The sequence below is a fragment of the Novosphingobium sp. BL-S-19 genome, from assembly GCF_055521675.1.
The window spans coordinates 1,521,435-1,579,105 of record NZ_CM145497.1; the positions used below are offsets into that span (position 1 = coordinate 1,521,435).

Below are 57,671 nucleotides of genomic sequence, written 5' to 3' on the forward strand. Positions count from 1 at the left end.
CCAAGGCCTGGGCCGCATGCTTGGCGTCCACCGGCTGGGCGTCTGCAGCAGCCCCGTTATGCCCTGTCACTGCGGGAAGCGTCCGCGCCGCGATCACGGCCGGCCGCAGCCCCCGGTCCAGCGCGTCGATTTCGCAAGACAGGGAATCGATCTCGCCGGCAAGGACCAGACGTTCGGTTTCGGTGGCGTGATGCTGGACGATGTGCAGACCAAGCGAGCCTGCAACGCTGCGCAATCCGTGCGCAAGCCGCCGCACTTCGTCGGTATCGCGCTCCGCCAGAGCCTCGCGCATCCGCGCGGCCACGTCTGCGTAATCCCGCCCGAAGCTGATGATCAGCCGATGGAGCAGTGCGGTCTTGCCGCCCACCCGTTCCAGCGCGACGGGAATGTCGAAAGGCGGCAATTTGGCGGGGAGGACGGGTTCGATGTCAGCTGCGGCGGGCCGAGCAATCGCGCACGGCCCTTCCGCATCCGGGGTAACGGGCTTCAGCCAGCGATCCAGCAGCGCAACCAGCGAGGCAGGCGAAACCGGCTTGGCGATGTGATCGTCCATTCCGGCATCCATGCACTTGCGCTTTTCCTCCTCGAAGGCGTGCGCGGTCATGGCCAGGATCGGCAAAGTACCACGCGGGCGCGTTTCGCGAATAAGGCGCGTGGCTTCCAGCCCGTCCATCTCTGGCATCTGCACATCCATCAGGACGGCGGCATAAGTGTCGCCCCGCCGGGCCACGAGGTCGCAGGCGATGCGCCCATTGACGGCGGGATCGACGATCAGGCCTGCCTGCGTCAGCAATTCGGTGGCGATCTCCAGGTTGATCTCGTTATCCTCGACCAGCAGCACGCGCTGGCCGCGCAAGTGCGCCTCCACCTGCCGGCTTGTGGCTTCTTCGGACGACGCGGCCGCGATCGCGGCAGCTTCGTCGGCGAAGAGAACGGTGATCGTCTCCAGCAGGGCCTGCGGATCGATGGGCTTGGCCAGAACGGCCGAAATGGGAATCCCCTGCGCCTCCGCCATCGCCTCGTCCACGCTGTAGGCCGTGAGGATCAGCGTGATCGGCATCGGACCGTCTCCGGCGCGTTCCTGCAGGATGCGTGCCAGTTCGATGCCGTCCATTCCGGGCATCTTCCAGTCGATCAGCACGAGGTCGAACGGCTTGCCGCGCTTGCAGGCATCGGCATAGGCGGCCAGCGCCTCCTCGCCCGACGCAGCAAGGTCGATGCCCATGCCCCAATGCCCGAAAATGCCCTGCACGATCTCGCGCGAGGCGGGGTTATCGTCCGCCGCCAGTACCCGAAGCGTGCGGATCTGGTCGAACGAGACGGCCCGGCTTGTCGGCACTGCGCCGGCTTCCGCCATTTCGAAGCGGCAGGTGAAAGTGCTGCCCTGGCCGGGCGCGCTCTTGACCGAGATCGATCCGCCCATCTGCTCCAGGATCTGCTTGCAGATCGCCAGACCCAGCCCGGTCCCTCCGAACCGGCGTGTCGTGGAAGTGTCGGCCTGGGAGAACGGCTTGTAGAGCCCTGCCTGCTGCTGTGCGTTCATGCCGATGCCGTCATCGGCCACCACCAGTTCCAGCACGGCCAGTTCGCCGGCCGGACCATCGCGCTTGCCCACCAGTTCAAGCCCGATCTCCACCCGGCCGCCGGCGGAGAACTTCACCGCGTTGCTCAGCAGGTTGATCGCCACTTGCGCAAGACGCAGCGGATCGCCGCAAACCGCCTGCGGCACATCCGGGCCGATATGCGTGAAGACGCGCACGCCCTTCGCCTGCGCCTCGAACGAAACCAGCTGGACCTGATCGGCTATCGTCGTGCGCAAGTCGAAATCATGCGATTCCAGCATCAGCTTGCCGGCTTCGTTCTTCGAAAAGTCCAGGATGTCGTTGATCAGGCGCAGCAGTGACGATCCGGCCCCCTTGATCTTCTCCACGAAGTCGCGTTGGCGATCGTCCAGGCTGGTATGGCCGATCAGGTGGCTGTAGCCCAGGATCGCGTTCATCGGCGTGCGGATTTCGTGGCTCATGTTGGCCAGGAACATGCTCTTTACCCGCGTGGCCTCTTCCGCTTCGCGCGTGCGTTCCTCCAGCGCCTCGTTCTTCAGCAGGATTTCGTCGCTCATCCGGCCGATGCGCTGGAAACTGCCGGTCAACATGCCATTCAGCCAAACCAGCACCGCCGTCTGGAACGCCACGATCGCGGCATGGAGCAGGACGCGTTCCGGCGTGCCGGCCTGCGAGAACACCGCGTAAGGCAGCAGGTAGAGCAACACCAGGTGATGCAGCGCGATGGCAACCGCGGCGATCAGGATCGCCTCGCGATCCAGCCAGGCGATGGTCAGCGCCAGCATCGCGAAGAAATACATGTGCATGTCCATCTGCCAGGGATGGCCACGCAGGAGGAACAGCAGGATCGCCGCCTCCCCCATCAGGGCGACGGCGGAAAGATAGCGGGTCGCCGGCGCGGGGCCCTGAAGCACCCACATCAGCTGAAACGATCCGGCCAGGACGGCGCCCGCCAGCGCGGCATAGAGCGGCGATTCGCCCTGGATCAGCGCCACCAGCGCATGCAGCGGGACGTGCAGCCAGAGCAGCACGACCAGAAACCGGCCGAACTTGGTACGAAGGGCAGCGATTTCGTCGTTCATGGCTGTGACCTCGTCGTGAGGGGCGGGCTGGTTTCTTGCGGAGCAGTGCAGCCAAGCGGGCCGGAGACGCGGCGCACGAAAAGCGCCCCCGCCCGTTCCACGGTCTGTGCGAAGCGAGGATCGGCCGAGGCGGCGATGACGGTGTTGGAAAAGCCGCCCGGTCGAACCAGCCTGCCGCCAGAGGCGCGTACCAGCCCGGTCGTGCGGGCCAGCGTCCAGCTGGGCGGCGTCACCACCAGATAGCCTTCGCCGGAAGCGGCGCCCACGCCGAACGAAGCGACAAGCAGCCCGGCAACGAGCAAAATCAGCATCAGGAAGGCAGGCAAAAGGTCACGAACCCGCAATCGGGGCCGACTATCCGGGCGGAACGGCTCCGCAAACTGATTCCCGTGCATTTGCAACAGCATGGCACCCACCAATCCCCCCCGGGTGTGCGAGCATAGCTAAGTAACGGTGTTTCAATCGTAAATATAGTGTGGTCGCGTATTCCCCGGTCGCGAAAAAATATATTTCAGCAAAAGCGCTGTTCTGACCTGCCCGCCGTTGAATTTTCCGCCTATTTCCGTTCCCGCTCGAACGGGCGGATATCGAAACTGCGCGCCAGCCGCAGCGCCGGAAACAGGCGGGACCAGATCAGCGTGACGGCGATGGCGCCGATGCCGCCGACCACGACCGTCGCCGTGGGGCCGAGGAAGGAGGCCACGAAGCCGGACTCGGCCTCACCCAGTTCGTTCGATGCGGAAATGAACAGCGACGAGACCGCCCCCACCCGGCCGCGCATGTCCTGCGGCGTCGAAAGCTGGATCAGCGACTGACGGACGTAGACCGAAAACATGTCGGCCGCGCCCGATACGGTCAGGCACAGCAACGAAAGCGGCAGCCAGCGCGACAGGCCGAAGCCAAGGATGGCCACGCCATAGACGGCGACCGCCGCCAGCATCTTCACCCCCACATCGCGGTTCAGCGGCCGCCATGAGAACCAGAACGCCGCCAGCATGGCCCCCAATGCGGGCGCGGCGCGCAGAGTGCCCAGTCCGCTTGGGCCGATCGCCAGAATGTCATGCGCGAAAACCGGCAGCAGCGCGGTCGCCCCGCCCAGCAGCACCGCCATCAGGTCCAGCGAGATCGCGCCCAGGATCAGCGGATGGTGGCGCACATAGGATATGCCCTCCACCATCTGCTGCCACGGATGGACGCCGGCATTTCGCGGCGTGCGCGGCACTGGCGGGATCATCATGAAGCACAGCAACGAAACCGCGAACAGCGCGGAAGCGGCGGCATAAGGAAACACCGGCCCGACCGAATAAAGGAACCCGACGGAGGCCGGCCCGACGATGGCGCCCAGCCTGCTGGCGATGGAATTGATCGCGATGGCCCGGGGCAGCACTTCGGCCGGAACGAGGTCCGGCGCCAGCGCACTGAGCGCTGGCATGGAAAATGCCCGAACCACGCCGAACAAGCCCGCCACCACGAACAGCGCGGCAAGTGTCACGCCATGGCCCGAATTGAGCCAGCCCAGCAGTACCGCGCATCCCAATTGCACCACCCCGCACAGCCGCGCGATCACGCGCCGGTCGACATGGTCCGCCGTCCAGCCGGTAACCAGCACCAGCAGGAACAGCGGAATGAACTGGACCAGCCCCACGACGCCCAGTTGAAAGGCCGCATCCTTGATGCTGCGGGTAAGCCGGGCAACTTCGTAAACCTGCCAGCCCAACACCACGACCATGCCGCCCTGCGCCATCGTCGTGCAGAGCCGTGCCACCCAGAACAGCCGGAAGGCGGGGAACGAGAGGGGGTGTCTCGATGGGTTCACTGCATTCTCCGACGGGCGCGCTTTGGGCCACGCTTCGGGGTGCTGCTGGCGAGTAACGCGGCGGCTGGCAAGCGCGACGCGTGAAAAAGCAATCACCGGCAGCAGGATTCGATAAAAACCCATCGCCGGGGCGAACTGGTCATTAATCGGTCCATGCCGTATCATAATTGCAGCAGGACCGACCTGCCGGGAAAAGCGCCGGGCGAACGCGGCGCATCCTCGGCCATGAATGAGGTTGGCAAAAGCTGGGAGACAGCCGGTGAAAACGGACATCGTGCCTGAACAATGGGATCTGGAAGCAGACGTGGTGGCAATCGGCTCCGGCGCGGGCGGGTTGTGCGCGGCAATCACCGCGCAGGATCACGGCTGCTCTGCCGTGGTTCTCGAGCGGTCGGACAAAGTGGGCGGCGTCACCGCCTATTCGATGGGCGAGGTATGGATCGCCGGCAATCATCTGGCCAAGGCGCTGGGCATCGACGATTCCCCCGAAAGCGGCTTCCGTTACGTGCAGGGACTTTCCGCCGGTTACGCGGATGAGGTTTCCATCCTCAATCAGGCGATCCACGCCCCGGTCGCGCTGAAGTATTTCGAGGACGTGATCGGGTTGCAGCTGGCAGCAATCCCGGACTGTCCAGACTATTACTACCCCCACAGCAACGATAGCGTGGCGGAAGGGCGGCTGCTGGAACCCGTGCCGTTTCCGGCCGCCTCACTGGGCGAATGGCAGCACCGCACGCGCGTATCGCCGCACGTGCCTTATGGCATGACGCATCATGATATCTTGGCCAATGGCGGCACCGCGAACATGCGCAATTGGGACTATGCCACGATGGCAGAGCGCATGGGCAATGACGAGCGCTGTCTTGGGCCCGGCCTTGCCGCCTATTTCGTCAAGGGCGCGCTGGATCGCGGCATCCCCCTGCTCACGGGCGTCAATGCGGAAAAACTGATCGGCGACGGCCAGCGCATTGTCGGCGTGCGGGCCACGCGCGACGGCAAGGACATCTTCATCAAGGCCAATCGCGGCGTGGTGATCGCAGTCAGCAGTTACGAGCGCGATCCCGGTTACTCGCGCACGCTGGGCAACCTGATCGATCCGGAATCGATGGTCATGCAATCGATAGACGGCGCGCACCTACGGCTGGCCGGCCCGTTCGGTGCCCGCATCGCCCGCGTGCCGGACGGGACGATCCTTGGCGTCCACACGCCCGGAGAGGAGCAGGAGGGCGACCTGCCGCTCTGGCGCGGTGCCCTGCCCTATATGGGCCTGCCGCATACGATCGTGGTCAACCGCGCGGGCAAGCGGTTCGGGAACGAGGCGTTCTATCGCTCCATCGCCCACGCCATGAACGTGATCGACGGCAATTCGCAGACCCACGTCAATTATCCCTGCTGGGCCATCTTCGACAGTCAGGCGCGGGAGAAATACCCGTTCGGCGGCGTGATGCCGGGCCAGGAGCTGCCCGATGGCATGGGCGCGAAGGCGGGCAGTCTGGCCGAACTGGCCGCCATGATCGGCGTCGACGGGCCGGGGCTGGAACAGACGGTGACGGCGTTCAATCGCTATTCCGCCGCCGGCGAAGACCCGGAATTCCGGCGTGGGGCTTTCCCGTGGAGCGTCACCATGTGCGGCGATCCCAACCAGAAGCCCAACGCCAATCTGGGACCGCTGGAACAAGGACCGTTCTACGCCGTACCACTGCACCGTCTGGCAGGCGGCGGCATCGCCTCTGCCGGGCTGCTGGGCGATGAGCATTGCCGCGTGATCGGCTGGGATGATGAACCGATCGAGGGGCTTTACGTCGCCGGCAATTCGATGGCCCGTCTGGACAATGGCGCCGTCATGCAAAGCGGCATGACCAATGCGCGCGGGATGACCCACGGCTATCTGGCGGCGCTCCATGCCATCGGCCAGCCCAGCACGCTGCTGGACGCGGCGCTGGCGCGGCGACAGCAGGCGGAAGCTGCCGAATGATCGAAACCGAACAGACCGTCACCATCGGGCGGGGTATCGAGGACGTCTGGACCCATGTGCGCGATATCGAGCGCTGGGCCAGTCTGATGCCCGGGCTTCGCGAATGCCGGATCGTCGATGCGGACAATTCCAGCTGGGTGCTGAAAGTCGGCGCCGGCGGGCTGGTCCGCACCGTTCACGTCAATGTCCACGTGGACGCGTGGGACGGCCCGGAACGCGTCGCCTTCACTTACGATCTGGATGGCGATCCCGTGCAGGGCGCTGGCACCTACCGCGCGCGGTCGCTGGGCCCGACGGAAACCGAGGTGACATTGCACGTGCAGGTGATCGGCAGCGGGCAGATGGCAATGATGTGGGAAGCCATGGGCAAACCGCTGCTGCCCCAGTTCGCGCGGACTTTCGCGCAACAGCTGAAGGCGGAGATCGAGGCGCCCGGCGGAGGAGCGGGGCCGGAAACGATGGTCGAAATGCCCGCTCGCCCCTCCATGCTGGCCCGTTTGCTCCGGCTGATCGGGAAGCTGTTCGGAAGGCCTGCGGTGATCGAAAGGAAGGGAATGTCATGAGCGAAGCGAACAAGCGGATCGTGATCGAGTTCATCGAGGCATTCAGCCGGGGCGACGCCGTGGCCGCCGAAAAGTGCCTTGCGCCCGATGCGGTTACGGACGCCAAGGGCTTCGGCAAACTCTCCGGCCCGCGGGTCCGCGAGATGATCCTGGCGACAACGGCCGCCTTCCGCGACCTCATCCCCACCGGCCTTCGCCCCGCATTCAAGACAGTAACCGCAGAGGGCGACCGCGTCGTCGTGGAATTCGAAGGCGATGCGGTGCTGGCCAATGGAGAGGCCTATTGCAATCAGTACTGCATGGCCTTCACCCTGCACGAAGGCAGGATCCGGCACGTCAACGAATATTACTGCACGCTGCTGGCGGATGAGAAGATCCTCCCCCTGCTCGCTGATGTGGAACGGCAGCGCCACGCCATGGAAGACCGCTGACATGCACGGAATGGCCGGTTCATGAGCATTGCGGCGGCCTCGACTGCCGCCCGTTCGGCCGCATCCCGCGCGCCGGGGCGGCCGACGCTGGAGGAAGGCGCGGAAATAGACGGCCAGTTGCTGGACGTCGCCCTGCAGGAATTCCTGCGTCACGGATATGGCGGCACGTCCATGACGCGGATCGTCAAGGCGGCGGGCATTTCCAAGACCACGCTCTATTCGCGCTATTCCTCGAAGGAGCAGTTGTTCCGCGCCATCATGGTGCAGCAAATGGACCGCGCGCTGGGCGCGACGCTGGTGCAGTTGCAGATCAGCGACACCGATCTGGAGAAGGGCCTTGTCGCCTATGCCGACCGCTCGCTGGAACTCAGCTTTCAGCGCAGCTTTCTGGGCGTAAACCGGCTGATCTACAGCGAATCCCACCGATTTCCCGAACTGGGCATCGCCGCGGCCGAGCGCACCCAGATCGGGGTTGAGCAAATCGCGGATTTCATCGTCCACTGCGCGGCCGCGCAAGGCCGCGTTCCCGGCGATCCGCAGGCGGCCGCAGAGGCGTTCATCCTGATGCTGCGCGGCTATTACGTGAACGTGATGCTGACCGACCGGCCGGTTCCCCGCCCGGCGCGGCAGGACTGGATCCGCCGCACCGTCGGTGCCTTCATCGCCGGACGAGATGCATGGTGACGGGCGGACCCCGCCGGCGAAAATAGGCTTGTTTGCCGGTAAGGAAGCCGGCGAAAGCGCCGTGACGATATGGCCGTCGCAAAACTTTGCCAGAAGCCGGCCTAGTGCGAAAACGTAACGGGCACCGCGTTGAAAAAGCCGGGCCTACGACACATCGGGAGGAAAAAATGTCGAACCGTTTCCGGCGATCCGCAACATCGTCCCTTGCCGTTCTGGCAACCGCCCTGCTCTCGCAGCAGGCTCTCGCGCAGGATGCCGCTCAGGCTCCCGCAGCTCAGGCGCAGGCCGCGCAGCCCGTACCCACTGGTGAAATCTATGTCACCGCGCAGCGCCGTTCGGAACGTTCGCTCGATGTGCCGATCACCATCACCTCGCTCAGCGATCAGGCGCTTACCGACGCCGGCGTGCGCCAGCTTTCCGACATGTCGCGCGTGGTGCCGGCGCTGCGCTTCGACAAGGCGGGCGTCTATACGCAGCCGACCATTCGCGGCGTAGGCACCGCGATCACCACGTCCGGCGGAGGCCCGAACGTCGCGACTTATGTCGACGGCTTCTTTTCGCCCAGCGCGGCGGCAACCGACTTCCAACTGATGAAAGTCCAGTCGGTGCAGGTGCTGAAGGGCCCGCAAGGGACGCTGTTCGGCCGCAACACCACCGGCGGCGCGATCCTGGTCACCACCGCCGATCCCAGCGAGACACCCAGCGGCGAAATGAAGGCGACCTACGGCCGCTTCAACACCGTGGAAGTGCAAGGCTATGCCACATCGGGCGTGGCCCCCGGCGTCGCCCTCGATGTGGAGGGGCTCTACCGTCGCGGCGACGGCTTTCAGACCAACATCATCGACGACAACGACCATGTCGGCAAATACAACCGCTGGTCGGTGCGCACGGGATTGAAAGTGGAAGTGACACCCGACGTCAGCTTCCTGCTTCGCTATATCCATTCCGCGACGGACGATCCCTCCGCGCTGATGCACAATGCCTTCGTGGATGAAGATGGAACCCGCTGGATCTACCAGTACACGCCGACCGGCTATTACGCGACCAAGCCCAACCAGGTGGCCCTGCAGCCCAGCGACGGCATCGGCGCGCACAGCAACTCGGACATCGTGCAGGGCACGATCAAGGCCAACCTCGGCTTTGCGGACCTCACATCCTACACCCAGTACCGCAATGAGCGGGTGACCAGCGTGCAGGATCTCGACGCGACGGCACTGCCGATCTTCACCATCCGCATCGGATCCAACAGCGAAACCTTCACGCAGGAACTGCTGCTGAACTCCAAGGCGGGGTCGCGCCTGCAGTGGACCACCGGCGTCTATTACTTCAACAACCGCGACACCTGGCCCACCGACGCGAAGCTGGGCACCAATCCGTTCGTGCGCAACGGCGAATCCGGCACGCTAACCCAGTCGATCGCGGTCTTCGGAGACGCCACCTACGAAATCACGCCGCAACTCTTCGTCACTGCCGGCGCGCGCTACAGCCATGACTGGGTTTCCGACGCCTACTTCCTGCGCGCCCTCACTGCCTCGGTCTATGAGGATGCCAATGGCAATCCGGTGCCATTCCCATCGAACGTGCCGCTCTACACGCGTTACGACGTGCCGAACCTCACCAACGACCGCGTGACGCCGCGCTTCGTGCTGCGCTTCAAGCCTAATGACGAATCCAGCCTCTATGCCTCGTTCACCCAGGGGTACAAGGCCGGCCTGCTGAACGTGGGCGGCTATTCGTACCGCCCGGTGAAGCCGGAAACGATCAACGCCTACGAACTGGGCTACAAGTACGCCAAGGGACCGTTCTCTGCGGAGCTTTCCGGCTTCTACTACGATTACAAGAACCTGCAGGTCTCCAGCTTCCAGGCCGGCACCGCGCGTATCACCAATGCCGCCAGTTCGGAAATCTACGGCATCGAGGGGCAAGTCAGCGCCCGCGTGACGTCGGACTTCACAATTTCCGGCGGCGCGGCCTGGACCCATGCCCGCTACAAGAAGTTCCCCAACGCGCCGTTCTACCAGTTCTGCGATCCGTCGCTGACCTTCGGCACCTCGCCGGTGGCCTGCACGCCGACCAGCCTTGGCGGCCTTGGGCCCGGTTCGCTGGTGGAAACGACCACCAACGCCAGCGGCTTCAAGATGCAGCGTTCGCCGGAATTCACCGCGAACCTTGCCGCCTCCTACGGGTTGGATCTTGGCGGCGGGCGCCTGAACCTGTCCAGCAATCTCTACTACACCTCGTCCTTCTATTTCGGCATTGCCGAACAGTTCAAGCAGAGCGGTTACGCCCAGCTGGGCCTGCGTGCGGAATGGACGGATGCCTCGGACAAGTACTCGATCGCGGTCTATGGTGAGAACGTCACCGATCACCGCTACCGCTCGGCGGTGAACTACGCCTCGCTCGGCATCGGCAGCGTCTGGGCCGAACCGGCAACTTACGGCGTAACGCTCGGCGTGAAGTACTGAGGATGTGGGCGCCCCCGGTTCACGCCGGGGCGCCTCAGCCGGCAGGCCGGTCCATGTCGGCCGGCAAGGGATTAAGCCACGGCGCATCGGCCGCGAACCACGCCTGCGCGAAATCGCGCGGAGCGTCCGGCTCCCCGATCATGCGCGCGAACATCTGCCCCTCGTAACTCGCCGCCGCAAACATGCGCGGCGCCAGCGCATCGCCGATCGTGAAAAGCTGCGGCACACGCCCTTCCAGTGCGCGCGCAAGGTCGTCCATTGGCTCCCGCGAGGTGGCCAGGATCACGGCATCTACCGGCATCACCTGCGTCGCGCCGGAATGCACATCGCACAACGTCACCCAACTTTCGCCAATCTCGTCGATCCACGTTCCGGTCTCCAGAACGACGCCGGCCCGTTTCATGCGGCCGAGCACGAAGCGCTCCTCCCACGCGTCGCTCAATCGCGCGGAAACGGGCGACATTTCGGCGGAAACCAGCGTGACCTGCGCGCCGCGCGCAGCCAGCATTTCGGCGATGCCACTGCCGGTGTGATAGCCCTCCCCATCGGCCACCAGTACGTGGCCGGAAAGATCGAGCGCGCCGGCCAGCACGGCTTCCGGTGTGAGAACGAAGGGTCGGTCATGGCCGGGAATCGGCATTTCGCTTACGATCCCCTGCCCGCCCGAGCGATAGCGCGCGCCGGTCGCCACGATCACCGTGTCAGGCGCCTTGGTCAGCACCGTTTCGGGACTGGCGCGAATGCCCAAGCGCAGATCGACGCCAAGGCGTTCGAGTTCCGCCCACCACCAGCGCACGGCATCGCCATAATGGCTCCGTCCAGGCAAGCGCGCCCAGTCGGCCAGAGCGCCGCCCGGCTCCCCGCGCGCTTCGAACAGGGTGACCCGGTGCCCGCGCTTTGCCGCGACGCGGGCCGCCTCCATCCCGCCGGGGCCGGCGCCGATGACCACCACGCGCGATGGCTGCGGCGCAGGTACGAAGCTGCCCGCGCCCCATAGCCGTTCGCGATAGCTGGCCGGGTTGATCGTGCAGCCCTGCGCGCCATCGCCGCCGGCCGCCGTGCACCAATTGCAGGCAATGCAGGTGCGCCCTTCCGCTTCGCGCCCCTCCCGCGCCAGCGAGACGAATTGCGGCTCCGCAATCAATTGCCGTGCGCACCCCGCCATGTCGATCACGCCCGACGCAATGGCCTCCTCCGCCTCCGCCATGCGGGTGACGCGGCCCAGCACGGAAAGCACCGGCACCGTGCCCGCCGCCTCGCGCACTTGTGCGACCGCGGGGCGATAGAGCTGCTTTTCGGAGAAACCGGTCGGCATTCCGTGCGCGAACTGCTGCGGCTCCATGCCTTGATCGAGGTCCAGAAAGTCCAGCAATCCGCGCCCGGTCAGATGCGAAACCGCATCGCGTGCCCCAACGATGCCATAGCCGCCCGCCACGCCTTCATCGCAGTTGAAGCGCATCCCCACCGCCATCTCACGGCCGCCCCCCGCGCGCGCTGCATCCAGCGATTCCGCCACGAAGCGTATGCGGTTGGCGAAGCTGCCGCCGTAATCGTCCTCCCGCGCGTTGTAGTAGGGCGAAAGGAACTGCTCGATCAGGCCCGCGTGCGATCCGTGCAGCATCACTCCGTCGAAACCGGCCTTGCGCAAGTTGGCGGTGGAGCGGCGCACGGCCTCGTGCATGCCCGCGATCTCTCCCAAGGTCATCGCCCGCGTGGTGGATGCCCGGCGGCCATGCGCGAATTGCCGGCTGGATGGGCCCAGTGCCGGTGCCGGCGGGCTCAGCGGCTGCCACCAGCCCGCGCCGCCCCACCAGTAGAAGATCTGCCCGAAGATCTTGCCGCCAGCCGCGTGAATGGCGTCCGCCATGCGGGCGAAGGCGGCGATGTTTGCGTCAAGGTGCGGCGATGGCTGCCGGGTACGCCCGCGTTCGTGCGCAACCAGCGCCACCATCACCAGTCCGCAGCCGCCATCCCTCACCCGCTCGGCGCTATAGGCGACAAGGTCGTCCGAAGGCTTGGTCCCCACACTCAGCGCGCTGCCATGCGGCGCGAAGAAGAAGCGGTTCGGGATGGTGACCGGGCCAAGCGCGATTGGCGAGAAGACGTGCGGATAGCGCGGATGCATCGCCTCAGGCCGCCACCGGCGCGCCTTCCTTCAGGCGCGGCATCACCTTTTCGGCAAAGACGCGCATCTGGCGATAGACATCCTCGTAAGGCATGCCGCCGAAGCTGAAATTGGCGATAATCCAGTAATCGCCGACCATGCGCTGACGCGTGAAGTGCTTTTCCACCAGCTGATCCGGCGTGCCGATCATGTTGCCGGAAATGTAGTCGCGATAGGCCTTGTCGGGGCCGCCTGCAGCCTTTGCCGCTTCACCCATGTAGACGTACGTGGAATAGGACGGCAGGCTGCGAAAGTGCTCGGCGCCGAATTCATAGTGCTCGGCAACTTGCTGGAACTGCGCCGAAAAGTACTTGTCGGTATAGTCGACCACCTGCTGCTCATCCTCGAAGCACACTACGAAATCGCTGATGACGAAAGGCGGCGCCGGCTCGCCGTGAAGCCGGGCGAATGTATCGCGGTAGAATTCGATTTCGGGCAGCGCCTTGGTCCAGTCCCCCTGCGAAAAGCGCAGTGTGCGCAGCCCGAGTTCGGCCGCTTCCTCCACCGAGGATCGCGACATGGAGACCATGACGCAGCGGTCCTTGGACCACCCCTCCGGCCGTGGCCGCACCTCCACGCGTGGCTGCGGGAAATGCGGCCCCGCGCCTTCCACGAAGCCGGTTTCCAGCCCCTCCAGGATCATCGGCGCCGCTTCGTCGAACCGATCGCGGGAGTCGGCCAGATCGGTGCGGAAACCCGTGAATTCACGCCGTGCCGCGCCGCGCCCCATACCCAGGATCACTCGCCCGTTGCTGAGGTGATCCAGCATCGCGGTCTTCTCCACCACCCGCAGCGGATCGTTCCACGGCAGGATCACGGCCGCCGGCATCAGTTTTATCGTGCTGGTTTTCGCCGCGACATAGGTCAGCAATTGCAGCGGATCGGGGCACGCCGCGTAGTCCGTGAAGTGGTGCTCCACCGCTGCCGCGAAGTCGAAGCCCATCGCCTCCGCCTCAATCGCCAGCTGGGTTTCGCGCCGGAAGAAGTCACCCTCCGGCATGCCGTGGAGGTTCTGAAAGCCCAGATGAATGCCAACCTGCATGGATCTTTCCCTGATTTTTTGGTTTCTGCGGCGCGCCGGATCAGGCCGGCGCGGTGACGGGTTCCTCGCCATTCAGCGTGCAGCGGTGGAGTTCGCGGCCGCTTTCGCGATCGAACGGCTCCACGCGGTGCATCGTCGCGGTATTGTCCCAGATGGCGAGATCGCCCGGCTGCCACTTGTGGCGATAGACGTAGCGGTCCTGCGTGGCGTGGATCATCAGGCGCTGAAGCAGATCGTGGCTCTCGGCCGGCTCCATGCCCTCCACATAAGCGCCCGAGGTGCTGAGCACGAGCGAGCGCACGCCCGAACGATGCTGCCACACCAGCGGGTGCGATCGCTGCGGATAGGAACTCCACAGCGCGAATTCCTCGACCGAGCAATCGCGCTTCGCCGGGAACAGCGCCGCCTGCATCGTGTGGACCACGCGCAGGCGTTCGAGCCGGCGTTGTTCCTCTTCCGGCAAGTCGGCGAAGGCGGCGGCGGTATTCGCAAACAGGGTGTCTCCGCCGCGGACGGAAAGGCGCACGGGGGCCAGCAGCGTCGCAAACGGGGGCACTTCCTCGTACGTCCCGTCCATGTGCCAGAGCTGGTTACCGAACAGGAAGCGGGCGTATTCGGGGTTGCGGGTCTCGTCCAGCGTGACGCGCAGAACGCCGCCGTCGCCCTCCGTCAGGACCGCGCCGTCAGCGCCGCGCCGCGCCGAACCGATCCGCAATTCTCCCAGGGAATGCGCGATCGTGCGCAGTTCGCTGTCGTCCAGCGGCACGCCCCGAACCACCACCACGCCGCGCCGCACGAGTAACGACCGGATCGCCCCGGCGTGAATGCCCGAAAGCAGCGCCTGCTTGTCGATCATGATCTGCGAGGCGATGCGCGAGGTAAGGTCTGCCGCCCGGATGGTGCCGGCATCGGACATTTCGCCTACGGGTACCATGGTTTTCGCCTCTCCCTCGCCGGATCTGCACCGTGCGACAGTCGTTGCACTTTCGGGCTTGACCGACACCGTTGCAGCGCCGATTATCACCCATATCGTTTCAAAAAGCGATTTACGGTTCACACTGTCCCTCATTCGATGGCGCCATGCAAGCAATTATTACCTGCATCGTTTTATATATCGGGAAGCAGCCATGAAGGCGCCGGATGACGACGGCGGCGCTATGCCCGGTCGCGGGCCGGGCCGCCCCTCGCTCAGCAATCAGGAATTGCTGGACCGGGCGCTTGTGCTGTTTCTGGAAAACGGCTTCGAACGGACCAGCATCGATGCGATCTGCGCCGCCGCCGGCATGGCCAAGCGCACGTTTTACCAGCGCTATGGCGACAAGCTGACCTTCTTCAAGGCCACGCTGGAACGCGCGATAGAGCAATGGATCCTGCCGCTGGATGCGCTGGAGGAGTGCGTGGATGACGATCTGGAGGAGACACTCCTGCGCATCGGCCGCCGCCTCGTCGCCAATGTCATGAGTGAGGATGGCATTCGCCTGCTGCGCATCACCAACGCCGAAAGCCCCCGCATTCCGGAGATCGGCGCCTTCACGTACGAGGCTGGCACCGGCCCCACGATCGATTGGCTGTCCCACCTGTTCCGCCGCCGTCTCGGTTGCCCGGAGGACGAGGCGCGCAAGGCGGCCATCGCCTTCATGAACATCGCCGTAGGCGGGCCGCCGACCGCCGCCGCCTGGGGCGTGCCGGTCAGCGCGGAAGAGGTCGACGCCAACATCCGCTATGCCGTCCACGTGCTGCTCCATGGCCTGCTGCCCGTAACTGCCCCGCGCAAGTCGGCCGCAGCGCCCGACACCGGCGAAATCGAGCGACTGCAGCGCGAGAACGAGCAATTGCGGCGCTTGCTGGTCGATTCAATGTTGCGAACGCAGGCGCCCTAGGGCGCCGCCGCTGCCGACCAAAACGCCGGAGCGTCAAACGGGAAGGATGCAAGACCATGGGCGAACTGAAGATTGCACCGCTTCGGCCGGATCTGCCGTTCGGTGTGCGGATTTCCGGCGTCACGCATGAGGTTCTGGCGGACGCGGCCAATCGCCGCTCGATCGCCGACGCCTTCGAACGCGAAGGCCTGATCGTTTTCGACGCCATCGAGCAGAGCGATGAAATGCAAGTCGCGCTGAGCGGCGTGTTCGGCCCCCTGAAGGAGCACCCGCTGAAGGAAGTCAGCCGTGTGGACGGCGACCGGCTGCGCGGCGTGGTGGAAATCAAGCAGGAGCCCAATGCCTCGGGCGTGGTCGAAATCGCGGGCCGTCCGCTGGCGCACTGGCTGCCCTGGCATTTCGACCATTGCTACAACGATGAACTGAACCGCGCCGGCGTTCTGCGCGCCACCCGGATCACCCCCGAGGGCGGATTGACCGGCTTCGTCGACGGCGTGGCGCTCTACCACGCGTTCCCCACGCATCTGCGGGACCGGCTGGAGCAGGCCGAAATCCTCTACACGCTCAATGTCGCCTACGGCACCAACCGCTTCGGCCAACCGGACGACATCCGGATCGTGCGCGAAAAGCCCGGTGCGCTGGAGATGATGGCGAACCGCAAGGGGGCGCCGCGTGCGATCCATCCCGCGATCTGGACCCGCGGCAATGGAGCGCGCTGCCTTCACGTCTCCCCCTACATGGCGGAAGGCATTCTGGGGTTGGAGACGGCGGAAGGCGAGGCTCTGCTGGAAGAAGTCTGCCAGACGATCAACCGGATTGCCGCCGATCAGAGCTATCACCATGCCTGGCAGCTGGACCAGATGCTGATCTGGGACAACTGGCGCATGCTTCACGCCGTTTCGGGCAACGATCCCGCGCATGGCCGCACGATGCAGCGCACCACCATCGCCGGGGATTATGGCCTGGGCCGTTTCGAAACCCCGCCGATGGAAGCCGTGCCCCAGATCATGATGTGACGGGGCGCGCTGCCGCCAGCGCCCCCGCCAACACCCTCAATAGTCGAAACGCACCGTCACGCCGTAAGTGCGCGGCGAGGCGCGGGCGGTAGTTGCACCCAGCCCGGTCGAGATCTTCTGCTGGAAGTACTTCGTGTCGGAGATGTTCTTCATCCAGAATTCCAGCCCCCACTTGTCGGTCGGCCGGTATTCGATCGAACCGTTCAGCAGCATATAGGCGTCCTGCCGCAGCACCCCGTCGCTTTCGAACGGATAGCCGCTGTTGTAGCTGGCCAGCATGGTTGCGCGCAGTTGCTGCACTTGATCGATCGGGATCGTCGCGCTGGCACCGAAACTGGCGGAGAAATCCGGCGCCGTCGGCGTCTGGAAGCCGGAGGCATCGCCGAAGCAGGTCTTGAAACCGCCCGTCTGCGGCCCGGTCGTGGTGCCGGGATCGCTGGTGCCCTGTGCATCGCAGACCGCCGGGTTCGGATAGATGAACGGCGCGCCCGCCAGCGTATCGGTGGGCCCGAAGTAGTGGAACCGCGAATTGAGCCAGGTAAACCCGCCGAACAGCCGGATGCCCTCAACCGGCGCCGCCTCGAAATCGACGTCCACGCCGTCCACTTTGACCGAGGCGGCATTGAGCAGCACCGCCGATCCCAGCGTGCCGACGGCGGCGGAGCGGACCTGATAGTCCGTGATATCATAATGGAACGCCGCCGCATTCAGGCGCAGCGCACGGCCGAACAGTTCGGACTTGATGCCCACTTCGTAGGCGTTGATATACTGCGGCTTCACCGGCGGAAGCTGCGGGTTCTGCAATGAGTAAGTGCCCGCCTTGAAGCCGCGATTGTACGAGACGTAGGCGCTGATATCGCGCGTGATGTCCTGCCGCAGCGCCGCGCGCCAGGTGAACTTGCCATAACTCAGCTCGTCGTCGGTGGGGATCAGCGGACCCACCACGTCCCTCACCAGCGCTGCATATCCGCCGCCCAGTTGCCGCTTGTCGTTGGTATAGCGCACGCCGCCGGTCAGCTTGGTGCTCGGCGTAATCGCCCACGTCACTTCGCCGAAACCGGCGATGGAATCGGTATCCAGCGTGGCGTCGATATACTGGCCGGTGGTCAGCCCGCCCAGCGCCAGCCCGGTGAAGCGCGATCGGTTGTACACCTCCGAATGCAGGTAGAAGGCACCGATCTGCCAGCTGATCGGATCGGTGTCCGCCGAGGCAAGGCGCAGTTCCTGCTGATAGGCGCGCGATCCGGAGGTGAAGGCGATGCGCAGATAGGGCACCTGGGTCGCATCCACGTCGAAGTCCGAATGGTTGCGACTGTCGCGCAGCGAACTGATGCTGGTCAGCGTCGCAAAGCCCAGATCGAATTCGCCGGTCAGGCTTACGCCCCAGTTCCGCAGCTGCGTCAGCGAATAGTCGTTCGATGCCGTGTTCATGCTGCCGATCGAGCGGATTCCGCCGGTGACGAGGAAATCTTCGTCCACACTCCAGCCGATGGCAGTATTGTCATCGGTATCGTAATAGTCGCCGGCCAGAACGAATTTAACGGCGTCACTGGGGCGGATCACGATCTTGGAACGCGCGCCCCAATACTTCATCTTCTTGATATCGCGATCGAGCGTGACGTTGCGGCCCCAACCGTCCCGCTGGTCGTAACCGGTCAGCGCAAGGTCGGCGCTGATCCCCTCGGTGATCGGGCCGCCGATATAGGCCTGCCCCTGGATCGTATCGTAATTGGCGTAGCCCGCCTGCGCCGATGCTTCCAGATGGTCGCCCGGCTCCTTGGTGATGACGTGGATCAGGCCGCCGAAAGCATTGCGCCCGAACAGCGTGCCTTGCGGGCCCTTCAGCACTTCCACCCGTTCGATATTGTTGAACTGCATGACCGTGCTGGACAGGTCCGGCATGTAGACGCCGTCCACGTAGAAGGCGTTCGATCCCTCATCGCCGATCGAGGCATTGGTGGTGCCGACGCCGCGCACAAAGAACAGCCCGCTGGCCCCGGATCGGGAGAACTGGACGGCCGGAACCGCCTGCGTCAGCGTGTTCGTTTCGGAAATGCCCGCGGATTTCAGCGCTTCGGACCCGACCGCCGTGATCGCGATCGGCACGTCCTGCAGGTTTTCGGCACGCCGCTGCGCAGTGACGATGATCTCCTTCACGCCGTGGCTATCGTCCTGGGGGGGAGGCGGGGCTTCCTGCGCCAGGGCAGCGACAGGCGCACCCGCGAGCAAAAGAGCCAATGTTCCGCGACGACTACGCGACAGAACGCGGCTGGACGGCAGACGAAGTCCGTTCATGGCAAGGCCTCCACATCGTGCATTGCGCCGTGCACAGGGGCCGGCGCCTCTCCCTTTGCGAAGTCGCACCCTCGCGCCTCGCCTTATTGCTTCGTGCGGCCGGCACCCTCCGGCAGCGCACATCCGCAACGGTGGTTGGCCGGGGATGACCGGTCAATGAATTAGAAACCTATCAGGTGATTAATTTCCGCCTCAGTCATAACCGATTGCCGGAAAAGACACCTCTTCACCCCGCGAAATGGCAGGCATTGAAACGACAACGGTGACAATATAGGCTCACGAACAGAGACCAGAAGGGAGAGGCACGGATGACGAAGGTGGCGGGCCGCACGGCGGTGGTGACCGGCGGCGGCAGCGGAATCGGGCGTGGGCTGGCACTGGAACTGGCCGCCAAGGGCGCATCCGTCGCCATTGCCGATATCTTGGCCGACAATGCCCGTTCGGTCGCGGCAGAGATCGCAGCCAAAGGCGGCAAGGCGCTGGCGATCGAATGCGACGTTACCGACATGGCCTCTCTGGCGAATGCCAGACAGATGGCGAGCGAACATCTCGGCCCGGTCTCCCTGTTGTTCGCCAATGCCGGCGCCACGTCGTTCGAGCGGATCACCGACATGAGCGCGGACGATATCGACTGGATCGTCCATGCCAACCTGATCGGCGTGCTGAACTGCGTGAAGACGTTCTATCCGGACATGGTGGCCGCGCGGGACGGCCATGTCTGCGCCACCGCATCAACCGCCGGGTTGCTACCCAGCTGGATCCCCTATCACGCCGCCTATTCGGGCGCGAAGATGGGGATCATCGGCATGATGCTGAACCTGGCGGTGGAGGCGCGCGAATACGGCGTGGGCGTAACCGCCTTCGTTCCGCACGGCGTGGTCAGCAATATGAAGGCGAACAATGCACGATACCGCCCTGCCCGCTTCGGCGGCCCCGGAGAGGGCGAAGTGCAGATCCCGGAAGGTGCGCAGTGGCACGCGGAAGTGACGTTCCGGCCCGCCGAACTGGTCGGCAAGCTGGTGGTCAAGGCGGTGGAGGAAGACCGCCCGATGGTGATCAGCGACGGCGGCATCCGCAAGACGTTCGACGAGACCTATCGCCGCATCGTCTACGACGCCTTCGACTTTGCCGATGCCTTCTACGCGGCGGAGGCGTGAGCCTTAAAAATGCGCCAGATAGCCGCCGTCCACCGCCAGCACTTGCCCGGTGACGTAGGACGCGGCGGGTGAGGCAAGGAAGACCACCGGGCCGACCACTTCCTGCGGGCGGCCCCAGCGGCCCAGCGACGTGCGCGTCTCCAGATGGCGGCCGATGGCCGGATCGGCGACCATCGCCGCGTTCGCCTCGGTCGCGAAAAAGCCCGGCGCCACGGCGTTCACGGTGATGCCGCGCGCGCCCAGTTCCGCCGCCAAAGCGCGGGTCAATGCCTCAAGCCCCCCCTTCGCCATAGTATAGGCCGCGTCGCCCGCACGCGCGATGGGGCCGGCGATGGAGGTGATGTTGACGATACGCCCGCCCGCCGCCATGCGCGGCGCCAGCAGCCGGGCGAGATCGAAGCAGGCGATCAGGTTGACCTCCAGCATGTGGCGGACGGCTTCGCGGTCCAGCTCTCCAATCGGCCTGCGGTCACGGTGGCCCGCATTGTTGATGAGGATATCGACGGGCCCGCGTTCTGCCATAGCTGCCGCCATCGCCGCCTCGTCGCACAAATCGAACACCACCGGTTCGGCGCCAAGCCCGGCCTCTGCAATCATGGCAGCGACTTGCGCGGCGTGTTCCGGGTTGCGCCCGTGGACCAAAACGTGCGCGCCGGCCTCTGCCAGGCCGCGCGCGATTTCCCGGCCCAGCCCGCCTGCGGCTCCGGTCACCAGTGCGGTCTTGCCCGCCAATGGGCCTGCATCGGAAGATCGGACGGGGGAATCCTGCGTTTTCATCGTCCCCCGTTACAGCCACCACGACCGGACGACCAGCCTTGGGTCGGTGTTGTTCGGCCGTTTACCCCGTGCCGAACAGCTGCCGCAGCAGGACAGCGCGCTTTCGATGCATATCGCTATGAGTATGGCTGGCAGCGACCCGCAGGGCGGAAAGCCCGGCTTGGCGCAGCACCTCCGGCCTTGCCGCACAATCGAGCAAGGTCTGGGCGAAAGCCTCGGGATTGTTGTCGCCAACCAGAAATCCCGTCTCGCAGTCCGTCACCACCTCGCGATTGCCGGCGGTATCCGTGGCAATGACCGGGACCGCTTGCGAAAATGAATCGTAGAGGATGCGCGCCTGTTCATCCCCCGTCAGCGGCACGATCGTGGCATGATAGGAGCGGATCAGTTGCATGAAGTCGGGGCCATAGGGCAGCGGATCGAGCAACCTGACCCGCACCGCCTGCGTCTTTTGTGCAAAGGCCTCTATATCGGGACGCATCGTGCCGGAGCCGATCACATCGATGCCGATCGGATCGATGCCGGCCTCCGCCCCCTTCTGATCCAGATGAGCAAGAGCTTCGAGAAACAGGGGAATGCCCTTTTCCGGCACCAATCGCGATGCCAGCAGGAAATGGGGTCGGTCGCGCTTTTCATCCCAGGCCGCTCCGGCCTGCCCCAACGAAATGACATTGTCGTCCGAAATCCAGCTGGCGGGCAGGACGACCGCGGTGCCCTCGGGGCCCACAGGCAGACTGTCGCGGTAACCGGCGTGGGTATAGACGGCCAGCGCGGCATGGCGCAGCGTCCATCGGGCGAACGCTTCCGTAAGCCACGCCCGAAACCGCGCCTTCCAGCCGATGGAATCACTCTGCTGCAAGCGCCAGAACGCGCTTTCGATGATGATGATCAGCGGCTTGCGCCGCAACACGGCAATCGGGTTGACGATGGCGCCGACCGGGATGGGCCAGCCCGCAACGCCCGAATGGACAAGATCGGACCGGCCAATGGCTTTCCAGGCTCTGCCGATGGCAAAGGGAAGGTGCAACAGGGTCTTTACCATCCCCCCTTCCGGAAAAATTTCGACAAATTCGAGCTTGCCGCCCTCCGGCCCAATTGCCTCGACCATGCCCGGTTCGGGTTGGGTGATCTGTCGGCAGGGCGCAAGGACGGTCAGGTTTTCCAGATAGGCGAGATGCATGTGCAGATCGTGCCACCACAATTCGTCCAGCCAGATGCGACCCTGCGGATCGCGCGCAAAAGGAACCGGCGCCACGAGCAGATAGCGCTGTGCAAGACGCCTTTCATACCCCAGTTCCGCGTTCATCCCGATCACCCCGTATAACCGGCATCCGCCGATCCAACGCCCGCGTCGGATATTGTCCGGTAAAGGTGGTTCCCGCGCCATTGGGATTTCTTCCAAGGAAGAAGCGCAACGCGCCTGCCGAGCAACCGTGGTGCCAATGCCGCTTGCATTCATGCGCGGGGACGGGAATGGCTCACACCAGCAGGAGGCAGCGAATGGATCTCGATGACTTGCGCAGTTTTGCCATGGTTGTGCGCCATGGCGGCTTTTCCGCCGCCGAACGCGCCACGGGCGAGGCGCGGGGCAAGCTGTCCAAGCGGGTCGCAAAGCTGGAGCGAGAGCTGGGCGCAAGGTTGCTGGAACGCTCCACGCGCAATGTGCGGATCACCGAAGTGGGCCGGCAGGTCTACCGCCAGTGCGAAATCATAGCCGACGGCGTTTCCGCGACACGCGCGATTGCGGAACGGGCGCGGGAGGACGTCAGCGGCGTATTGCGCATCACTTGCCCGCCGGGGCTGGCTCGGTTTCTGGGCGCCGAGCGGCTTGCCTCGTTCCTGGCGCGCTATCCGCTGGTGCGCGTTGACATGCACCTGACCAGCCGCCGCGTGGACATCATCCGCGAAGGCTACGACATCGCCCTGCGCGTGGACGTCGAAAAGGAAACGGACCTCTCGCTGACCATGCGCCAGCTTGGCAGGGGCCAGCGCATTCTGGTGGCAAGCCCGGAATTCCTGGCCGCACAAGTGGAACCCGTGACGATCGAGACGTTGCAGTGGTTCCCCACGCTATCCGTGGGCGAACATGCCGAACATCACCGCTGGGATCTGGTCAGCGACGATGGCGAACAGCATCGCGTGCTGCATCAGCCGCGCCTTTGCACCAACGATTCCAGCATTGTGCGCGATGCCGCGCTGGATGGCCTTGGCATCGCCCTGCTGCACGAACGCGCCTGCCGGGACGATATGGCCCTTAACCGACTGGAGCGCTTGCTACCCCGCTGGCACACGGCGGAAGGCGTGATCCACATGGTCTTCGCCACGCGCCTTGGCATGTCGGCCGCTCAGCGCGCCTTCATCGATCACTATGCCGATCAGCCCTTCTTCACGGCCGAGCTGGCCTCAGAGGCCTGACCATCCGCGCCGCAGCGCGCGTCGAACCCTTTTGCCAGTTCGGCCAGAGTTACCGCGCCAAGCCGCGCCACCAGCAGCGCCTCCGCCTGCTGCAGCGCATCTTCCAGCGCTTCGTTGACCGCCTGCTCCACCGCGCAGTCTGAATTTGCGTGATCGCTGCCGATCGCGAAGATGCGCGGACCGCCCACGGCGCGATGGATATCCAGCAGCGAAACCGCATTCAGATCGGCCGCGATCGCCCAGCCGCCGCCGTGGCCCTTTTCGGAGCGGACATAGCCCGCATCGCGCAGGCCGGCCATCGTGCGGCGGACCACGACGGGGTTGGTCCCCAGCATCCGCGCAATCGCTTCGGAGGTCATCGGCCCATCGTGCCGCGCCATATGGAGCAGTACGTGAAGCATTCGGGAAAGGCGGCTGTCGTTACGCACGGCACGTTCCTTCACATCTGGGCGGGGATTGGCAAGCCTCCCGTGTCACGATACTTACAATGTTACATGATTCGTGGAGCAGGTGATATGGCTGAATTCGAAAACCCCGATCACTGGGACACGGCCGCCCAGCATTACGAAAAGACCGCGCATCCCTTCACCGCCCGCTTTGCAGAGGCGGCCCTCGCGCGCGTCTCCTTGACCGCCCAAAGCCGCGTGCTCGATGTCGCAGCTGGAACCGGCGCACTCGCGCTCTCGGCAGCGCAAACGGGCGCGCAGGTCATGGCCACCGATTTTTCGCCCGGCATGGTCGCGCGCATTGCCGCGGCCGGACTGCCCAACGTGGAGGCGCGGGTGATGGATGGGCAGGCGCTGGCGCTGGGTGACGCCACGTTCGACGCCGTGTTCTCCATCTTCGGCGTCATCATGTTTCCAGACTGGCGCAAGGGCCTGGCGGAGATGGCGCGCGTAACGCGGCCCGGCGGACACGGCGTGGTGGCGACATGGCAGGACCGCGGCGCCGCCACTTTCCTGCTGCTGGGCCAGATCCGCCAGAAACTGTTTCCGGATCGGGAGGGCATGACGATGCCGGCGGCGGTAAAGGCGCTCAGCCGTCCGGAGGACTTCGCCCGCGAACTGATCGCCACCGGCTATCGCGATCCGCAGATCGAATACGTCACATTCGACTACGAACTCGACATGGCAGCGCTTGCCGAGCCCGACAGCCTGTTCGGCATGTCTCCCGACTGGGCAAGCCTGACCGACGCGGAAAAGCAGGCGGTGATCGCCGAAGTGCGGCACATGGCGGCCGGGCGTACCATGCTGCCCATTCCCTCGACCGCGCTGATCGGCGTCGCTGTGCGATGAAATCGGGGCCTGAGTAAAAGGGGGCGGCTAGACCGCCCCCCATCTCTTACTTCCCCGGCACCAGACGCATCGCCGCGCCGCCGCCCGGCGCCAGCCAGAGCGAGTAGGTGTCACCCTTCTTCACTGTGCGCGTGTCATAGGCGATCTTGTGGCGGGCATCGGTCAGGTAAGTCGCGCCCTCCCCGTCCTTCCAGATCGTTGCCTTGTAGGTCTTGCCCGGTTCAAGGAAGTCGAACGAAAGCGTGACAGTACGCGCCGTCGCGTCGTTCACGCCGCCGACGAACCATTCGGGGCTCTTGCGATCCTTGCGCGCGAAGACCGCGTAATCGCCCACTTCGCCGGCGATCAGGTGGCTTTCCGCCCAGTCGGTGGGGACATGGCTGATAAACTCCATCTCGCGCGGATACTTGTCGAGGTTCTCGACGAAGTCCGCCGCCATCTGGATCGGTGAATAGATCGCGAGGTAAAGCCCAAGCTGCTTGGCAAGCGTGGAGGCCAGCGGATCGTGCTTCGCGCCCTCAAGGCTCAGCACGCCCGGCGTAAAGTCCATCGGGCCGGAGAGCATGCGGGTATAGACCAGCGTTGGCTCATGATCCGGTCCATTGGCGAAGGCGCCCCAGGCATTGTACTCCATGCCCCGCGCGCCTTCGCGGCTGACCCAGTTCGGATAAGTGCGGCGCAGGCCGGTGTCCTTGACCGGCTCATGCGCGTCGATGGAAATGTGGTGCTGCGCGGCCAGCTTCACCACGTCCAGATGGTGGTTCACCTGACGCTGGCCGTCATGCCATTCCATATGCGTTTCGCCCGGCTTTTCGCCGTAATGCCAGGTGTCGGCAATGATGCCGCCGCCATCCGCCACATAGCCGGTCTTCACCGAGGTGACGCCCAGCTTTTCGTAGAGCGCGAAGCCTGCATCCATCTGCTTTTCGTAGATGGCGATATTGCCGCCGGTCTCGTGGTGGCCGATCAGCACCACGCCCTTTTTGCGGGCATAGTCGGTCACCGCCTTGATATCGAAGTCCGGCGTCGCTTCGGTGAAGCTGAAATCGCCGTGGCCGAACCAGTCGCCGTCCCAGCCCTTGTTCCAGCCCTCGATCAGCACGCCGCCGAAATTGTGACGCGCGGCATAGTCGATGTACTGCTTGGCACGGGCGGTTGTGGCGCCGTGCTGCGGACCGGTCGCCCAGGTCCAGTCGCCGCGGATCATGCCCCACCAGATGCCGATATAGCGCATCGGCTTCACCCAGCTGACATCGCCCAGCTTGTTGGGTTCGTTGAGGTTGAGCTCCAGATCGTTCTCGACAAGGCCCGCCGCATTGTCGGCAATGCGGATCGTGCGCCAGGGCGTGTTGAACGGCAGATCGCGCACCACCCGCGCGCCGCGTGACGAGGGCGAGAGCGTGGTGCGGAAGGTCTGGCCATCAGCCCGCTTGAACCAGTATCCGGCATAATCCACCAGCGCCGCTTCGTGGAACGACAGGTGGGTGCCGTCCTCCAGCTTCATGGTGATCGGCGTATGCGCGGTGGAAACGGCGTCGATGGCGGTCTTCTGGTAGACCTGCTCGTACCGGTTCCACTCGCCGCCGGGGATCCACCATGCCTCGCCCTTGGGCACGATGGCGAACTCGGTGGTTTCGTCGGCGATCTTCATCGTCTTCATCGCCGGCTGCTCGGGCAGTTCGTAGCGGAAGCCCACGCCGTTATCGAACAGGCGGAAATGCACGTCCATCAACCGGCTGCCCTGCGCGGCGGACTGGCGGAAGTGAACGGTCACCTCGTTATAATGATCGCGCACATAGCGGCGCTCGCCCCAGGGCTGTTCCCAGGTATCGTCCTGCTTGCCGGTCTCGCTGCCGGAGATCGCAAAGCCGCGCACCATGTTGACGCCATCGGTCAGCACGAAGCCCAGCTTGCTCGGCGCGATCAGCAACTTGCCCTTGCGCGACAGCGACCATGTGGGGCGGCTGTCGTTGTCCGTGCTGACGGTGAGCACGATGGAGCCATCGGGCGAGGCGGCGGTGACGCTGGGGTGCGCGTCCTGCGCATGAGCAGCAAGGGGCGCGAGAGCGGCGGCGAGGATGCCGGCTTTTGCCAGCAGGCGGAAAGGCTTCATGCCCGATCTCCTTTTGAAACGTATGCGAATGCGGACCAACCAGCCCGCTAAAATATTTCCGTCATCCCCGCGAAGGCGGGGATCCCGCTGTTCTTGCGGCCAAACGAGAGGTCGCAGAAGGAAGCGGCCCCCCCGCCTGCGCGCGGGCGACGATAATGGATGATGATGCCTCGATCCCGATTGCCGACCATTCCGGACGAGGTCATTCCTCGATCCAGATCGCGGCCCATGCGGGAAGTGAGCCGGGCGCCGCGTCGTTGACGGCGGCGAGGACTTTGCCCGTTATCGGAACACCCTCCGGCCAAGCCGCATCGCGCTCACCGATGTTGAACACCGCCAGCACCGACCGTCCCTCCGCCTCGCGTCGCAGCACAAGCCGCGTCTCGTCGGCCAGCAGCACCTCGCAAGTACCCCGACGCAGCGCCGCATCGTCACGGCGCACATGGACGAGGCGGCGCGTCAGGTGCAGCAGCGAGGCGGGGTCAGCCTCCTGCCGGTCGATGGCGCGGGCAAGGTTCGCTTCGGAGAGCGGCAGCCACGGATGGCCGCTGGTGAAGCCGCCATGCTCGTCCTGCGCCTTCCACGGCAGCGGCGTGCGCACGCCGTCGCGCGAGAGGGTGAGCGGCCAGTTGGCGATAGCCTCCGGGTCCTGAAGCAGTTCGAACGGCACCTCGTCCTGCTCCAGCCCGAGTTCCTCGCCCTGAAACACGATGGGGTTGCCCCGCAGCGACAGCAGCAACATCGCCTTCATCCGCGCAAAGGCCTCGCGGTGCTCCGGTGCACACCAGCGCGAGATGGCGCGGGGGGCGTCGTGGTTCTCGAAAGCCCAGCTCGGCCAACCCATGCCGGGTTCATCAGGCCAGAATTCCTGCGCGGCAGCGACGCGCGCGGGGGTCAGGCTCTCGGCGTAGAGGAAGTCGAAGCCATAGGCGCTGTTCAGCCGCGCGCGGCCTTGCGTGAAGGCTTTCATCTCCACCCCGGCATTGAGCCCGCCGACCTCGGCCAGTGAATAGGTATCTGGATAAGAGGCGATCAGCGCCTGCAACCGCTCGATGAAGGCAAGGATGTCAGGGTGCGACTGATTGTAGCGCTGGATCTGGAAGTCGTAGGGCCGGGTGCGGACCTTGCCATCCTCGTCAGCGGGCGGATTGTCGCGCAGCAGCGGGTCGTGCATCGAATGGTTGAGCGCGTCGATGCGGAAGCCCGAGACACCCCGGTCCAGCCAGAACTTCGCCACACCCAGCAGCGCGTCCTGAACGTCCGGGTTGTGGCAATTGAGCTGCGGCTGCTCGGCCAGGAAGTTATGCATGTAATACTGGCCGCGCCGCGCGTCCCAGCGCCATGCGGGGCCGCCGAAGATCGACTGCCAGTTGTTGGGCGGGGTGCCGTCCTCCTTGGGATCGGCCCAGACGTACCAGTCCGCGCGCGGATTATCGCGGCTGGCGCGGCTTTCCACAAACCATGCATGCTGGTCCGAAGTATGGGCGTAGACCTGATCGACGATGATCTTCAGCCCCAGATCACGGGCCCGCGCGATCACCGCATCGAAGTCTTCCAGGGTGCCGAAGATCGGATCGACAGCGCAGTAATCCGCGATGTCATAGCCGAAATCGGCCATGGGCGAGGCGTAGAAGGGCGATATCCACACCGCCTCCACGCCAAGCCCGGCCACATGGTCCAGCCTTGCGGCGATACCGGGCAAGTCGCCGATGCCATCGCCATTGGCGTCCGCGAAGCTGCGGGGATAGATCTGGTAGATGGCGGCACCGCGCCACCATTCGGCAGGTTCAGTCATGGTCTTTTCCGGGGGGAGTGGATCAGGGTTTCGCCGCGCAGACCGCAAAGCCGAGCGGCGGCAGTTCGACGCGCACCGAACCGGGCGCGCTGGCCGTGGCGGCGCAGGCCGTGCCCGCCAGCGTCTCGAACGCAAGCGAGCCCGGATCGACGGCGACAGCTGCGGAAACCGGCGCGGTCGAGGTGTTGAAGGCCAGCAGCACTTCGTGCCCAGTCTTGGGATCGAAGCGGGAGACGGCGACGAGGCCCGGCTTCTCCGATGCCGCGCGGGTGACCGAACGGCCACCGGTCAGCGCCGGGGTCTTCACGCGCAAGGCGGAAAGCTGCGCGATCAGGCGGTAGAGCGGATGGGCGGGATCGAAGCTCTCGGTGGCCGTGGTCTTGGCCGTACCCACCAGCGCCTCGCCATTGTAGATCGCCACTTTGCTGGCGAACATGTCCTGCCGCGAAAGCTGGTCGCCGCCGGCACCGGCAAAGCCCTGCTCGTCGCCGTAATAGATCGTCGGCACGCCGCGCAGAGTAAGTAGCATGGCATGGGCCAGCTCATCGCGCTTCAGCAGTTCGTCCGCGCTCATCGCCGGCTTCGCGGCCTTCAGGAACATCGCCGCACGCCCGGCATCGTGGTTGCCAAGGAACGTCGGCAATTGCATCGCCGCCTTGGCGCCCCCCTCGTAAAGCCCGTCATCATCGGGCAGGCGCGCCAGTTCCTCGCTGCTGCCACCGCCCGCCGCCTTCAGAACCGCGTGCATGAAGGCGAAATCCAGCACGCCGGGCAGGCCGGCATTGCGCGTCCAACTTGCCAGCAGCGCCGGGTCGTAGTCGCCGCTCATCACTTCGCCGAAGATGTGGAAGTTCGGGATGCCCTTCGCCGCAGCGCGCGCCTTCATGGCGGGAACGAACGCGCGCCAGAATTCCGGGTTCACATGCTTGGCGGTATCGATGCGGAAGCCGTCGACGCCGTACTTGTCGATCCAGTCGCCATAGATCGCGATCATGCCTTCGACCACGCGCGGGTTCTCCGTCGCAAGGTCGTCCAGCCCGACGAAATCGCCGTACTGCGCGCTCTCGCCCTTCCAGTCGGTATTGCCGCGATTGTGGTAGTAGATCGGATCGTTCAGCCAGGCAGGCACTTTCACCCGCTCCTCGCCCTTCGGCACGAAGGGGGTATAGGCGAAGGACGGGTCGGTCATCTTCGCCCAGTTCGCCGCGCTGGCATCACCGTCGCCCGCAAAGCCGGGATTGATCGGCGCTCCGCCGACACCGCCCCGGCGCGAGAACGGATAGTCCGCCTTGGAGCGATAAGGATAGCTCTCGGCAGAGCCCTCACGGTACTGGATCACATCCGCCGTATGGTTGGCGATGATGTCCATGTAGACCTTCAGCCCGCGCGCATGGGCGGCATCGACCAGCGCCTTGAAGTCCGCATCCGTTCCGAAATGCGGATCGACATGCGTAAAATCGGTAATCCAGTATCCGTGATAGCCCGCGCTCTCGTTGCCTTTCGGCCCCTGCACCGGCTTGTTCCTGAAGATCGGCCCCACCCAGATCGCCGTCGCGCCAAGGTTCTGGATATAGCCCAGCCGCGCGGTCAGCCCCTTGAGGTCGCCGCCGTGATAGAACGCCTTGTCCGCCGGATCGAACCCGGTGGCCAGCTTGCCGCCCTTCAGCCCGCCCGCATCGTTCGACGGATCGCCGTTCTCGAACCGGTCGGGCAGGACGAAGTAGATCACTTCCTGCTCCGGCGTGCGCGCGCGCAGGTCTTCCAGCGGGCCTGCGAATGCGGTTGGCGCGGCAAGGGAAAACGCCAAGGCGGCAAGAGAAGGAAGCAGGCGGTTCATCTCAAAATCTCCGAACATTCCCGTCATTCGCGCCCGGTCAAGCGCGGACGACGAATGAAGCGGAACCGGGAAGGGAGGGAGAGAGGGCTTCCCGGTTCCGCCCATTGCGATGCCGCCGGAGAGGAGGAGGTTCCCCAACGGCACCGATAACTGGCCTCAGAACTTGCCCGAGCCCGGATGGGCTCAGAACTTATACGTGAAGCCGGCCAAGTACCGCGCGCCATAGCGCTGGTAGTCGATGATCTGGCGGCTATCGCCCGGGTTGGTCGTCACGAACGGCGCGTTGGTCAGGTTCTGGCCCTGAATGTAGAGCGAGAGCCCTTCCAGCGCGCTGCCCGGCTGGAAATCATAGCCGATCTGCGCGTCGACGATCGTCTCGGGCTGAGCACGGCGCCGCACGCGGTTCGCCGCAAAGCCCGAAACTTCGCCGATGAAGGTCGAACGATAGCGCACCGAAGCGCGGGCGTTGAAGCCCCACTTCTCGAAGAAGGCGGTGCCGTTGGCGACCCACTTCGAATAGCCGGGCAGTGCCGAGGCCGGTTCGCCCGGCGTCGGGTGGATCTTCGATTCCGTATAGGCCACCGATCCGGTCACGCCGAAGCCTTCAAGCACGGAGGTGAAGGCATCGAACGGGATGGTGCCGGCCACTTCCAGACCGTAAAGCTTGCCGCCCTGCCCGTTGACCGGGATGTTGATCACCGCCGTGGGCGAGATCGTATAGCCGTTACCCGGATTGGGCAGCGCCAGCGTAGAGCTGTCGATCACGACGTCCTGATTGTAGACGTAGCTCTTCAGATCCTTGAAGAAGAACTGCGCGGCGATGTAGCCCTTGGCCGCGAAGTACTTTTCGAAGGTCAGGTCCAGCGCATTGGCGCGCCACGGACGCAGATCGGGGTTGCCCGAAGAACCCGTGACCTGGGCCACGCCGTTGGTGAAAGTATAGCCGTATTCTAGCGAGGCGCGCATGTCGTCCAGACGCGGGCGGATGATCTCGCGCGCGGCGGCGAAGCGGATCACGAACTCGCTGGGCATGCGCAGCGAAAGGTTCAGGCTGGGCAGCACGTCCAGATAGTCGGTGCTCGATTTGCGCATGGCGTAGATGTAGGCGGGCGATCCGTTGGCGTTCAGGATCTGCTCGCCCGTCACCGGATCGAGGTTCGGCGCCGCGCTGCCGCCGCTGGAGTTCTGGTCGGTCCAGATCGCCTGCACGCCGATGTTGCCGGTCAGTTCCGAAGCGCCGATCTGCGACTTGATGTTGGCCTGGATATAGCCGGTCATCAGCTTTTCGCGGATGGCATAGCCCTTCGAAACCACGTCCCCGGTCGGGTTCGGCACCAGATTGTAGATGCCGTCGCGGATCAGATCGAGCGGGTTGTAGCTGATCACATTGCCAAGGCCGAGGTACTTGAGGTTGGTGGTGCCCAGCCGGTACTGCTCCGGCACGGCAACGCTCACCGTTCCATCGGTATTGGCGGCCAGACCAAGGAAGTATTCCTCAGGCGTCAGCGTCTTGGAATGGTTGGTGTAGTTCATCCCCGCCTGGATCGAGTTGAAGAACGAGCCGTCGAACTCCTTCGTCACTTCGGTGCGGAACTGCCAGAGTTCGTCCTTGATCTTGCGGTTGTTGTAGTACCCGTCCTGCCCGCCGTAGATCGCGGTGCCGTCGGTGCCGATCTGGGTGCCGCCCCAGCCCTGCGGGCTGGTCAGCAGGATCTGGTCCCAATCGCCGTAGTCGAGCTGGTGCGTGAAGGTGGTGCCCTTGGCGGCGCTGGTGAAACCGATGGTATCCGTGGCGCCTTCGCCCGCGCGGCCGGTGCCCGAATAGCTTTCGATGGTCAATTCGTGGCGGTCGGTCTTCGAATAGCTGGCGTCGAACATGGCGTTCCAGCCATCGTCACCCTTCCAGGTGTTGTTCCAGCCGAACGAGTAGAGATCGGCATGGCGCTGGAACACGTCGTTGCGCACCACGCCCTTGACGTCAGAGAAGCTGCCCGAATTGATCAGGCCGTCCTCGACGGTATAACCCGGGTTCAGCGTGGCCGACGACCAGTAGAGCGGCAGTTCGATACCGCGCTTGATCTGGTCGTCCTTGAAGTTCGAATAGAACGCATCGATCGTCGAGGTGAAGTTCGGCGTCGGCCGCCACTGCAGCGTGCCGTTCAGGCCAAGGCGCTTCAGCTTGCTGGACGTGTTGTAGGACTTCGACCCGCCGATAACCTGATTGCCGTCCGACGTGTCGGCATAGCCCCAGGAGTTGAACTCCTGCACCTGATAGGGTTCATCGGTATAGCTGGCGCCCAGCGCGATGCCCAGCGTATCATTGGCGAACTGGTCCACGTACATGCCGTTGATGCGGTAGCCCTTGTCGTCCGAACCCTTGTTCAGCTTGCCAAGGTCGGCATAGACGCCGCGGGCGCCCACGGTCACGATGCGCTTGCCGGCGTCGAGCGGACGGATCGTGCGCATGTCCACGGTGCCCGACAGGCCCTGCCCGACCAGGCTGGCCATCGGCGTCTTGTAGACGTTGACCGCGTTGATCACTTCGGAGGGATACTGATCGTACTCGACCGCGCGGTTATCGCCGGTGGAGGTCTGCTCGCGGCCGTTCAGCAGCGTGGTCGAGAAGTCCGGTGCGAAACCGCGAATCGAGATCGCGTTGGAGCGGCCGTTGACGCGCTGAGAGGTCAGGCCCGGCAGGCGGGCGATGGATTCGGCGATCGAGGCATCGGGCAGCTTGCCGATGTCTTCGGCGGAAACCGATTCGACGATCTGCTGCGCCTCGCGCTTGCGGTTGACTGCCGATTCAAGGCTGGCGCGGAAACCGGTGACGATGATCGACTGGCTGGCCGGATCGCTGGTGACGTCGCCCGGTTCGGCGGTCGCGGCATCGGCGTCCTGTGCCGAAGCGGCCTGCGGGGCGGCTGCAAGGGCCACAGTCAGCGCCAGCGAGGAAACGGCAAGCGGGCGCGAAATTCGTTCGTGAAGCGACATCTGTGTCCTCCTCCAGTGTGACCGGCCGCCGCCCAGATGTCCGTCCGTCGGCGACCGTGGAAGGCCCGGCCGTTGTCGACCGTGACATTCCTGTTCCCCCATCGCTTAGGGCGGGACAGACGAATGCATAATATGGCATACGTATACGCAAGTGTCGGGAAGCCACGGGGCGTTGCAGTTATGCCACCTCCGTAACACTGCCTAATACGGCGGAAATGCTGGGTTTTTAAGGAAGAAAACAAGGTGGGACGCAAGCCGAGCAACAGGCCGACCAGCTTCGACATCGCCTACCTTGCCGGTGTGTCGCAGCCCACGGTCAGCCGCGCATTACGCGGATCGAAGTCCGTCAGCGCCGCCACCCGCGCCCGGATCGAGGAGATCGCGCGGGAACTGAACTATTCGGTCGACAAGAACGCGTCGTCGCTACGTTCGCAGCGTTCCAACACGATCGCGCTCCTGTTTTTCGAGGAGCAGACGCCGGACGATTCGAAGATCAACCCCTTCTTCCTGGCGATGCTGGGATCGATCACCCGGCAATGCGCGAATCGGGGGCTGGACCTGCTCATCTCGTTCCAGAAGATGGAAGATGACTGGCACGTCCGCTATCAGGACAGCCACCGTGCGGACGGGCTGATCCTGCTCGGCTATGGCGACTACACGCTCTACGAAAGCCGGCTGGAGCAGCTGGTCGGCCAAGGCACGCAGTTCGTGCGCTGGGGTTCGGTGGACGAAAAGAACATCGGCGCCACCGTCGGGTCGGACAACTTCGGCGCGGGGAAGCTGGCGGGCGAGCATCTGATCGGCCTGGGCCGCAAGCGCATCGCCTTTCTGGGGCAGGCGGACGAGCACTATCCCGAATTTGCGGATCGCTACCACGGCCTCTGCACCGCCATGGCGGAGGCCGGCCTCGCCTGCGACCCTGCCCTCCAGCGCGATGCGATCAGCCATGAGGAATTGGGCCAACGCGCAATGCAGGACATGCTGGACAGCGGCGCGGAGTTCGACGCAGTGTTCGCCGCCAGCGACCTGATCGCCATCGGCGCCATGCGCGCCCTATCCGCCGCCGGGCGCGCGATCCCTGGCGACGTGGCAGTGATGGGATTCGACGATCTGCCCGCCGCCAGCATGACCAATCCGCCGCTGACGACCGTGATGCAGGACCTGAAAGGCGCGGGCGAAAGACTGGTCGAAACCCTGGTCGCGCTGATCGAGGACAAGCCGCTGCCGGCGACCACCCTGCCCTCTCGCCTGATCGTGCGGCGGAGCACGCTAGGTACCGCCTAGGTACGCTTAGGCATTCGTATGCATGTTGCCGTGAACGGAGCCGCGTGCGAGGCCGAAAACCACACAACCGCCAGGCCGTGAAGCCTTGCGGAACTCAGGGAAAAGGACGTGATGGAACAGGCGGTCTCGGGCGCAATCAGGGCTGAAAAGCCGCGGCAAAGCTGGGCCGGACTGTGGAACATCAGCTTCGGCTTCTTCGGCATCCAGATCGGCTTCGCGCTGCAGAACGCCAATATGAGCCGCGTCTTCCAGTCGCTGGGCTCCTCTATCGACGATCTGCCCGCGCTGTGGATCGCCGCCCCGCTCACCGGCCTGCTGGTGCAGCCGGTGGTGGGCCATATGTCCGACCGGACATGGCTGGGCCGCCTCGGCCGCCGGCGCCCCTATTTCCTGGCCGGCGCGGTGCTGGCGACGCTGGCGCTGCTGATCATGCCGGAAAGCACCGGCCTGCTGATGGCGGCGATGCTGCTGTGGATGCTGGACGCCAGCCTGAACATCTCGATGGAGCCGTTCCGCGCTTTCGTGGGCGACATGCTGCGCAAGGATCAGCACACCGCCGGCTACGCGGTGCAGACCGCCTTCATCGGCGTGGGCGCGGTGGTGGGATCGCTGTTTCCCTACGTTCTGGACCATCTCGGCATCAGCAACGTGGCGGGCCCCGGCGGCATTCCGGACACGGTGCGCTTCAGCTTCCGCGCCGGGGCGCTGGCACTGTTCGCCGCCGTGCTCTGGACGGTGCTCACCACGCGCGAATACTCGCCCGAGGAACAGGCCGCCTTCGACGGTGAACACGGCCACGACGCTGCAAGTTCGGAGGCTCTGGCCCGGCGAAGCCCGTTGGGCGGACTGGCATGGATCGGCGCAGGCGCGGTTGTCGCGCTGGCAGTGTGGCAATGGGCGCTGGAGAAGGAAGTCTACCTGCTCGCCGGGCTGCTCGCCGGATACGGTCTGGCGGTGATCGCGGCGATCCTGCTCGCCCGTTCGGGCCGCAGCGCCTCGATGCTGGCGGGGATCGTCGGCGATTTCGGCGGAATGCCCCCGATCATGAAGCGGCTGGCCTTCGTGCAGTTCTTCAGCTGGTCCGCCCTCTTCATCATGTGGATCAACACCACGCCGGTCGTCGCGCAGTACCACTTCGGATCGGCCGATCCCGCCAGTTCAGCCTATCAGGAAGCGGGCAACTGGGTCGGTGTGCTGTTCTCCGTCTACAACGGCGTCGCCGCGATTGCCGCACTGGCGCTGCTGCCCTGGCTGGCGCGCCGCATCGGCAAGGCCCGCACCCACGCGCTCTGCCTGACGCTGGGCGCGCTGGGCTTCGCCGGCTTCTTCGTACTGCGCGATCCCGACGCGCTGATCCTGCCGGAGATCGGCATCGGCGTGGCCTGGGCCTCTATCCTGGCCATGCCCTATGCCATTCTGGCGAGCAGCCTGCCGCAGTCGAAACTCGGCATTTACATGGGGTTGTTCAACGTCTTTGTCGTGCTTCCTCAGCTTCTGGTGGCGACCGTGATGGGGTCCATCATGAAGCATTTCTTCCCGCACGATCCGATCTGGACGATGGCCTTCGCCGCCGGAACCCTGCTGGTGGCCGCGCTCGCCGCGCTGCGGATTGCCGGGCCCACCGATCGCCACATCTGACGGCGTGGTACGAACAGCCGATTGTCTCCCCGCGGGAAACAGTCTGTCGAACTCTTGAGGAATTATCCCGGCGCGATCGCGGGCGCATATCGCCGCTGTCCAAGGAGGACAGCAATACAGGGATAAGAAAATGAAGACGTTGCTCGCAGGGATCCTCGCCGCCGCATCAGTGTTCTCGATCACGCCGGCCTTCGCGGATGCGTTCCAGGGTCCTTACGTCGGTGCTCAGGCCGGCTGGAACCACGATCGCGTTCGCGGCGCCGATACCGATATCGGCGATCTAAACATTCGCGACAGCCGCGATTCCTTCGTCGGCGGCGCCTTCGCCGGCTACAACTACAAGATCACCCCGAACGTGGTGATTGGTGCCGAAGGCGGCTTCAATCTGGGCGCCGACGATGCCGTACGCAGCGGCGCTGCGGTGGTCGATCCGAACTACGCGTTCGACCTGTCCGCCCGCGCCGGCTACCTGGTGACTCCGAAGACCATGTTCTATGTGCGCGGCGGTTACGAGAACATGCGCGCCCGCGTGTCCGACGGCATTGCACAAGGCCATGAGACGTTCGACGGCTGGAGCGTCGGCGGCGGCGTGGAGCGTGCGATCATCGACAACGTCACCGCGCGCGTCGAATATCGCTATTCGGACCTTGGCAGCAACGGCAACGGCTTCGATCGTCATCAGGCCCTGATCGGCGTGGCCTACCACTTCTGACATCGGCCGGGGTCCGGCAAACGAAAGGCCGGGCGCGCATGACCGCGCCCGGCCTTTCGCAGACCCGTTCCAAGGGAAACCGGCCCTTCAGAACTTCATCGAGAAGGGGTCGCGCCGGTCGCCCGAGAAATCGATGAAGACGTTCTTGGTCTGGGTGAATTCCAGAATCCCCGCCTCCCCGCGCACGCGGCCGAAGCCGGAGTCCTTCATCCCCCCGAACGGCGCCTGCGGGGCGGCGACGCGGTAGGTGTTGACCCAGACCACGCCCGACTGGATCGCCCGCATCATCCGCAGGCAGCGGCTGATGTTTTCCGACCAGACGCCGCTCGCCAGCCCATAGGGCGTATCATTGGCGATCTGCACTGCCTCTTCCTCGTCATCGAAGGGGATGATCGACAAGACCGGGCCGAAGATCTCCTCCGCCGCGACTTTCATGTCGTTGCGCACATCGGCGAAGATGGTCGGCTCGATGAAGAAGCCCTTTTCCAGCCCCGGCCCGTTTGCCCTTCGGCCGCCCGCGACAAGCCGGGCGCCATCGCCCTTGGCGGCTTCGATGAAGGACAGGATCTTTTCGAACTGCGGCTGGTTGGCGGCGGTGCCCATCTCGGTTTCGGGCAGGCGCGGGTCGCCCATGCGGATCATCTTCGCGCGGGCCGCCAGCCCTTCAACCATGCGGTCATAGACGCCGCGCTGCACCAGCAGGCGCGATCCGGCGATGCAGGTCTGCCCGGTCGCCCCGAAGATGCCCGCCAGCGCGCCGATCAGCGCGCGGTCGAAATCGGCATCGTCGAACACGATGTTGGGCGATTTTCCGCCCAGTTCCATCGTCACCGGCTTCAGGTTCGCCCCCGCCGCCTGCGCGATCATGCGGCCGACGCCGGGGCTGCCGGTGAAGCTGATCTTGTCTACCCGTTTGCTCTCGGTGAGCACGCGGCCGACATCACCCGCGCCGGTCAGGACTTGCACGACACCGGCGGGGAAGCCCGACTTCTCGCAGATTTTCGCCACTTCCAGCGTGGTGGTGGAGGCATGTTCGCTGGGCTTCAGGATCACGCAGTTCCCCGCTGCCAGCGCGGCGGGCAGCGTGTTGGTGAGGATCGCGACAGGCGAGTTCCACGCGGTGATCGCGGCCACCACGCCGAACGGCACGCGGATCGCGAAATCGAGCGTGTCCTTCTGGTCCAGCGGCACGACATCGCCGTGCATCTTGTCCGCCCAGCCCGCGTAATAGCGGAAGATGCGCGCGGCATAGCCCATCTGATTGCGCGTTTCGCGGATGACCTTGCCGTTGTCGGTCGTCTCCAACAGCGCCATGCGATCGGCATCGGCGTCGAGCAGATCGGCCACCTTGTTCAGCAGCTTCGCCCGCTCGCCCGGCGTGGTCTTGCTCCACACGGTGTCGAACGCCCGCCGGGCGGCGGAGATGGCATCCTCCACGTCGCCGGCAGTAGCAACGGCGATCTCGGCATGGACCGACTGGTCGTAAGGGTTGATCGCCGGAAGCGTGCCGCCGTCCGAGGCGGCACGCCACTTGCCGTCGATGAAAAGGCCGTAAGTCTCGCTCATGATGCACTCCCGGCCAGAACCGAGGCCGAAACCGACGCCAAAACCGAGGTACGCACGGTGGCGACCATGTTCTTCCCCTCGCCCTGCTGGGTCCAGACTTCGGCGCCGTCCTCGGTCGCCTGCCCGCAGACATGCAGCGGCACGCCGTCGAAAGCGGGCTGTTGACCCCGGAAGTCGAACCCGGTCACCGGCGCATCCAGATTGCGGGCGGCCAGCGAAACCAGCAGCGTCGCCTGAAGCGGCCCGTGGACGACAAGGCCGGGATAGGCCTCTTCCTCCATCGCATAAGGGCGGTCGTAGTGGATGCGGTGGCCGTTCATGGTGAGCGCCGAATAGCGGAACAGCAGCACCGAATCCGGGTTCACCTCCTCCCGCCAAAGCACATCGGGCGCCGGCGCGGCAACCGGGGCGGGCAACATGGCGGAGGCTGGCTCGCGGTAGACAAGGTCCTGCTCCTCGCTCACCGCCACGGCGCCATCCGCAGCCAGATCGTGGCGCACGGTCACGAAGACGAGGCGGCCGGTGGTGCCGGTCTTTTCCTTGATCGCGATGATCGTGGAGGTCTTGGTAACGGTCTGGCCCAGCAGCAGCGGCTTCACGAACGACACGCGCCCGCCCGCCCACATGCGGCGCGGCAGCGGCACCGGAGGCAGGAACCCGCCCTTGGCCGGATGCCCGTCCACGCCGAGGCCCTGCGGCGGCTTCACGTCCCAGAAGTAGAGCCAGTGGTGCAGCAACGGCAGGGCATCGCCGGTCTTGCCCGCTCCCTCGCCGCCCAGCGCCACGTCCAGGGCATTGCTGCGCGCGGGTTCCAGCACGTCGGTTACCGAGATACTGCGGCCGATCCAGTCTTCGAATTCGCTCACGTTCAGTTCCTTTGGTGGAGCAGGGGCAGGCCTGCGCGCGGCCAGTCTACGGCGATCAGCAGGCCGTGGCCGGATACGGTGATCCACGCCGTCTTCATGTCCGGCCCGCCGAAACAGATGTTGGTGCAATAGGGCTCCGGCCCCTGCCAGTATTCGAGCTTCTCTCCTTGCGGAGAGAACACAGTGATCCCGCCCGTCACCAGCGTGGCGACGCAGATGTTGCCACCCGCCTCCAGCGCCATGGAATCGAAGCGCTGGTAGCCGGTCGCCTGCCCCAGCATCGTGCCGCCATTGGGCGAAGGCCACGCCACCTTGCCAAGCTCGCCGTTCTGCAGGATCGGCCATTGCCACAGCCGCCCCGTCTCGGTTTCCGACACGTAGAACGTCTTCTCGTCGGGAGAGAGCGCGCAGCCATTGGGCGTCACCAGCGGGAACGCCGCCTGCCGGATCCACGATCCGTCCGCCGCCGCGTGATAGATCACGCCGCAGTCCATCACCCGGTCATAGGTCTTGCCGTGATCGGTGAACCACATGTTGCCGCCCGCATCGAACGTGATATCGTTCGGGCCGTTGATCGGCACGCCGTCGCAGTGCGTGTAGAGCGTGGTCACTTTTCCGGTGGTGAGGTCCACGCGCTGGATGCCGCCGCCGGTATAGTCCGCCGCGCGGCCGTGCGGGCGGTTGTAGCCCTTCACGCCCTGAATATCCTCGGTAATCCAGTGGAAGCCACCGTTGTTGGCGACATAGCAGGCCCCGTCCGGCCCGATCGCCGCGCCGTTCGGGCCGCCGCCCAATTCGGCCACCACTTGCTTGCGGCCATCCGGCTGCACGCGGATCAGGCGCGCGCCCTTGATCTCCACCACCAGCACCGAGCCATCGGCCATGGCGATCGGGCCTTCGGGAAAGATCAGGCCATCGGTGACGATCCGGTATTCCAGCTTGCGTACATCCATCGGCTCACTCCAACTCAGCGGGGATCGACGACCTGAATGATCGCGGGAAAATAGGCCTGCCCGATCCCGGCATCGACCGCCGCCTGATAGTATTCGGCGGCCAGACGCGGCAGTCGCGGCTCCACGCCCATCTGCTCGGCCAGTTCGATGGTGTAGCCCAGATCCTTCAGCGCATAGGGCGCGGGGAAGGCCTTTTCCGGGAACTGGCGCGGCACCATCGCCTTTAGCCCGTGGTTGCGCAGGGCGAAGCTGTCTCCGGAACCGAGCGAGACCGCCTCCACCAGCTTGGCCGGGGCAACGCCCGCCCGTTCCGCCACCACGAACATTTCGGCCAGCGCCGCCACCTGTTCGAACAGCAGGGTATTGTTGATCAGCTTCACCACCTGCCCGCAGCCCACTTCGCCGCAGCGGGTGATGTCCGATCCCATGTAGCGCAGCAGCGGTTCGATCCGCGCGTAGAGTTCCTCCCCCGCGCCGACCATGATCGAGAGCGTGCCGTCGATCGCCGCCTGCCGCGTGCGCGCCACCGGAGCGTCGGCAAATTCGATGCCCTTGGCCGCCAGCAGCAGGGCAACCTCGCGCGCTTCGGCCACGCTGGTGGTGGACAGGTCGATGACCACGGAGCCCACCGAACCCTGCGCGGCAATCTCCTCGCACACGGCGCGGACCTGCTTGCCGCCGGGCAGCGAGAGGAAGATCACCTTTGCCGCCCGCGCCACATCCGCCACCGATCCCGCCGCGACAGCGCCACCCGCAACCTGCGTGGCCAGAGCCTCTGCATTCATGTCGAAGGCATGGAGCGGCGGGGCGTGCTTGCGGGCCGCGTTCGCGCACATGCCGCTGCCCATCACGCCAAGGCCGATGAAGCCCAAGGTCGGTGCCGTCTCACTCATCTTCCCAAAGTCCCCAATATGTTTTTCAGGCGCATCTTTTTCAGGTACTTCGCGCCCATCTCACCAGATAACTTCGGCCTCTTCCAGTGCCTTGCGCTCATCACGGCCCATGCCGAGCAGTTCGCCGTAGACGTAGTCTTCATGCTCGCCGAGCGCGGGGGTGCCGCGCGTGATGCCGATCTCCGCGCCCTTCGAAAGCCGCATCGGCACACCCACGGCCGCGCGGCGCTTGCCGTCCGGCTCGGCAACTTCGACGATCGCCTGCCGCGCCCGCAAGTGCGGATCGGCGGCGATCTCCGGCGTCGTCCAGGAGGCATGCGCGGCCACACCCGCCGCCTGCAGGCGCTGCGCCGCCTCTTCGGCGGGGACCGTGACAGTCCAAGCCGAAACCAGGGCATCCAACTCGCGGCGATGGGCATGGCGATCCGCCTCCCGCGCAAAGCCGGGTTCCGGCGCAATCCCCGTCACGCCGCAAAATGCCTGCCACTGCGCGTCGTCTTCCACCGCCACGGCAATCCAGCGATCCTCACCCAGCGCGGGATAGACGCCGTGCGGGGCCATGCGCGGATGATCGTTGCCGGCACGCCGGGGCTCTCCTCCCGCAGCGGCCAGCAACAGCGCCTCCCCCACCAGAGAGGCGGCAACCTCGCGCGCGGCCACATCGACATGGCCGCCCTCGCCCGTGACCCGGCGGCGATGGAGCGCCGCCATCACCGCAACGGCCGCGTTCATGCCCACGGTGTGGTCCATCACATGGCGCATTTCCACCGGCGGCCCGTCTTCATAACCGGTGAGTTCGCCCAGCCCGCCCCATGCGCCGAACAGCGGCGCGTAACCGGCAAAGTGGCTGTCCGGCCCGCTCTGGCCGCAGGAGGAGACCGATAACATCACCAGATCCTGCCGCACCGCCTGCAAGGCCGCAAAGCCAAGGCCCAGCCGGTCCATCACGCCGGGGCGGAAGCTCTCCGCCGCCACATCGGACACGGAGACAAGCCGCTTGGCCAGCGCCGCGCCTTCGGCCTTCTTCAGATTGATGCGCACCGACAGCTTGTTGGAGGCGACCTGATCGAACGTGGCCGGCCCCATCCGGCCATAAACCGGGTGCGGCTTGCGAAAGGCATCAAGGCGCATGGCGCTCTCCACCTTCACCACTTCGGCGCCAAGCTGGGAAAGCAATTGCGTGCAGAACGGCCCGGCGTTGTGCACGGTGAAATCGGCGATCCGCACGCCTTTCAAGGGCAGCGTCATGACAGCACCTCCGCCGGGATTGGGTTCATTTCGCCCAGTTCCGGCGGCCCGCCGCGCAGCGATAGCGGCGTCCGGTCCACGTGAACGGGAGAAACCAGCATGTTTACCAGCCCGGTTCCCGCAACGGGCACCGGCTGGAACAGGCGGCGATGATGCTCCTGACTGCCCCGCAGGATTTCGGCGGGCGTCTTGTAGCGGGCGATGGGGACGGAGAGTTTCTGTCCCTCGGCCACGATATCATCCACCTTGCGCACGATCGCCCATTCGCGGATCTGGCGATTGATTTCCGGCCCGCGCCGGCTGCGTTCCAGACTGTCCGCCAGTGCTTGGTCCTGTGCCCAATCCGGACTGCCCAGCAGCTTGACCAGACCGTCCCACTGCCGCTGTTCCAGCGTCAACAATTCGACATATCCGTCCGCACAGGGGATCACCCCACCATAACGGAAGGACCGCTCTACCCGGTGTTCGATGGAGCCATCGCCCAGTCGCTGGATCGCGAAAGCACCCACCGCCAGCGCGGCATCCTGACTGGCGATATCGACGAACTGGCCGCCCACATCGTCCCGCACCCAGAGCGCGGACAAGGCGCCGAGCGCGGCGGCGATACCGCCCTGCATCTCGGCAAAATGGCCGGCGATCTTCACCGGCGCACGGTCCGGAAACAGCTCCACCGAAAGCCCGTTGGGCAGCAGGTTTCCCTCGCCCGAAGCATGCTGGAGCGTAATCTCGCTCGCGTGCCAATGCGCCTTGGGGCCATGGGCACCGAACGGCAGGACCGAAACGTGGACAAGGTGCGGATGGAGCGCGGAAAGCGCAACCTCGTCAAGTTTCAGGTCCTGCCTCCCCGCAATCGGGGAATCATCGATGAAAATGTCGCTTTCGCTGAGCAAGGCGGCGAGCGCGGCCTGCCCCTCGTCCGTCGCCGGATCGCAGACCATGCTGCGCGCGCCGGCGGCCAGATAGGCGAACAGGGCCGAGGTGGGCTCCGCTCCCTCACCCTGCGGCAGGAATGGAGGTTCCGCGCGCAAGGCTGAACCGCAAGGCGGTTCGACGAAGATCACCTCGGCCCCCTGTACGCCCAGAAGGCGTGCCGCATAGGCCGCCGCCACGCCCGAAGCGTGAACGGCGACCCGAAGCCCGTCGAGAGGAGCCGTCACGCGGTCCTCCCCGGTACGGGGAGGTGGCAGCGTGAAACGCTGACGGAGGGGAGTGGCGTCCTCAAGCAACGTCGCGTCAGGACGCGACTCCCCTCCACCATCCGCTTCGCGGATGGTCCCCCTCCCCGATCCGGGGAGGACAGGAGCACGCCTAAAATCACCGAACGACCGGCAGTTCGAGGTCGAGGCCGGAACCGTCGACGAAGACCTTGATCTGCGGATCGAGCGAGGGCAGCACCACCGTTGCCAGACCCGGCGTGGTCAGTTCGCCGCGCTGGTTCTCACCCTTGATCTCGATATCGACAAGGGCGTGGCCGTCCTTGACGTACTTGCGCGTCACGGTGCCGCGCGCCCAGGTGCAATCGCCCATGGTGTTGAAGCGGCTCATGCGGGTCTTGATGCGCTTCAGGAAGCCGGCGTCGCCCATCCAGTTGGTGACGAGGCTGGCCATCCAGGCCGAACGCTGCGGGCCGTAATCGTAGACCCCGGGCACGCCCACTTCCTTGGCGGTCGACTCGCGGTGATGGCCGATGCCGGTGTATTCGATGCCGCCGCCCGCTTCGGGATTGCGGAAGAAGTGGCCGGGGTGCTTCACCGCGTTCTTGAAGATCACGCCGTGCGTGTGGCCGCGGCCGCAACCGACCAGGAAGCCCATGGTATCCATCAGGCTTAGCGGACCGCGCACGATTTCGGGCAGCTGTTCGCCTTCCTGCACTTCTTCCCAATAGCGCACGTTGCCGCCGCGAATGTTCTTCTCTTCGTCGAGGATGGCGTGATCGATGTGCTCGAATTCCTCAGCGGTATATTCGTGCGTCTTGATGTCGGCATACTTGCCGGCTTCACGCGCGGCCTTGCGTTCGTGGCGGGTGCAGGTGCCCAGCGCGCGGGCGACCAGTTCGCCGCGCTGGTTGTAGTAACTGGCCTCGACATACTGCAGGACGAGCGTGCCGGAAAACTGGCTTTCCTTCACATCCACACCGACGACGCGCTCGATCGCGGTCAGGCGGTCGCCGGGGCGGATGTGGCGGAACATTTCCCAGTCATTGCCGGCGTAGAAGCCGTGAACGCCCGGCAGGCCCCAGCGCGTGCGGCCGACCCAGCCGAACGCCATCGGGAAATTCGGGTGGGCCAGCATCGAACCATGACGCGTAAGGCGGCCTACTTCGAGATCGCGGTAGAGCGGGTTGAGATCGCCGATGCCGTTGCAGAAGTTGCGGATCGTGTCCTCGGTCGCGTCCTGAAGGTAGGGACCTTCGGGGCGCAGCTGCATGCCGATCATGTTCTCGGCCGCCTTGATCGCCTCAGGCGTGATCTTGCCCTCTGCCGGCGCCGCGCCGACTTCCTTCTCGCTGGTAACGGTAGCCATGTTTTGGAGATCCCTTTTCCCATCGGGCAAGGGCGTCCCCTCACCGCATCTGCATCAATGATGGATAATGCATTATTTTGGAGCAGGGATGAGGTCCAGCATGGGTGCAGCGCCCCGGCGATTGATTGCAGGCTTGATGGATCTCGCAGGCACAGCAAGGGGCCGCCCAGATGCGCTTGTGTGCTTTTAAGGTGCGGTTAGGTGTCGTTCTGGTGGGGGCCTGATCTGCCCCGAAATTCAGCTGCGCCAGTCGTATTCCGTGCTGCGGACGATCCGGGCATAACGGCCGAGACAGGCGAGCGCGTCCCGTTGTTCTTCGGGCGAGATCCCGGCACAGCAGTCCTCCAGGATGACCACATCGTAGTCGCGGTCATGCGCTTCGCGCGCGCCGGAATGCACCACACCATTGGTGGAAACGCCGCTGAGCACCAAGCGCTCGATCCGATGCGCGCGCAGGATCGCTTCCAGCGACGTGGCGTAAAACGGGCTGACGCGGTGCTTGACGATGTCGAAATCGCCGGGCTGCGGTGCAACGGCTGGATGGACTTCGGTTCCCGGCGTACCGAGCTGGAATATCCCGTTCTTGCGCGCGCCCGAGAAGATCGGCGAGTTTTCGGGCGCCTCGCGGTAATCGGCGGAAAAGCCCACGCGGACGTACCCGACCAAGGTGCCCGCCGCGCGCGCGGCGGCAATGGCGGCGCGGGTGTTTTCCAGCACGCCCCGTTCGCGCACTTGCACGCCGTAGGTCTGCGCACTGAAGCCGTCCTCGGCAACGAGGTCGTTCATCATGTCCATGACCAGGAACAGGGTTTTCATCGCGGAAAGTCCTTGGTGGCAGAGGGTTATGCGATGGATTCGCGCAGTTCGCGAAAGCCGGTCTCGATGTGCTGGCGGGTCGCCAGCATGGCGGCACCGGAATCGCCGGCGATCAGCGCCGCCAGCATATCGTCATGCTCGTCGGCCGCGCGGCTGACGCGGCCCTCCAGCCGGTTGATGAGGTCGAAAGGATAGCGGGCCCAGAGAATCTGCACGAAATGCAGCGTTTGCGGCATCGCCGCGATCTCGAACATGCGGTGGTGAAAGCGATAGTTGGCCGCACGCGCCGCCTCGTTGTCACCGGCCGCAAAGGCGGTCGCGAATTCGGAGCCCAGCACTTTGAGTTCGGCGATATCCGCCCCGGTCACTTTCTCCACCGCCCCGCGCACAAGCTGGGTTTCCAGCAGGATGCGCAAGTTCAGCACTTCGCTGGAGGCCTCGATATCGAACGGCGCCACGGTGGCGCCGCGATGGCTATCGCCGATCACATAGCCTTCGGCCGAAAGCAGCTTCAGCGCCTCCCGGACCGGGGTGATGCTGGTGTTTAGCAGCGTGGCGATTTCCTGCTGCTTCAGCCGCGATCCGCGGGCAATCCGGCCGGAAATGATGCCTTCGCGCAGGAAGTCGGCGACTTGCTCCTCCTTCGTACGAAACTGCATCGTTGCGCCAAACCCGGCCCCGGCCATCTGCTACCTCACCCCTTCTGCCGGACGGGTGCCCAGGCGAAATCACCCGGTTGATAGGCCTTTGCCGCCCCCGATGACAACAGCGCGGCTGCTTCATCGGCGGCATAACCGAGTTCTGCCAACAGGGCTTCGGTATGCTCGCCGATTTCGGGTGGCGGCAGGCCGGGTTTGGCCGCACCGGCTTGATCGGACGCAAACTCGGGCACTTCGAACTGAAGCCCGCGAAATTCGACTTCGCGCAGCTTGCCCTCAGCGCGCGCCTGCGGCGCTTCGAGGACGCGTTCGAGCGGCATGACCTCGTGAAACCCAAGCCCCGCCGCGTCCAGGCGCGCCACCGCATCCGCAAAAGTCAGCGCTTCGACTGCGCGGCGCACGGCCTCTTCCACCGTCTCACGCGCTTTCTTGCGGTCTCGCAGCTTTGCAAATTCCGGTGCGCCGTCCTCGGGCATCGAAAGCGCGCGGGTAAGCTTGGCCCAATGCGCGTCGGTGAGCACCAGCAGGTAGATCCAACGCTCGTCGACGGTGCGATAGGCACCGTAGCCGGGCATCGAGAACTCGCCGCCGCCCTCCTTCTCCAGCCGGCCGAGAAGCTGGGTCTTGAGCTGCATGCCCGCCAGATCGCGCGCGGCAAGATGCAGGCCGGTTTCGTAGAGCCCCACCTCGATCCGGCGCGCAGCCTCGTCCGCCGTGGGGTCCATCAATGCGGCGAGCACGCGGATCACCGCGTAAGTCCCGGCGAACTGATCGTGATAGGAAGGGCCGAACCGGGTCGGCCGGCCATCGACGCGGTGGTCGTCCATCGCCCCGGTGGCCGCCTCGGCAATGGGGTTGGTCATCAGCCCTTCGGCTTGCGGGCCATGGGTATAGCCCTTGATGTGAACGTGAACGAGATGCGGGTTCCCCGCCATGCAATCGTCCGCCGAAACCCCCAGCTTGCGCGCCGCCGACGGGGCCAGATTGTGGATCACCACCCGCGACGTGGCGACCAGCCGGCGGAACACCTCCCTGCCCTGCACGGTCGTCAGGTCCAGGCAAATCGCCTTCTTCGAATGGCTATAGGCGATGATCGTTCCCGAAGGCCCGCCACGCACCAGCGACCGCGTGGTATCGCCCGCCGGCGGCTCGATCTTGATCACCTCCGCCCCCAGTTGCGAGAGAATGTGCGTCGCAAAAGGCGCTGCAATCATGGTGCCGAGTTCCAGCACGCGCATGCCCGAAAGGGGCCGAAATCCGTTGCTCATGTCCGACGATTAACAATAATGCATTATCCATCATAGAAGGAACTGCATCCGCATGGCGATATGGCGCCGCCGGCGAGGCGCCCCGGCCGCTGGCCGCGGACGCCTGAAAGACCGTTGACAACCCATAGCGCACGCCCATAAACACGAATTGTAATTCTAATAATGGTCGTCCGTTCGGGCCGCCGGGGAGAAGGTTCCATGTCCAAGATCCAGCGGGGCGTCAGCCTCTACAGCTTTCAGGAAGAGATGTTCCTGGGCCAGATGAACGTCGAGGACTGCGTGGCCTTCGCCAGTTCCATCGGGGCTAAGGGCATAGAGATCCTGCCCGAACAGAACATGCCCCGCTTCCCGAATATAGACGACGCCGCAGTGGCGCGCTGGCACGACATGCTGGCCCGCCACGGCGCACATTTCACCTGCTACGACATGTTTCTCGACACCAAGCTGCGCAAGGGCGAGACGATGTCGGACGAGGAGCAGGTGGCCAGCATCCGCCGCGATCTGGGGCTGTGCAATCGCTTGGGCATCCGCAACATGCGCGTGCTGGTCTTCGTGCGGCCCGATATCCTCGAAAAATGCGTGCCTTACGCGGAAGAATTGGACGTCCATATGGGCGTGGAAGTCCACGCACCGTGGCATCTGGAACACGCCTGGATCCTGCGCACGATCGACGTGGCAGACCGGCTGGGCACGAAGCACCTCGGCATCCTGCCCGACATGGGCATCTTCATGAAGCACTACCCGCCCGAATTCCGCGCCCGTTTCGAGCGGCAAGGCGCGCGGCCGGAGGTGACGCAGTTCATCGTCGACCAGCACGAACAGAAGATCATGTGCGAATACACGATCTACGAAGTGGCGGTGAAGATGGGCGGCAACAAGGCGGAAGTCGCCATGGCGGAAACCCTGCGCCACGCACCTTTCGCCAACCCGAAGCGGATCAAGGACTATGCCCCCTATTTCCGCCACATTCAGGCCAAGTTCTACGGCATGGCGGAGGACTGCACCGACCCCACGATCGCCTATGACGAAGTGATCCCCGAACTGGTGAAGTGCGGCTGGGAAGGCACGCTTTCCAGCGAGTACGAAGGCAACCGCTGGATTCAGGACGTCTCGCCCGTGGACAGCCGCGAGCAGGTGCGCCGCCAGCACGTGATGTTCGAAAACCTGATCGCCAAGGCCGAAGCGGAACGGGAGGCGGCCTGATGCGCCGGTTCGCCGCCCTGTTGGCGGCTACGGTGCTGCTGGGCAGCAGCCCTGCCGCATTCGCCCAGCCCGCCGTCAGCCGGGAGACGATCCCGGCGCCGCGCCAGCCCGGCGCCATCGACCTGCCGGTTGCCAAAAGCACCCCGCAGCGAGAGGTCTGGCATCTGGACGGCACGCAGGTCGCCGTGCGCAACGTGACCCAGCCCACGCTCACGCCAGTGCTGCCGGTGGGCAAGGGCACCGGAGCCGCCGTGATCGTGGCACCGGGCGGCGGATTCCTTGGTCTTGCGATCGAGAAGGAAGGCTGGGACGTCGCCCGATGGCTGGCCAACCATGGCATTGCTGCATTCGTGCTCAAGTACCGCGTGCTGCCGACGCCGCCCGATCAGGGGGTGTTCGCCAGCGAGATGGCCAAGGTCGTCACCGGCGGAAAGGCCAGCTTCGCACCGCCCGCCGATACGCCGCAGCCCGCGCTGGACGATGCCCGCGCCGCCCTGACGCTCGTGCATGACCGCGCCAGCGAGTTTGGCGTGGACCCGAACCGCATCGGCATGATGGGCTTTTCTGCAGGGGCCATGCTCACCCGCAGCCTTGCCACGCATCCGGGCCAGTACATGCCCGCCTTCATCGCGCCGATCTATCCGATGATGAACGCGGTGGAGGTGCCCGCGAATGCGCCGCCGATGTTCGTGGCCCTCGCCGCCGACGATACGCTGTTCGGTAAGAGCCCGTTCGGCCTGGTCGATAGCTGGCGCGCGGCCGGAAAACCGGTGGAATTCCACTACTACGCCGCCGGTGGCCACGGCTTTGGCCTGGGCAAGCCCGGAACCCCCACAGAGGGATGGATGGACCAATTGTACAGGTGGCTGGCCTCGTCCGGCTTCCTGTCGGGAGAGAAGTGATGTTCGACAAGTACCTGATCGACGCGGCCACGCTGCGCAACACCGGCCCCGCCGATGCCCCCACCGGCTTCGCGTTCGAGGCGAAGCTGGGCTATTATCGCGGCCTTGGCCTCTCGATGATCGAGAAGCTGGACGTGTCCATCGACGGAGAACCCCTCCCGCGCGAGGCGGTCCGTTTCGACGAAGGGAACGGCCCGCTATCGCTGGACGAGATGGAGACCGCTTACGAGCGGCGCTGGCCATTCGGCACCCCGGCGACGATCCTTGTCGAACGGGCGGGTGGTTTCCCGCAGGGCGATCACGAAATTTCGCTGTTGCAGCAACTTCGCGTTTCCTACCTGCCCTTCCCCTCGATCAACAGCGACGCCAAGCTGGTGTCCTTCCCGGGATAACCCGCAGGCAGCACGCCTCGTCGGTAAAGGCCGACGGGGCACCCCTTTTGCGCCTGCCGGCCACTCCCAATGGCTGGGTCGTGCGCTGCCATTCTCGCGGTTAACGTGTCTTCCCGCCGCAATGCAGCATAAGGTTGCATAAGGGCAGATAAGGTGGCCGCGTCGCGATGGGCTCGCAAGCTCAACTCCGTGCCTTGTTCGTAATCAACTCGCTGGCCGGGGGCGGGGCGGAACGCGTATTCACCACGCTGGTCCGCGAATTGAGCGGGCCCGGCCGCGGCATGGCGATCACGGTCGCCCTGCTGGATGAAGAGGCCGACGAGGCTTACCACCTGCCCCCCGAAATCCCGGTGGAACGGCTGGATACACGCGGCGGCCTGCTGCGCAGCGTCACGCAGTTGCGGCGGCTGGTCGGGCGGTTGCGGCCGGATGTCACCGTATCGTTCCTTTCCCGCGCCAACGTGGCAGCCGTGGTAGCCATGCGTCGCACTGGAGGCCCGGCCGTCATCAGCGAACGCGTCAATACGACGGCACACCTCAAGTCCGGCCGGTTCGGCTTCCTCAGCCGCCTGCTGATCCGCAGCACTTATCCTTCGGCCCGCAAGATCATCGCGGTGTCCGAAGGGGTGGCGCAGACGCTGGAGAACGACTTCTCTGTGGAGCGGGAACGGATCTGCGTGATCTACAATCCCGTCGATATCGAACGCATCCGCAAGATGGCCGCGATGACGCCCGAAATCGCGGTTTCGCCCCAGGATTTCGTCACGATGGGGCGTCTTGTCGCCAACAAGAACACGGCCATGGCGATCCGCGCGCTGGCGGCATCACAGTCCCAAGGCCGGCTGATCGTATTGGGCGAAGGGCCCCTGCGGGACGATCTGGCAGCGCTTGCCGTATCGCTGGGGGTGGCAGAGCGCGTGCAGATGGTCGGCTTCCTTGCCAATCCTTATGCCGTACTGGCCCGCGCGGGGTGCTATCTGCTGACGTCCAATGCGGAAGGATTTCCCAACGCCATGCTGGAAGCCATGGCCAGCGGCCTGCCGGTGGTCGCCACGGATTGCCCCTCCGGCCCGTCGGAAATTCTGCAGGTAAGCCTGGACGGCGAAAATCCGGCCTTCGGGGCCGGTGGCGCACTGGTTGCCATGGACGATCACGCGGCGATGGCGCGCTGCATGGACCGGTTGGTCGAACCTGCCGCACGCGCAGCCTGCCTGCAGGAGGGTATGGCGCGGGTCGATGCCTTCTCCGTATCGCGCGCGGTGGAGGCTTTTCGCGATACCATCCTGACCGCTGCGGCCGGAAACGGAGTGCTGCCCGGATGAAGATCTGCGTGACAGGACTTCGCGGCATTCCCGGCGTGATCGGCGGCGTGGAAACCCATTGCGAGGAACTGCTGCCGCGGATCGCCCAGATCAATCCGGACATCGAAATAGAGGTCTGCTGCCGCGCGCAATACGTCGACCCGGAAATGGAAAGCTTTCGCCGCGTGCGGCTGGCACCGCTCTATTCTCCATCGGGCAATGCCAGCGAAGCGCTGGTCTCCACCGCCGTGGCCATCGTCCATGCCTGGCGTCAGGGCGTGGACGCCGTGCATATCCACGCTGTCGGCCCCGCGCTTCTCGCCCCCCTTGCCCGTATCCTGGGCCTGAGCGTGCTGCTGACGCACCACGGCGCGGACTACAAGCGGGCGAAGTGGGGGAATGTCGCCAGATCGATGCTGCGGCTGGGCGAGTGGCTGGGAATGCGCTGCGCCAATCGGGTGATCTGCGTCTCCCCTTCTCTGGCCGAGGACATGCGCGATCGCTACCCCGCCGCCGCCGGCAAAGTGGTGTTCATTCCCAATGGGGTAGACCCGCCCGAACCGCCGGAGGAACCTGCCGAGGAGGTGCTGGCCCGGCTGCACTGCGAAAGCGGTAATTATGTGCTCTGCGCCGCCCGCCTCGTGCCGGAAAAGGGCATCGATTACCTGATCGAGGCCCACCGCCGCAGCGGCGACAACCGCATGCTGGTGATCGCCGGCGCCGGCCGCAAGGGGGACCGCTATGCCGAGGAGCTGATGGCGCAGGCCGGGGACAATGTGCGCATGCTGGGCATGCAGCCGCGCAGCGTGCTGGGCGTGCTCTATCGCCATGCCTCGCTGTTCGTGCTGCCGTCCTTCCACGAAGGGCTGCCGATCGCCGCGCTGGAGGCGCTGTCCTGCCATTGCCCGGTGCTCTTGAGCGACATTCAGCCCAATCTCGATCTCGGCTTGCCGCCGCAATGCTATTTCCCGGTGGGCGACGTCGATGCCCTGGCGCAGCGTCTTGCCGAAGGCCAGGCGAACCTGAACGGCGGCGGCGGCCCGGTAAGCGCCGCTCTGATGAGCTGGGATGAAGTGGCCGCCCGCACCGCCCCTTATTACCGCGAGATGGTGGGCCGCACCCGCGTGACGCCGGAATTGCGCAATGCCGGCTGATCCCTTCGCGCCCGCAGCCCCCCGTCACCAGGAGACGCCGCCGTGCTTTCGCTGACTGCGGGCAGCCCGCCGCTCCCGGCCTTCATCGTCCTTCCGGTACTGATGGCCTATCTGGCACTGATGCTGGTCGTCGCCAGACGGGCGAGCGCCTCCACCGGGTTCCTGGTCATTACTTTCGCTGTGCGTCTGGCGATGTCCGCGCAGCCGCGCTTTTCTTTCTCGTCCTCACCCGCCGGCCTCAGCTGGAACGCGCTGGCATCGGTGCTGGTGGTGCTGGTCGGCTTCCTGCTGCTGCGCCGATCGCGCGCCGTGCCGCTGGTTCTGGTGCCGCTTGCCCCCCTGTCGCTGGTGGTCGTCGCCAGCCTGCTGCTGAACAAGGACGTTTCTGGCGGCATCGAAAGCTTCGTCAAGTACGCCTACCTCGCCACGATCATACTGACCGCCTACGATGCCTTCGTGGTGGATGGCCCGGGCAAAGTGCTGTCGCGCCTGCTTTGTACCTTCACACTGCCGCTGACGCTGCAGGCGGCCAGTATCGTGCTTCACGTCGCCAAGGCCACCGAAAGCGATGGATCGACGTCCTACATCGGCGGGTACAACCATGAGGCCAGCTTCTCGATCATCTTGCTGACCGGACTGCTGGCCGGGCTGCTGCATCCAACGCTGCGTTCCCGCTACAAGCTGGCGGTTGCGGCGGTCTGCGTGGGGGGCATTCTGGCGGCGAACTACCGCACCGCGATCGTCGCTGCCGGTCCGCTGCTGCTGGGCCTGTTGTTGGCATCGGCCATGGCTGCCGTGCCGACAAGACAGCGCGGCCTGGCTGGAATCCTGGGTTTTCTACTGATCCTGTCGGCCGTTCCGATCATCCCGCATCTTGCCGGCGACCGGTTCGATACGATTACCACGCTGGCCTCCGAACCCGAAGTGCTGACCAAGACGCCCGACGAATTCCGCAAGCTGGACCGCGCGATCATGTCCGGCCGACTCTATTTGTGGAGCCAGTATATCGACGCCTGGCGCCATGGCAGCAAACGGCAGCACGTGCTGGGGTATGGCGCCAATTCGTGGGAGGGGCGCTATCGCTACTATGCCCACAACACGCTGGTCTCCACGCTCTACGAACTGGGCACGCTAGGGGTGGCGGCGATGCTGTTGCTGTGGGTGTGGATGCTGGGCATCGCGCTTTCCACGTCCGGCCCCACGCGGATCACGCTGGTTCTGGCGCATCTGGGCTTCATCGTGCTCAACATGGCGACGATGCCGCTCTGGATGATCGAAGGGCTGTTGTTCTACGGCCTATTATGCGGCTTCACGGTCTATACGCGGCTCAATCGGCCCGCGCCGGAACGCCCCGTCGCAAATGCGCTTCGCCCCCGCCCGGTTTGACCGTTCCGGTCATGACCTTTTCCGCCGGTATGGCAACCATGGCGGGAGACATTCGTGCCCGCTGCCGTCGTGAAGGGGCAGACCGCGTTTCGGTTACTTTGCGAGGACCGTCATGATCAAAACCCTCAGTCTGGCGTTTCCGTTTCTGCTGGTCGGCCCCGCGGTAGGTTCTCATGGTAGCGGCGAGCCTGCATTGGAGTCCCCACCGGCGCCGCTGGCGATGACGGTGGTCGGCCTCGCATCCACGGCGGCAGGGGCAACGACCTTCCGGATGCCGTCCATCGCCAAGCCAGCAGTGGCAACGTCCTCTTGTCCGGTTCGCTCGACAATCCGCCTCACCGCCAGCACGCCGCCGCTGAAATCTATCTGCGCATCGGACGGCAAGATCCTCGTCAACGGCAGCAATGCGCAGGGCTTCGCGATGACCGACGTCATTACCCGCAATTACGGCCCGGTGATGCGCGGCGTGAACGTCCCCGACCTGCGCGTGGAGCGCATCTCAGCCACCGGCGCGCGGGCCGATGCCACGCTGGGACTGGGCCTCGTCAATATCAGCAGCGGGATCGGCCACGCCGTATTCCGCGATGTGGTCTGGTTGGGAGACACCAAATATCCCGCCATCAACAGCGACGACGCCTGGGGCGCAATCACGCTGAAGGGCAAGAATGCCAAGGATTTCGGTACTTTCGAAATCACCGACTTCGATTTCCAGAACCTCTTCATGGCCCCAGGCAGCCACTACCGCAATGTTGACGGGATCTCGACCGAGAAGGGCTTTTCCGGCACGATTTCCAACGGCCGGGTGATGAATGCCAGCGATGCCTGTCTGGATATCAAGGGCGATGTCACCGTCAACAATGTCTACCTCTCCGGCTGCCGCGAGGGGCTGAAGATCTGGCAAAACCAGCATCACGGGCTAGTCGAACTAGGCACCAACAGTTTCGCCGGGATCATCGGCAAGGGCAGCTCATCGCAAACGCGCACGATCGAGATCGAGGTGCTGATCGCCTCCGGCAATCCCGCCATCCCGCTGTTCGTGGCGGAAGATGGCAAGGTGATCCTGCATATCGGCCGTCTGGTCGCCAAATCGAACCAGGTTCTGAAAGGCAGCGGCAGCTATTCCGGATCGCAAGTGATCGTCGATCAGCGGATCACTAATTAGGGCACAAGCTCATCATAGATGGCCATGACGCGGTCGCTATGCCGCCGCGCGCTCAGCATATCGCGGGCGTTCTGGCCCGCTTGGGCCAGCCGGACCGGATCGTGATCGCGCAGGCCCTGCAGCACCGCTTCGGCAAAGCGGTCCGGACCGGCATCGCGCGGGACCAGCAGGCCGCCCCCGAAGCGGCGCCCCGTCTCGCCAAGCCCGGCATCGTCGGTGGCGACATAGGGCACGCCCAGCATCAGTGCCTCCAGCGGCGTGCGGCCCAGCGGCTCCTCGACAGCGGTGATCGCCAGCATGTCCAGCATCGCGATATTGTCCTCCACAGGCAGGCGAAAACCGGCGAAAATCACGCGCCCGGCGATGCCCAGCAATGCGGCGTGGCGTTCCAGTTCCTCCTGCGTCTCGTCCACTTCCCGCCCGAAGATCACGAAGGCGGCGTCCGGACGACGCTCCAGCAGGGCCTTGCCCATCTCCAGGAAATAGCGCGGCCGCTTGCGATGCGCGAAGTTGCCGACGAAGCCGATCAGCGGCCCTCCTCCCGCCGCGACCGGATAGTCGCGGGCGAAAGCATCACGCAGCGCAGGCACGTCCTGACCATTCGCCAGTTCGAAAGGGTTGTCCACCAAGGTCGAGCGGCGCGCGAGCCAACCCGGCAAGCGCTGCTCCACGGCCTGCGAAATGCAGATGATGCGATGTGCCATGGCCATGACCGCCAGATTGGGCGGCACCGTCCGATTGAACGCGCGGTTGTGATAGATCACAGGCAAGCCCCGCATTCGCGCCGCCGGGCCCCAGCTCTGCAGCGCGGAGAGATCGTTGTTGTGCACCACGGTTCCCGCCGGTTGGCGCGAGAGCAGACGCAAACGGCCGGGCAGCAGTCTGGCCTCCGCCAGCAAGCCATGGCGGAAAGCCGGTTTCTCGGGCAGCGGCCAGACGGTGAAACCGCGTTCCCGTGCAACGTCGCAGATAAGGCTGCCCGCCGGGGCGGCGACAACGACCTCCACCCCATGATCGCGCTGGAGCGTCTCCCCCAGCGTGAACGAAGATACGTGGCTGCCCCCGATCTTGGCATTGGTGAAAGGAAAGATCACCCTGCTCACCGGCATCGCGCTGGCTCCTTACACTTAGGAGTCCGTTTGAAAAATGCCCGCAGGGGCATTTTTTAGGCGGCACCGGCCCTCTCCCCCACCCTACCACCCGCAGGATACTACCGATGGGTGGTAGGGTGGGGGAGAGGGCCGGTGCCGCAAAATTCGCATTTCGCGAATTTTCAAACAGTCTCTTACGAGTCATTGTGCAGTGCAACCAGAACCCCTATCCAGTGCAATTAGGTATAAGCGCCTGATGGCACAGCGACGAGGCAGATGCCGATGGCCGTGATCTGGTCGTTCCCCGGAGAGGAAAATCGGCGGAGCAATCCCTATACCTCCACCTTGATCGGTGAATTGCGCAAGCTTGGCCACACCGCCATTTCGCCCAGCTGGTCCCGCCGCGTGCTGGGCCGATGCGACATCATCCACCTGCACTGGCCGCAGAAGGTCGTGCAGGACAGCCTGTTGCTCAGCCTGCGTTCGATCGGCTTGTGGCTGGGATTTCTTGCACTGCAGAAGGCACGGGGCGCCCACATCGTCTGGACGGTGCATAATGTTGCATCGCACGAAGCCGTTCGCCCGCGACTCGAACACTGGTGGATGTCCCGGTTGCTGGCCCTTTTGGACGGTGTGCACGCTCTTTCGGATACCAGCCTGCGGCAGGCCCGCGCCATCTATCCCGCAATTGCGAAAAAGGCGTGCCTGGTCGCCCCCCACTGGACCTATGACGGCGCCTATCCCAGCGCGGAGTATGACGCCCGGACGCCACGATCGATCGCCTTCCTGGGCGACCTGAAAGCCTACAAAGGACTGGACGTGCTGCTGGCGGCAATGGAAGCGGCCGAGCCTGACCAGCGGCGCTATCTGGTACACGGCCTGCCCGCGGACGGGATGGACCCTGCCACGCTGGAGGATCGCCTGCACGCGCTCCAGCGCCGGGGGTGGCAGCTGGAATTCGTGCTGCAGAGGCTGAGCGAGCAGGAAATGGCCGATCGGCTGGCCCAGGCGGGCTTGCTGGTCCTGCCCTACCACAGCGGGGAGAACAGCGGCCTTGCCGTGCTCGCGGCCGAACGCGGCACGCCCTTGCTGGTATCGTCCCTGCCCGCTTTCGAGCCGCTTTTGGAAGAACTGGGGGCACCGCGCGTCACGGAGATATCCGCCCCCCTCACCCATGCGCAGATCGCCGATGCTTTCGACAGTGCAAGAGGCGTCATGGGAACGATCGACGGGCAATTCATGGCCCGCCGCGCGCCCGCTCGGATCGTGCGGGAGATTTCGAATTACTACCTGTTTCTC

Annotated in this window: 46 protein-coding genes (2 of these 46 cut by a window edge); 21 read left to right on the top strand and 25 right to left on the bottom strand. The window is 65.0% G+C overall.

The window, feature by feature from the left end; genetic code table 11:
• The 3 genes from ACZ1JV_RS06460 to ACZ1JV_RS06470 form a co-directional block, all read right to left on the bottom strand.
• Window positions 1–2,644 carry the 5' portion of a hybrid sensor histidine kinase/response regulator gene (locus ACZ1JV_RS06460; RefSeq protein WP_465148851.1) on the bottom strand. It extends 272 nt beyond the left edge of the window, so only the first 2,644 of its 2,916 coding nucleotides appear in the window; the start codon lies at window positions 2,642–2,644; the stop codon falls past the left edge of the window.
• Complete coding sequence (locus tag ACZ1JV_RS06465) at window positions 2,641–2,955, bottom strand: hypothetical protein (protein ID WP_465139554.1); 315 nt, start codon at window positions 2,953–2,955, stop codon at window positions 2,641–2,643. The genes ACZ1JV_RS06460 and ACZ1JV_RS06465 overlap by 4 nt, the downstream gene beginning before the upstream one ends.
• 245 nt (window positions 2,956–3,200) lie before the next feature.
• A complete protein-coding gene (locus tag ACZ1JV_RS06470) occupies window positions 3,201–4,460 on the bottom strand; it encodes an MFS transporter (RefSeq protein ID WP_465148852.1) in 1,260 nt (419 codons plus the stop codon).
• Window positions 4,461–4,719: 259 nt separating this feature from the next.
• Here ACZ1JV_RS06470 and ACZ1JV_RS06475 point away from each other — a divergent pair, with 259 nt between their 5' ends.
• The 5 genes from ACZ1JV_RS06475 to ACZ1JV_RS06495 all read left to right on the top strand — a co-directional run bounded on the left by ACZ1JV_RS06475 (window position 4,720) and on the right by ACZ1JV_RS06495 (window position 10,578).
• On the top strand, window positions 4,720–6,435 hold the full coding sequence (locus tag ACZ1JV_RS06475; RefSeq protein WP_465148853.1) for an FAD-binding protein: 1,716 nt from the start codon (window positions 4,720–4,722) through the stop codon (window positions 6,433–6,435).
• Window positions 6,432–6,998 carry an SRPBCC family protein gene (locus tag ACZ1JV_RS06480; protein WP_465148854.1) on the top strand — a complete coding sequence of 189 codons (567 nt, stop codon included), beginning with the start codon at window positions 6,432–6,434 and terminating at the stop codon, window positions 6,996–6,998. Before ACZ1JV_RS06475 ends, ACZ1JV_RS06480 begins: the two co-directional genes overlap by 4 nt.
• A complete protein-coding gene (locus ACZ1JV_RS06485; RefSeq protein WP_465148855.1) occupies window positions 6,995–7,429 on the top strand; it encodes a nuclear transport factor 2 family protein in 435 nt (144 codons plus the stop codon). Before ACZ1JV_RS06480 ends, ACZ1JV_RS06485 begins: the two co-directional genes overlap by 4 nt.
• A 21-nt stretch (window positions 7,430–7,450) precedes the next feature.
• The gene (locus tag ACZ1JV_RS06490; protein WP_465148856.1) at window positions 7,451–8,113 is read left to right on the top strand and encodes a TetR/AcrR family transcriptional regulator; all 663 of its coding nucleotides are present in this window, start codon (window positions 7,451–7,453) and stop codon (window positions 8,111–8,113) included.
• A gap of 167 nt (window positions 8,114–8,280) precedes the next feature.
• Complete coding sequence (locus tag ACZ1JV_RS06495) at window positions 8,281–10,578, top strand: TonB-dependent receptor (protein ID WP_465148857.1); 2,298 nt, start codon at window positions 8,281–8,283, stop codon at window positions 10,576–10,578.
• A 34-nt stretch (window positions 10,579–10,612) separates the two neighbouring features.
• On the opposite strand, the gene ACZ1JV_RS06500 is transcribed toward ACZ1JV_RS06495, so the two are convergent.
• The 3 genes from ACZ1JV_RS06500 to ACZ1JV_RS06510 are packed head-to-tail and all read right to left on the bottom strand — an operon-like array spanning window position 10,613 to window position 14,718.
• Window positions 10,613–12,703, bottom strand: coding sequence for an oxidoreductase (locus ACZ1JV_RS06500; RefSeq protein WP_465148858.1), 2,091 nt, complete (start codon window positions 12,701–12,703; stop codon window positions 10,613–10,615).
• A 4-nt stretch (window positions 12,704–12,707) separates the two neighbouring features.
• Window positions 12,708–13,784 (bottom strand): LLM class flavin-dependent oxidoreductase, encoded by a 1,077-nt coding sequence (locus ACZ1JV_RS06505; protein ID WP_465148859.1) that lies wholly within the window; start codon window positions 13,782–13,784, stop codon window positions 12,708–12,710.
• A 40-nt stretch (window positions 13,785–13,824) separates the two neighbouring features.
• On the bottom strand, window positions 13,825–14,718 hold the full coding sequence (locus ACZ1JV_RS06510; protein WP_465148860.1) for a TauD/TfdA dioxygenase family protein: 894 nt from the start codon (window positions 14,716–14,718) through the stop codon (window positions 13,825–13,827).
• 193 nt (window positions 14,719–14,911) lie between these two features.
• Between ACZ1JV_RS06510 and ACZ1JV_RS06515 the strand changes: the two genes are divergently transcribed.
• A complete protein-coding gene (locus ACZ1JV_RS06515; RefSeq protein ID WP_465148861.1) occupies window positions 14,912–15,664 on the top strand; it encodes a TetR/AcrR family transcriptional regulator in 753 nt (250 codons plus the stop codon).
• Between the two features lie 56 nt (window positions 15,665–15,720).
• Window positions 15,721–16,680: a TauD/TfdA dioxygenase family protein gene (locus tag ACZ1JV_RS06520; protein ID WP_465148862.1), complete on the top strand. Its 960-nt coding sequence runs from the start codon at window positions 15,721–15,723 to the stop codon at window positions 16,678–16,680.
• Between the two features lie 36 nt (window positions 16,681–16,716).
• Here the strand turns inward: ACZ1JV_RS06520 and ACZ1JV_RS06525 are convergent, their stop codons facing one another.
• A complete protein-coding gene (locus ACZ1JV_RS06525) occupies window positions 16,717–18,975 on the bottom strand; it encodes a TonB-dependent receptor (protein ID WP_465148863.1) in 2,259 nt (752 codons plus the stop codon).
• A 308-nt stretch (window positions 18,976–19,283) separates the two neighbouring features.
• Here ACZ1JV_RS06525 and ACZ1JV_RS06530 point away from each other — a divergent pair, with 308 nt between their 5' ends.
• Window positions 19,284–20,132: an SDR family oxidoreductase gene (locus ACZ1JV_RS06530; protein ID WP_465148864.1), complete on the top strand. Its 849-nt coding sequence runs from the start codon at window positions 19,284–19,286 to the stop codon at window positions 20,130–20,132.
• A gap of 3 nt (window positions 20,133–20,135) precedes the next feature.
• Here the strand turns inward: ACZ1JV_RS06530 and ACZ1JV_RS06535 are convergent, their stop codons facing one another.
• Together ACZ1JV_RS06535 and ACZ1JV_RS06540 are read right to left on the bottom strand one after the other, a co-directional pair.
• Entirely contained in the window at window positions 20,136–20,909 is a 774-nt protein-coding gene (locus ACZ1JV_RS06535) for an SDR family oxidoreductase (RefSeq protein WP_465148865.1), read from the bottom strand.
• A gap of 61 nt (window positions 20,910–20,970) precedes the next feature.
• Complete coding sequence (locus tag ACZ1JV_RS06540) at window positions 20,971–22,215, bottom strand: glycosyltransferase family 4 protein (protein ID WP_465148866.1); 1,245 nt, start codon at window positions 22,213–22,215, stop codon at window positions 20,971–20,973.
• A 194-nt stretch (window positions 22,216–22,409) separates the two neighbouring features.
• On the opposite strand from ACZ1JV_RS06540, the gene ACZ1JV_RS06545 reads away from it, so the two are divergent.
• Window positions 22,410–23,324, top strand: coding sequence for a LysR family transcriptional regulator (locus ACZ1JV_RS06545; RefSeq protein WP_465148867.1), 915 nt, complete (start codon window positions 22,410–22,412; stop codon window positions 23,322–23,324).
• Here the strand turns inward: ACZ1JV_RS06545 and ACZ1JV_RS06550 are convergent.
• On the bottom strand, window positions 23,285–23,752 hold the full coding sequence (locus ACZ1JV_RS06550; RefSeq protein ID WP_465148868.1) for an Rrf2 family transcriptional regulator: 468 nt from the start codon (window positions 23,750–23,752) through the stop codon (window positions 23,285–23,287). The genes ACZ1JV_RS06545 and ACZ1JV_RS06550 overlap by 40 nt on opposite strands.
• Window positions 23,753–23,839: 87 nt before the next feature.
• Here ACZ1JV_RS06550 and ACZ1JV_RS06555 point away from each other — a divergent pair, with 87 nt between their 5' ends.
• Window positions 23,840–24,619, top strand: coding sequence for a class I SAM-dependent methyltransferase (locus tag ACZ1JV_RS06555; RefSeq protein WP_465148869.1), 780 nt, complete (start codon window positions 23,840–23,842; stop codon window positions 24,617–24,619).
• A gap of 46 nt (window positions 24,620–24,665) precedes the next feature.
• On the opposite strand, the gene ACZ1JV_RS06560 is transcribed toward ACZ1JV_RS06555, so the two are convergent.
• From ACZ1JV_RS06560 to ACZ1JV_RS06575, 4 genes are all read right to left on the bottom strand, one after another.
• Window positions 24,666–26,732: a glycoside hydrolase family 97 protein gene (locus ACZ1JV_RS06560; protein ID WP_465148870.1), complete on the bottom strand. Its 2,067-nt coding sequence runs from the start codon at window positions 26,730–26,732 to the stop codon at window positions 24,666–24,668.
• A 202-nt stretch (window positions 26,733–26,934) separates the two neighbouring features.
• Window positions 26,935–28,527, bottom strand: a complete 1,593-nt coding sequence (locus ACZ1JV_RS06565; RefSeq protein WP_465148871.1) for an alpha-amylase family glycosyl hydrolase — start codon at window positions 28,525–28,527, stop codon at window positions 26,935–26,937.
• Between the two features lie 22 nt (window positions 28,528–28,549).
• Window positions 28,550–30,364 carry an alpha-amylase family glycosyl hydrolase gene (locus ACZ1JV_RS06570; RefSeq protein WP_465148872.1) on the bottom strand — a complete coding sequence of 605 codons (1,815 nt, stop codon included), beginning with the start codon at window positions 30,362–30,364 and terminating at the stop codon, window positions 28,550–28,552.
• Window positions 30,365–30,547: 183 nt separating this feature from the next.
• On the bottom strand, window positions 30,548–33,355 hold the full coding sequence (locus ACZ1JV_RS06575; RefSeq protein WP_465148873.1) for a TonB-dependent receptor: 2,808 nt from the start codon (window positions 33,353–33,355) through the stop codon (window positions 30,548–30,550).
• A 243-nt stretch (window positions 33,356–33,598) separates the two neighbouring features.
• On the opposite strand from ACZ1JV_RS06575, the gene ACZ1JV_RS06580 reads away from it, so the two are divergent.
• The 3 genes from ACZ1JV_RS06580 to ACZ1JV_RS06590 all read left to right on the top strand — a co-directional run bounded on the left by ACZ1JV_RS06580 (window position 33,599) and on the right by ACZ1JV_RS06590 (window position 36,989).
• Window positions 33,599–34,639 carry a LacI family DNA-binding transcriptional regulator gene (locus ACZ1JV_RS06580; protein WP_465148874.1) on the top strand — a complete coding sequence of 347 codons (1,041 nt, stop codon included), beginning with the start codon at window positions 33,599–33,601 and terminating at the stop codon, window positions 34,637–34,639.
• Window positions 34,640–34,750: 111 nt separating this feature from the next.
• Entirely contained in the window at window positions 34,751–36,277 is a 1,527-nt protein-coding gene (locus ACZ1JV_RS06585; protein ID WP_465148875.1) for an MFS transporter, read from the top strand.
• A 130-nt stretch (window positions 36,278–36,407) separates the two neighbouring features.
• Entirely contained in the window at window positions 36,408–36,989 is a 582-nt protein-coding gene (locus ACZ1JV_RS06590) for an outer membrane protein (protein ID WP_465148876.1), read from the top strand.
• Between the two features lie 87 nt (window positions 36,990–37,076).
• Here the strand turns inward: ACZ1JV_RS06590 and ACZ1JV_RS06595 are convergent, their stop codons facing one another.
• The 10 genes from ACZ1JV_RS06595 to ACZ1JV_RS06640 all read right to left on the bottom strand — a co-directional run bounded on the left by ACZ1JV_RS06595 (window position 37,077) and on the right by ACZ1JV_RS06640 (window position 47,781).
• Complete coding sequence (locus tag ACZ1JV_RS06595; RefSeq protein ID WP_465148877.1) at window positions 37,077–38,555, bottom strand: aldehyde dehydrogenase; 1,479 nt, start codon at window positions 38,553–38,555, stop codon at window positions 37,077–37,079.
• Window positions 38,552–39,421: an HTD2 family dehydratase gene (locus tag ACZ1JV_RS06600; RefSeq protein ID WP_465148878.1), complete on the bottom strand. Its 870-nt coding sequence runs from the start codon at window positions 39,419–39,421 to the stop codon at window positions 38,552–38,554. Before ACZ1JV_RS06600 ends, ACZ1JV_RS06595 begins: the two co-directional genes overlap by 4 nt.
• Window positions 39,422–39,423: 2 nt before the next feature.
• Window positions 39,424–40,374, bottom strand: coding sequence for an SMP-30/gluconolactonase/LRE family protein (locus tag ACZ1JV_RS06605; protein ID WP_465148879.1), 951 nt, complete (start codon window positions 40,372–40,374; stop codon window positions 39,424–39,426).
• Between the two features lie 14 nt (window positions 40,375–40,388).
• Entirely contained in the window at window positions 40,389–41,267 is an 879-nt protein-coding gene (locus ACZ1JV_RS06610; RefSeq protein WP_465148880.1) for an NAD(P)-dependent oxidoreductase, read from the bottom strand.
• A 60-nt stretch (window positions 41,268–41,327) separates the two neighbouring features.
• On the bottom strand, window positions 41,328–42,515 hold the full coding sequence (locus ACZ1JV_RS06615) for a CaiB/BaiF CoA transferase family protein (RefSeq protein WP_465148881.1): 1,188 nt from the start codon (window positions 42,513–42,515) through the stop codon (window positions 41,328–41,330).
• Window positions 42,512–43,672, bottom strand: a complete 1,161-nt coding sequence (locus ACZ1JV_RS06620) for a CoA transferase (RefSeq protein ID WP_465148882.1) — start codon at window positions 43,670–43,672, stop codon at window positions 42,512–42,514. The genes ACZ1JV_RS06615 and ACZ1JV_RS06620 overlap by 4 nt, the downstream gene beginning before the upstream one ends.
• Window positions 43,673–43,829: 157 nt before the next feature.
• The gene (locus ACZ1JV_RS06625) at window positions 43,830–45,038 is read right to left on the bottom strand and encodes an FAS1-like dehydratase domain-containing protein (protein ID WP_465139522.1); all 1,209 of its coding nucleotides are present in this window, start codon (window positions 45,036–45,038) and stop codon (window positions 43,830–43,832) included.
• A 237-nt stretch (window positions 45,039–45,275) separates the two neighbouring features.
• Window positions 45,276–45,854 (bottom strand): cysteine hydrolase family protein, encoded by a 579-nt coding sequence (locus tag ACZ1JV_RS06630; protein WP_465148883.1) that lies wholly within the window; start codon window positions 45,852–45,854, stop codon window positions 45,276–45,278.
• A 26-nt stretch (window positions 45,855–45,880) separates the two neighbouring features.
• Window positions 45,881–46,513, bottom strand: coding sequence for a GntR family transcriptional regulator (locus ACZ1JV_RS06635; protein ID WP_465148884.1), 633 nt, complete (start codon window positions 46,511–46,513; stop codon window positions 45,881–45,883).
• A 35-nt stretch (window positions 46,514–46,548) separates the two neighbouring features.
• Window positions 46,549–47,781, bottom strand: coding sequence for a CaiB/BaiF CoA transferase family protein (locus ACZ1JV_RS06640; protein ID WP_465148885.1), 1,233 nt, complete (start codon window positions 47,779–47,781; stop codon window positions 46,549–46,551).
• Window positions 47,782–47,979: 198 nt separating this feature from the next.
• Here ACZ1JV_RS06640 and ACZ1JV_RS06645 point away from each other — a divergent pair, with 198 nt between their 5' ends.
• From ACZ1JV_RS06645 to ACZ1JV_RS06675, 7 genes are all read left to right on the top strand, one after another.
• Window positions 47,980–48,984, top strand: coding sequence for a sugar phosphate isomerase/epimerase family protein (locus tag ACZ1JV_RS06645; RefSeq protein WP_465148886.1), 1,005 nt, complete (start codon window positions 47,980–47,982; stop codon window positions 48,982–48,984).
• On the top strand, window positions 48,984–49,886 hold the full coding sequence (locus tag ACZ1JV_RS06650) for an alpha/beta hydrolase (RefSeq protein ID WP_465148887.1): 903 nt from the start codon (window positions 48,984–48,986) through the stop codon (window positions 49,884–49,886). Before ACZ1JV_RS06645 ends, ACZ1JV_RS06650 begins: the two co-directional genes overlap by 1 nt.
• Window positions 49,886–50,278: a C-glycoside deglycosidase beta subunit domain-containing protein gene (locus ACZ1JV_RS06655; protein WP_465148888.1), complete on the top strand. Its 393-nt coding sequence runs from the start codon at window positions 49,886–49,888 to the stop codon at window positions 50,276–50,278. The genes ACZ1JV_RS06650 and ACZ1JV_RS06655 overlap by 1 nt, the downstream gene beginning before the upstream one ends.
• 194 nt (window positions 50,279–50,472) lie before the next feature.
• The gene (locus ACZ1JV_RS06660) at window positions 50,473–51,600 is read left to right on the top strand and encodes a glycosyltransferase (protein ID WP_465148889.1); all 1,128 of its coding nucleotides are present in this window, start codon (window positions 50,473–50,475) and stop codon (window positions 51,598–51,600) included.
• Between the two features lie 8 nt (window positions 51,601–51,608).
• A complete protein-coding gene (locus tag ACZ1JV_RS06665) occupies window positions 51,609–52,733 on the top strand; it encodes a glycosyltransferase family 4 protein (RefSeq protein ID WP_465148890.1) in 1,125 nt (374 codons plus the stop codon).
• 42 nt (window positions 52,734–52,775) lie between these two features.
• Entirely contained in the window at window positions 52,776–54,119 is a 1,344-nt protein-coding gene (locus ACZ1JV_RS06670; RefSeq protein WP_465148891.1) for an O-antigen ligase family protein, read from the top strand.
• Between the two features lie 193 nt (window positions 54,120–54,312).
• Window positions 54,313–55,281: a hypothetical protein gene (locus ACZ1JV_RS06675; RefSeq protein WP_465148892.1), complete on the top strand. Its 969-nt coding sequence runs from the start codon at window positions 54,313–54,315 to the stop codon at window positions 55,279–55,281.
• On the opposite strand, the gene ACZ1JV_RS06680 is transcribed toward ACZ1JV_RS06675, so the two are convergent.
• Window positions 55,278–56,390, bottom strand: a complete 1,113-nt coding sequence (locus tag ACZ1JV_RS06680; protein WP_465148893.1) for a glycosyltransferase family 4 protein — start codon at window positions 56,388–56,390, stop codon at window positions 55,278–55,280. The two genes, ACZ1JV_RS06675 and ACZ1JV_RS06680, sit on opposite strands and share 4 nt — an antisense overlap.
• A 264-nt stretch (window positions 56,391–56,654) precedes the next feature.
• Between ACZ1JV_RS06680 and ACZ1JV_RS06685 the strand changes: the two genes are divergently transcribed.
• Window positions 56,655–57,671 carry the 5' portion of a glycosyltransferase gene (locus ACZ1JV_RS06685; protein WP_465148894.1) on the top strand. Its footprint extends 33 nt past the window's final position, so 1,017 of the gene's 1,050 nt are visible here — the first part of the coding sequence; its start codon is at window positions 56,655–56,657; the stop codon falls past the right edge of the window.

Coding starts and splice junctions, on each gene's coding strand:
- ACZ1JV_RS06465 (WP_465139554.1), bottom strand. CDS start 2,955: ATGCTGATTTTGCTCGTTGCCGGGCTGCTTGTCGCTTCGTTCGGCGTG.
- ACZ1JV_RS06480 (WP_465148854.1), top strand. CDS start 6,432: ATGATCGAAACCGAACAGACCGTCACCATCGGGCGGGGTATCGAGGAC.
- ACZ1JV_RS06485 (WP_465148855.1), top strand. CDS start 6,995: ATGAGCGAAGCGAACAAGCGGATCGTGATCGAGTTCATCGAGGCATTC.
- ACZ1JV_RS06490 (WP_465148856.1), top strand. CDS start 7,451: ATGAGCATTGCGGCGGCCTCGACTGCCGCCCGTTCGGCCGCATCCCGC.
- ACZ1JV_RS06495 (WP_465148857.1), top strand. CDS start 8,281: ATGTCGAACCGTTTCCGGCGATCCGCAACATCGTCCCTTGCCGTTCTG.
- ACZ1JV_RS06500 (WP_465148858.1), bottom strand. CDS start 12,703: ATGCATCCGCGCTATCCGCACGTCTTCTCGCCAATCGCGCTTGGCCCG.
- ACZ1JV_RS06505 (WP_465148859.1), bottom strand. CDS start 13,784: ATGCAGGTTGGCATTCATCTGGGCTTTCAGAACCTCCACGGCATGCCG.
- ACZ1JV_RS06510 (WP_465148860.1), bottom strand. CDS start 14,718: ATGGTACCCGTAGGCGAAATGTCCGATGCCGGCACCATCCGGGCGGCA.
- ACZ1JV_RS06515 (WP_465148861.1), top strand. CDS start 14,912: ATGAAGGCGCCGGATGACGACGGCGGCGCTATGCCCGGTCGCGGGCCG.
- ACZ1JV_RS06520 (WP_465148862.1), top strand. CDS start 15,721: ATGGGCGAACTGAAGATTGCACCGCTTCGGCCGGATCTGCCGTTCGGT.
- ACZ1JV_RS06525 (WP_465148863.1), bottom strand. CDS start 18,975: ATGAACGGACTTCGTCTGCCGTCCAGCCGCGTTCTGTCGCGTAGTCGT.
- ACZ1JV_RS06530 (WP_465148864.1), top strand. CDS start 19,284: ATGACGAAGGTGGCGGGCCGCACGGCGGTGGTGACCGGCGGCGGCAGC.
- ACZ1JV_RS06535 (WP_465148865.1), bottom strand. CDS start 20,909: ATGAAAACGCAGGATTCCCCCGTCCGATCTTCCGATGCAGGCCCATTG.
- ACZ1JV_RS06540 (WP_465148866.1), bottom strand. CDS start 22,215: ATGAACGCGGAACTGGGGTATGAAAGGCGTCTTGCACAGCGCTATCTG.
- ACZ1JV_RS06545 (WP_465148867.1), top strand. CDS start 22,410: ATGGATCTCGATGACTTGCGCAGTTTTGCCATGGTTGTGCGCCATGGC.
- ACZ1JV_RS06555 (WP_465148869.1), top strand. CDS start 23,840: ATGGCTGAATTCGAAAACCCCGATCACTGGGACACGGCCGCCCAGCAT.
- ACZ1JV_RS06560 (WP_465148870.1), bottom strand. CDS start 26,732: ATGAAGCCTTTCCGCCTGCTGGCAAAAGCCGGCATCCTCGCCGCCGCT.
- ACZ1JV_RS06565 (WP_465148871.1), bottom strand. CDS start 28,527: ATGACTGAACCTGCCGAATGGTGGCGCGGTGCCGCCATCTACCAGATC.
- ACZ1JV_RS06570 (WP_465148872.1), bottom strand. CDS start 30,364: ATGAACCGCCTGCTTCCTTCTCTTGCCGCCTTGGCGTTTTCCCTTGCC.
- ACZ1JV_RS06575 (WP_465148873.1), bottom strand. CDS start 33,355: ATGTCGCTTCACGAACGAATTTCGCGCCCGCTTGCCGTTTCCTCGCTG.
- ACZ1JV_RS06585 (WP_465148875.1), top strand. CDS start 34,751: ATGGAACAGGCGGTCTCGGGCGCAATCAGGGCTGAAAAGCCGCGGCAA.
- ACZ1JV_RS06590 (WP_465148876.1), top strand. CDS start 36,408: ATGAAGACGTTGCTCGCAGGGATCCTCGCCGCCGCATCAGTGTTCTCG.
- ACZ1JV_RS06595 (WP_465148877.1), bottom strand. CDS start 38,555: ATGAGCGAGACTTACGGCCTTTTCATCGACGGCAAGTGGCGTGCCGCC.
- ACZ1JV_RS06605 (WP_465148879.1), bottom strand. CDS start 40,374: ATGGATGTACGCAAGCTGGAATACCGGATCGTCACCGATGGCCTGATC.
- ACZ1JV_RS06610 (WP_465148880.1), bottom strand. CDS start 41,267: ATGAGTGAGACGGCACCGACCTTGGGCTTCATCGGCCTTGGCGTGATG.
- ACZ1JV_RS06615 (WP_465148881.1), bottom strand. CDS start 42,515: ATGACGCTGCCCTTGAAAGGCGTGCGGATCGCCGATTTCACCGTGCAC.
- ACZ1JV_RS06625 (WP_465139522.1), bottom strand. CDS start 45,038: ATGGCTACCGTTACCAGCGAGAAGGAAGTCGGCGCGGCGCCGGCAGAG.
- ACZ1JV_RS06630 (WP_465148883.1), bottom strand. CDS start 45,854: ATGAAAACCCTGTTCCTGGTCATGGACATGATGAACGACCTCGTTGCC.
- ACZ1JV_RS06635 (WP_465148884.1), bottom strand. CDS start 46,513: ATGCAGTTTCGTACGAAGGAGGAGCAAGTCGCCGACTTCCTGCGCGAA.
- ACZ1JV_RS06640 (WP_465148885.1), bottom strand. CDS start 47,781: ATGAGCAACGGATTTCGGCCCCTTTCGGGCATGCGCGTGCTGGAACTC.
- ACZ1JV_RS06645 (WP_465148886.1), top strand. CDS start 47,980: ATGTCCAAGATCCAGCGGGGCGTCAGCCTCTACAGCTTTCAGGAAGAG.
- ACZ1JV_RS06650 (WP_465148887.1), top strand. CDS start 48,984: ATGCGCCGGTTCGCCGCCCTGTTGGCGGCTACGGTGCTGCTGGGCAGC.
- ACZ1JV_RS06655 (WP_465148888.1), top strand. CDS start 49,886: ATGTTCGACAAGTACCTGATCGACGCGGCCACGCTGCGCAACACCGGC.
- ACZ1JV_RS06680 (WP_465148893.1), bottom strand. CDS start 56,390: ATGCCGGTGAGCAGGGTGATCTTTCCTTTCACCAATGCCAAGATCGGG.